Source organism: Mycobacterium sp. 1165196.3, assembly GCF_001673415.1.
Lineage (GTDB): Bacteria > Actinomycetota > Actinomycetes > Mycobacteriales > Mycobacteriaceae > Mycobacterium > Mycobacterium europaeum_A.
Genome location: NZ_LZLU01000114.1, coordinates 1 through 57,671 on the forward strand (window position 1 = coordinate 1; position 57,671 = coordinate 57,671).

The window sequence follows — 57,671 nt, forward strand, 5'->3', positions numbered from 1 at the left end:
CCTTGTCATCTACTCGGCCCCGCTGACCGTCCTGGCGCTCTTGATCGCTGTCAAACTGATCTCGGTTGCGTGGTGGCGGGGGTGGCGGCGCTTCCGGCGGCGCGTTGAGCGCACTTCTCTTAACCGCCAACCTGTTTGCCGCGTCGTCACGGATGGCGCGCCGTTGCGGGTCCCAGTCGGCGTTGCCGGAAAAGCAGCCGCCCGGCGCGGCGTCGACGACGGCCAGCGCACTCGCGTAGCGTTCGTCGGCGCGTACGCGGTCCCCCGCCACCGCCGCCGCCCGTCGCCGTCGCACCCGACGGCCGGGAGATCCCGCCACGACGGCTCGACCCGGCTAACGGCGATCCCCTCGACAAGTTGCAGCAGGTGCTGCAGGATGCGGCCGGCGCCGCGCCGCCGGGGGAGTCGCCGTAAGGGTGTGTCAGTGTCGTGGCATGAACGAACCGTGTCCCTGCGGCAGCGGCGAAACCTATCCCGCGTGTTGCGGGCCCTTGCATGACGGTGAGTCGCAGGCCCGAACGGCCGAGGCGTTGATGCGCTCGAGGTATTCGGCATTTGCGCGCGGCCACGCCGACTACCTATTTCGCACCTGGCATCCGCGTACCCGGCCACCCGAGGTGACCGTCGACCCCAGCATCACCTGGACCGGTCTAGAGGTAAGCGACACCGTCGCGGGCGGGGCCGACGACAATGCCGGGGAGGTGGAATTCACCGCCCGCTACGAATCCGCCGGCCGCGCCGGCAGTCTGCATGAGCGCAGCCGCTTCGAGCGCCGCGCCGGCCGATGGTTCTATCTCGACGCCGTCGCGAAACGGTCTCTCTGATTTGGAGCGAGTGACGGGATTTGAACCCGTGTGTACGGCTTTGCAGGCCGCTGCCTAACCACTCAGCCACACCCGCACAGGTCGCAACGATGCCACCGCACGCGGCTGTTGCCCAGAGTTTGCCTCGGCGCGATCATTTCGTTGAGCCGGCCGCGGGCCAAGGACGCCAGCGAGCGTAAGTCCACTGCGAAAAACCAAGCCAATTTCCACGGTGCGCTTACGCTCGCGCTAGCGCCCGCCCTGCCTGCGCGGCCCGTCCGCGCTCGCACCCGCCGCAGCGGTTCGTCAGGCGTTTTGCTCCAAGTGTTCGGCGGTCGTTGAGCTACGACGGGCTTCCTGCGGATAAACTTGCGGTGTCGGAGTTTTAGGTGGTGGCGTGAAAGTCATTGGTGCGCAATGATCGAGTCTGGTGGCGACGCCGATCTGGCCGCGCTGGAAGTCATGCGGTCCGACGAGGATGCAGCCGCGGGTTTTCGGGAGTGGCTGGCCGCCGCACAGCGGGCCGGTCAAAGAGTGCTGAGGGAGCCAGACGGCACATACGTGCTATGGCGCCGCGACGACGTCCTCGCCGCCATACGCGATGGCGAGACTTTCGCCAGCCGCCAGGGCGAACTGATGCCCGGCAACCCGCCCTTCGGGCCTTACCGGAAAATAATGGTCGAGCTGTTGTTCACGCCGGGGAATTCGCGGGACATGCTGAGGCCCGTGCGGGGGATCATCGAAAGAATCGTCGGCGCCGTAGCGGCGAGACGGGACAGCTGCGATGGTGCGGGTGTCGCTGACGTTGTCTGGCGCGCAGCATTCGTCACGATCTGCGGGCTGCCTACAGACCTCGCTCCCGACGCGGTCAACGTCGAACTGGTGGGGGCGATCCGCCGAGCGCCACAGGGCGGCCCCGATGTGATCAGCCTTCTCGCCACCGAACCGCTCACCGACCTAGAAGTACTGGGAGTGATGGGCTCGGTGGGCCGCGGGGTGAGTTTTGCGTCACTAGCCATCAAGGCCGGATTGGCGGTGCTGGCGCGGCAGCCGATACTTCAGCGGGAGCTACGCGAAAACCCAGATCGGCAAGGCAGGTTCATCGAGGAGCTGCTGCGGTTGGATGGTGGGGCGAAGACCGTCTCACGAATCACCAGTCGCAGCATTACAATCGGCGACACGACGATCCCAGCCGCGTCCCCCGTCGAGTTGTGTGTCGGGCTGGTTCACCGTGACGAGACCGACGACATGTCGGGTCACAGCATCAAACTGAATGGTCCGCAACGTCATTGGAGTTTTGGGGGAGGCCCGCACCGTTGTCCTGCGTCGCATCTGGCCCGGGATCTGCTGAGCGCGTTCTTTGAGGTGTGGCTTGCCGAGGTCCCGTTTTTCTGGTTCGACTGGAACGGTGGCGATGTCCCCAGAGCGTGGCATCCCAAAGCCTACAGCGCTCGGCCAGCAGTGATTTTCGACGATTGGTTTCCGGTGCACGTGCCGCTCAGGTGGCGACCAGACCGGTGAGTACGGAGGGATCGGGCTTAGCGCGCAAGACGCCGCGAGCGTAAGTCCACTGCGAAAAACCAAGCCAGTTTCCGTCGTGTGCTTACGCTCGCGACTCGATGAAGGCCGGTCAGAGGCCGATGTAGACGGCCTTGGTGTTGAAGTAGGCCTCGATACCCTTGCGGCCACGCTCGCCGCCCCAGCCCGACTGCTTGTGGCCGCTGATCGGCATCGACGGGTCCGCCGCGAGGGAGGAATTCACCCAGATCTGGCCCGCGCGAAGCTCATTCACGACGCGGTGGGCGCGGGAGAGGTTCTCGGTCCAAATCGAACCGGCCAACCCGTAGTGCGTGTCGTTCGCGGCGGCGATCACCTCGTCCTCGTCGTCGAACGGGATCACACAGCCCACCGGCCCAAAGATCTCTTCCTTGATCAGGCGCATTTCGGGTGTGGTGTTGGTGATGATCGTCGCCTCGTAGAAGTAACCCTTGCGGTCCATCGGCTTGCCGCCGGTAATCACCTGCGCGCCACCGGCCACGCCGTCGTTGACGATGCCTTCGACCCGCTTGCGTTGTTTGTCGCTGATCAACGGGCCCAGCACGGAGTCCGGATCATCGCTGCCGCCCATCGGCAGCATCTGGGCGAATCCCGCGAGGCCCTCGACCACCTTGTCGTAGATGCCGCGCTGGACGTAAATGCGCGAGGTGCACGAGCAGTTCTGCCCGGAGCCGGCGAGCAGGCCCATGCCAGCGCCCATGATGGCCTTGTCGAGGTTGGCGTCGTCGAACATGATCAGCGGCGACTTGCCGCCGAGCTCGAGGGTGAGCCGCTTGAGGTTCCCCGCCGCCGCCTTCACGATCAGCCGACCGACCTCCGTCGACCCGGTGAACGAGATCTTGTCGACGTCCGGGTGCGCGGTGAGCGCGGCGCCGGTGGTCTCGCCGTAACCGGTGATGACGTTGAGAACGCCGTCGGGCAGACCCGCCTCGCGGAAGATCTCCTCCAGTTTCAGCGCGGTCAGCGGCGTCTCCTCGGCGGGCTTGAGGACCGCGCTGCATCCCGCCGCCAGCGCCGGCGCGACCTTGAGCATCGCGACGAAAAACGGTCCGTTCCAAGGGATGATGAGGCCGACGACGCCGACGGGCTCGAGCTGGGTGAAGGTGTGGTAGGTCTCCCAGGTGCCGAGCAGGCCGTCAGAGACGAGATTGGCCGACTCGCCGTGGATCTTGCCGACCCAGCCGGCGTAGTACTTCAGCATGTCTACCGAGACCGGGATGATGTGGCCCGCGGCCGTCAGGTTCATCCCGTTGTCCTGCGACTCGAGCGCGGCCAGCTCGTCTTTGCGTTCCTCGATGATGCGCGCCGCGCGGAAGAGCACGTTGGCGCGGTGCGATGCGGGCGCCTTGCGCCACACCCCCGACTCGAAGGTCTCGCGTGCCCGGGCCACGGCCGCGTCGACGGCCGCCTGGTCGGAATCGGGGACCTCCGCGATCTGCTCCTCGGTGGACGGGTTGAAGACCGCAATGGTGTTACTCAATGTTCCTCATAGCCCTTCACTCGCGGGGAATGCTGTCGTCGCCCGACAGAGGTTACGCGCTTAACCAAGGGGTGTCCAGTACGCATCGAAGACCGCGGCGAGCCTGCAACCTAGGTGGATTCCGCTGGTCACCGCCATGGCGAACAGGAACCGAGGCCCGCGGGGCGCGACTTTGACCCCTGCCCGAACCCCCGCCTGGACGGCTAGATTGACCCCTATGCGGGTTGTTCGTCTGTTCGGCGCGGTCCTGACGATCCTCGTAGCGGGGCTGCTCTGGGCAACCCCGGCCGGGGCGCAGCCCCCGTTCAAGCTCACCGACCACATCACCGACAGCACCGGCGTGCTGACGGCTTCCGACCGGGCAGCGGTCAGCGAAGCGCTCGACCGGCTCTACCGCGATCGGCACATTCAACTGTGGGTCGTCTACGTCGACAACTTCAACAGGTTCAAACCCGACAACTGGGCCGATAAGACACGCAGCGCCAGCGGGATCGGCGACCACGACGCGTTGCTGGCCGTCGCCACCAACACCAAGCTGTACGCGTTCAGCGTGCCCCCACAGGTGCCGGGCCTGACACCGGCAGAGTTGAACAGCTTGCGCAGCAACCAGATTGAACCCGTGCTCGGCGCCAAGAACTGGGGTGGTGTGGCGGTCGCGGCGGCCGACGGGCTGGACAAATCGGCCAGCTCGCCCAAGGCGGCTGGCTCGTCAAAGTCGAGCTGGCTGCCGGTCGCGATCGGCGTCATCGCCGTCGTGGTCGTCCTGCTGCTGTTGCTTCTGCTGTTTCGCGCACGCCGCCGCCGGCGCGCGAGCACTACCGGTGGACAGGTGGCCGTGGACGGCGGCGATCCTCCGTTGCAGCAGGCGTTGTCGACCGCCGACGCCAGGGTGCGCCAGATCTCTGACTATGCCGCCAGGCATCGCGCCACCATCGGATCCGAGGCCCAGGCCAGGCTCGACGACGCGAAACGGCACCTGGCAGCGGCGCGCGACAAGGAAGCGGGCAACCAGGACGAAGCGATTGCTTACGCCAACCGGGCATCGACGCTGGCCGCGCAGGCGCAAACGCTGGCCAATGCCGATGTGCTCGCCGCGCACCGCACGCCGCGACGACGCGGCAACGCGTCGACCCGGTGATCGCCGAAAGAGAGCCGCGTAGCTATCGATAGCTTGCACGCAGCAGCGCCACCGCCTGTTCGACGGTGTCCTCGATATTTCGCGTCGCGTCGACCCGCAGCACGGAGCGTTGCTCGTCGGGAGGCGTGAAAGCGGCTCGCAGCTCAGGCCACAACTCGATGCGCGCATCCGAGACGACGCCTCGCTCGGTGGCGCGACGCTCGAGACGCGCCATCAGCGTGGCGTCGTCCGCGTCGCACAGGACCACGTGAAGATCGGCGCCGAGTCGATGTGCAAGCTTTTGCATCCGGGCCCGCTCGGCCGGATTGCCGAACGTGGCGTCGACGACCACGCCGCGGCCGCGGCGTAACCAGCGGCCCGCGTCGCGGCGCAGCGCAGCGTATGTAGTCCGCGTCGTTGCGGGGTCGTAGAGACCGGAGCCGAACGCATCGGTGCCACGCTGGGTGGGTTCGATTCCCGCCATCCTCTTGCGCGCCACGTCCGACGAGAGGTGCACCAGCCCGAATCGGCCGGCGAGAGAGCGCGCCAATGTCGTTTTGCCGCTTGCCGGAAGGCCCATGGTGACCACCATCGGTGGTCGTGGCAGGCCACCCGCATGCGCCCAGGCCAGGTCGAAGTAGGCCCGCGACTCCGCGATGAGTTGATGCCCTTCACCATCGGGAGTCTGTTCGGTTTGGGCCAGCCGTAGGCTGCGGACCTTGCCGCGAACGTAGGCGCGATAGCACGTGTAGAAGTCGAGCAGGCTGGGCAAGCCATCGTCGCCGCTGGCCCGGACATAGGAGTCGACGAAGGCCCAGGCCAGGTCCGCGCGTCCGTGATACTCGAAATCCATGGCCAGAAACGCCACCTCCGAGGCCAGGTCGGCGCACCGATAGCGCGGCGCGAACTGCAAGCTGTCGAACAGCAGGATCTGGCCGTTGTCGATGCAGATGCTGGCGGCGTGCAGGTCACCATGCCCATCCCGGACGTGACCTTCCGTGACCCGTTGTCGAAGCAACGGCGCGTTGCTGCGCACGAACTGGTCCACGTACGTGCGGATGTCCTCGTTGACGTCGCGCGAGATGGTTCGGCCGATGAAAGGTGCCATCTGGTCGAAGTTTTCCCGCCAATTCGCTATCACGCTGGGCGCGCTGCCGTACTCATCGATGTCCGGGCCGGTCTCGGCCCTGTCGTGAAGCTTGGCCAGGGTGCGACCAATTCGACGCGCGAGACGGATGTCAACGTCACCGCGCGCGAGCTTGGCGGGCAGCATGCCCTCCTCCGGTAGGCGCCGCATCCACACGGCCGGCTCGCCCGACCCCGGTTCACCGCCGATGCGGTAGTGGCCTTTTCGCTCGGCGACCTCGACGACTCCCAGATACATCTGCGGGCTGAACCGCCGATTGAGGCGCAGCTCCTCTGCGCAGTCGGCGCGGCGGCGCTCGACGGTGGTGAAGTCCAGGAAGCCGAGGTTCACCGGCTTCTTGAGCTTGTAGGCGTAACTGCCGGCGAGCAGGACCCACGAGCTGTGCGTTTCGTGGAGACGCACATCGTCGGCCGGCGGGTCGTAGGCATCGGGTCGCAGCAGATCGGCGACGATCCGCGGGCGGCCGTCGGGTCCGGTCGGGTCGAAGGCGTGCGTCATGGTCTCGCCGAACGATTGCAGGCGCTCTGGCCGCCCGTCAAGGGCTTTCGTATCCTGGCCGAACGTCGGCGGGCACCAGCGAGTGCGTGACGTCCACGCCGTCGAAGGTGACTGTGTGGGCGGCATGCCGCAGGGGCTCGATGGTGCCGCCCTGGTGCACGACAGCGCCGCCGCCGGTGGGGATTCCGAGGCCGGTCACCGATCCGTCGAGCAGCTGAATTGTTCGCGAGAGTCGCGTCCATTTGGCCCGCTCGTCGTGCGCGTCGATGATCATCGGCACCAGATTGAACAGGGTGAGCAGCTCGGTCGCGGAAGTTTCTGGTGCGTCGGCTAGTTCGTGGCGTCCGAGCTGGACGGCACCGGCCGAGACACCAACGAGGACAGCTCCTTTGGCGTACCGGTCCAGAATCACGTCCTTCATGCGCGTTTTCTCGAACGTAGTCCAGCCACGACGCACATCGCCGCCGGCGAGGACGATCAACTGTGCTCGCTCCAGGAAAGCGCGGTCGTGAGGTCCGAAGGACGAACGGACCATCCGGCGGTCGGTGAGGCCCATGGCATCCATTGCGGCTTCGAAGATTTCGTAGAACTCCAGACGATCGCCGTTGGAGGCGCCGACGTAGGCGGCGCTCGGCGGCTCGTCGCGTGCCAATCCATCGAGCGCTTCTTCGAGAAGGAGCCGGTCGTGACGCTTCCAGAACAGCAGCTGGCTGTCCGCCAGCAAGTAGAGCGGTTGACGTTGCGGCGCCGTCACTTCGGCTGGTCTTTGCCGGTGAGCTCGTCGAAGCGCGCCAGCGCGGCGTCGAGGTCCGCCTCGTCGAATACCTCGCAGCGGTTGATCCGGTCGCCGTCGAGAGTAAAAAGACTTATCTCGAGCCACTCGGCATCGAAGCCGTCCGGTGACGTCCCATGCGTCGACTGGGTGACGACAGCTCCGAGATCACTCAGCCGATGCACCGCATAGACGTAGATCTTCGCCTGCGGCGCCACCTGCCACGTGGCATGGATGTATGGAACGAGGTCACCCGGCGAAAACGCTCGACCCCGCCGGTGGTCTAGGTTCACCCAGTCTGGCGCCGTCAATGGAAGCTTGTGTTCGTTGAACGCGGCGAAATCTCGCAACAGTGTCGACCACGTACGCCCATGGGCGGCTGTTTCGATTGCTAGATAACGCGTTTCGAGTTCTTCGAAAGCGCGGTCGATGTCGTCGACATCGAAGAATACGTGTGCCGCAATCCGCCCGGCGGAGTCGACCTCGGTGACTCCCAAAATCTCGACCACAAATTCCCCCGGTTGTAAGCCGTGGTCATAGGAACGCACACGAATGAGGGCGAGGCGCTCGCCGCGTGTCGCAATGACCGTCAGAGCTACCCGCGCGAGGCCCTCTTCTAAAGCTTGCATGTTTTTCAGCATGGCATCGCGACCGTCCCAGAACCCGACATTCACCACTCTCCGGTGATCCTCGACGAAGCTGTTGTCGGCCAAAATCTCGGCTGCAGCGGCCCAATCGCGGGCCGCCGAGTGCGCAAAGAGAAGGTGTTCCGCCCGGCTCGCCGCATTCTCCAGTCGCTGCGTGGGGCGGTGCAGCTCATCGAACTTCGCGAGCGCTTTGTCGAGGTCTGCCTCGTCGAAGACCTCGATGCGGCTAAGCAGGTCGCCCTCGACCGTAATCACGTAGGTCAACCGCAATTCCGCGTCGAAGCCCTCTTGCGAGAGCATCTTCAGCACTTGGGTGGTGACGGCTCCGAGGCCGCTGAGCTGATGCACGGCTTCGATGTAGGCGCTGCTATCCGACATGAGGTCCCACATGGCACCAACGGAGGTGGCCAGATCAACATCGTCGATCGATACGAGCGGTCGATGATCGATGTAAACCGGGTCCGGCGTCGTCGCGGGAAGCTCGTGGCGATTGAATTGGGCGTTGGCGCCGATCACCACCGACCACGTATCGGCGTGATTGGCTGCTTCCCCGGCAAGGTAACGGCTTTCGAGCTCCGCGAAGGCGGCGTCGACGTCTTCGAGATCGAAAATGACGTCCGCCGCGACGCGCCTGTCGAAATCGAGCTCGACAATGTTCAGTGCGTCGTTTGCAATCGCTTCCGGGTCGCTGCCCGAAACGCGAACACGGAGCAGCGCGAGGCGTGCGCCACGAGTCGCTATGACGCTCGGCATCGTCAAGGTGAACCCGACCTCAGCGAGCGCCCTCGTGCTTTCGATATTGGCTTTCCGGCCGCTGATAACCCCGGCATTCACTACTCGCCGACGGTCGTCGACGGAGATGTTTTCGGCGGTTAGCTCGGCGAGGGCGTCCCAGTCACGGCCGCTCAAGTACTCACAAATACGCTCGTACGCTTGGCTTGCCGCGTTTTTCAGGGCCGGCCGACTGAGCTCGTCGAACCGGGCGAGCGCGGCGTCGAGGTCTGCCTCGTCAAAAATCTCGGCCCGTCTGATCAAATCACCTTCGATCGTCAGGATGTTGATCGCCCGCCACTCGCCCTCGAAACCGTTCTGCGATGTCCCCTTGGCCGCATAGGTGATGGCCGCTCCGAGATGGTTGAGCCGGTGCACGGCCTCGATGTAGATGTTCAGATTCGGCGCAAGCTCCCACGAAGCGCGAAGGTTTGCGATCGCGTCCCCGGACGCAATTGTGGTCACGTGCCGACGGTCGATGTCGACGAAGTCTGGCGTTGTCGCGAAAAGCTCGTGCCGGTTCATGGCGGCATAGGCACTAGAGATTACGGACCAGGTGTGCGCCTGCGCGGCTGCTTCTCCTGCCAGGTAACGGGTTTCAAGCTCTTCGAAGGCTCCGTCAACGTCTTCGGGGTCAAATACGACAGTAGCCGCACATCGGCTGTCGTCGTTGACCTGTACGACGGACAGCGCGGCAGCCTGCGATGCCGTGGGTAGCGAATCTTGGCTTGCAAAGGTGAAACGCAGGATTGCGAGGCACTCTCCACGAGTCGCAACGGTGGTCGCCCGGACATCGGACTTCCAAACTTCGGCGGTGGCGCGCCAATTCGCCATCTCAACGTCTCGACCGCGGCGGATTCCGGCGTTTATGCCTCGACGACGGTCGTCCGACAAGAAAGCTTCATCGACCAGGCCCGCCATCGCCTCCCAATCGCGAGCGGCGAAGTACGCCAGGAATTGCCCGACCGCCAAGGTCGCTCGGTTCTCCAATCGCGGTGCCGGCCGGCTGAGTTCCTTCAACCGCGCGATGGCGGCTTCCGTGTCTGTCTCGTCGAAGACTTCGCAACGGGTGAGTCGACCATCATCGACGAGGTGAAGCATCACCATGCGCCATTCGACTCCCACGCCGTCCGGCGAGGACCCGTGTGCATAGTTGGTGATCACCGCTCCACGACTGTTGATTTCGTGCACGGCTTCGATATGGACCTTGAAGTCAGGCGTGAGATCAAAGAGCGTGTGGACGGCCGAAGTCATATCGCTGGCGGTGAACGGCGTGCCCCGGCGGTGGTCGACCGTCACCCAATCCTCTGGGGGATATTCATGCCGGTTGAACATCGCGTGCACGCCGGCGACCGCTGCCCACGTGTCTGCGTGAGCGGCCGCTTCGCCTGCGACGTAACGGGCATCGAGTTCGGCGATGGCGGCATCGAAGTCGTCCGCATCGAAGGATACGAGCGCGGTCATTCGTCGGTCGGTGTTGATTTCGACGATGGCGAGCACGTTTGTGAGGAATGGACCTTGACCGGTGCCTGAAAAGTCCATGCGGGCGCGCAAAAGCACGAGGCGTTCACCGCGCGTTGCCATGACGGTCGACGTCATGTTCGTCAACCCCAGGTCGGCGATCGCTCGCATGTCCGCGATCTGGGCGTCTCGACTCTCCCGGACTCCGGCGCCCACTACCCGACGCGGATCGTTACTGACGAAGCCGTCGGCCAGGATTTCGGCCATCGCGACCCAGTCACGAGCGGCGTACAGCGCTGTAAAGCGCTCGGCTACTTGGCTTGCCGCATTCTCCGGTCGCCGGGCCGCCGCCTGAATCGCGTCGAAGCGGGCAAGGGCCTCCTCGAGGTCTGCCTCGTCGAAAAGCTCGGTGCGGCTGATTCGGTCGCCGTCGAACAACACAACGTCGACTACCTGCCACTCGGCGTCGAAACCCGCCGGGGAGGTCCCGATTGCCACGTGGGTGACCACGGCGCCACGACCGCTCAGCCGGTGCACAGCCGCGATGTAGATGCGGGCCCGCGGCGAAAGTTCCCACGTCGCATGGAGAAACGCCTCCAGGTCGCCCGCACCGATCGGTGCGAGTCGCCGGTGGTCGATGTTTACCCAATCAGGTGTCGTCGCCGGTATCTCCCGGCGGCTGAGTGCCGCGAAAGCCTCTGTCATGAGCGACCAGGTGCGGGAGTTGGAGGAGGCCTCGCCGGCCAGGTAACGCGAATCGAGTTCGGCGACAGCGGCGTCGAAGTCGTCGCCATCGAACACGACGCGTGCCAAGACCCGGTTTTCGGCATCGATCTCGATGAGACCGAGCACCTCGCTGTGAAATGCGGCGGGTCCTTGCTCGGGGCCAAAGAACCGAGTACGACCGAGGAAGAGGCGCTCGCCCCGCGTGGCGATAACGTCTGAAACTATCTTCTGGATGCCGACGTCAGCCCACGCCCGCATATTGTCGATATCGACCTCTCGACCCAGTTGGACTCCCGCGCCCACCACGCGACGACGATCGTCACTAGTAAACCCGTCGGCCGTCATCTCCGCCATCGAATCCCAGTCGCGGGCCGCGAAGTACGCCAGGAATCGGTCGTCGATTTGGCTCGCTTTGTTTTGCAGTTGCCGCGGGCGTGGATGCAGCTGATCGAACCTCGCGATCGCGGCGCCCAGGTCTGCCTCATCGAAGATTTCCAAGCGGTTGACCAAATCACCTTCGATAGTAAGGACGCTGATCCCTCGCCACTCGGCTTCAAAACCTTCTCGCGAGGTTTCGTGCGTCACATTGGTAACCACCGCCCCTAGGTCGTCCAGTCGATGCACCGCCTCTATGGAGTTGCTCAGGTACGGCGTGGCGAGCCAATTGTTTAGTGATGCAGAGACATGGCCAGGGGCGAACGATATCCCTCGCCGATGATCGATGTTCACCCAATCTGCTGTCGTCGCTGGATGCTCACGCCGATTCAGCGCGGCGTAGGCCCCCTTGATTACAGACCACGCGCGCGCGTGGGCCATCGCTTCGCCAGCCATGTATCGGGCGTCGAGTTCGGCGACGGCGGCGTCGAAGTCTTCCATGTCGTATGAGACGACCCTGGCGATTCGGTCATCGGCGTCAACCTCGAAGACATTAAGGGCATCATTTTGGACCCCGCCGGGATCGGAGCCGGTGGCGCGACTCCGCGCGAGGACGAGACGTTCTCCACGGATCGCGATGGCGCTCACCATCGAGATCGTGAACCCGACTCCGGCGGCGGCCTGCAAGTCTCGGATCACATCGTCCCGACCGTGCTGGGTATCAGCACTGACGACCCGCCGATGGTCAATGCCGACATAGTCGTCAGCCACCGTTTGAGCCATGGCATCCCAGTCGCCAGCCGCGAAGTGCGACCAGACATGTTTGAATACGCGCGAGGCCGCGTTCTCCAGCTCCGGCGTCGGCCGGCCGAGCTCCTCAAACCTCGTGATGGCGGCATCGATGTCCGCCTCGTCGAAGACCTCCGTCCGGTGAATCACGCCGCCCGCGACCGCAAGAACCGCGATCCCGCGCCACTCCGCCCTCAATCCCTCTTCCGAAAACTCTTGTGCCGCATAGGTGATCACCGTCCCGGCATCGCTCAGCCGATGCACTTGCTCGACATAGATATTGGTGTCCTGTCGAAAGTCCCACCCGGCGTTGATGTATGCGGATACATCGCCGGGCCCGAACGCCGTCTCGCGTCGATGGTCGACATTGACACAATCGGGCGAAGTAAGTGGCGGCTCATGCCGGTTGAGCGCGGCGTAACTACGCGCTACGGCCGACCACGTACGTGCACACGACGCCGCTTCGCCGGCCAGGTAGCGGGTGTCGAGTTCAGCCATGGCGGCGTCGAAGTTTTCCAGGTCGAACACCATGACCGCCTTGATCCGCTCGTCGGCGTCGATCTCGAGGAGGTTGAGCACATCAGTTTGGAACGCCGCAGAGTGCACGCGAGTGAGGGTGAGGCGCTCGCCGCGGGTCGCAACCGTGGTCGACGTTAGGTTGTCCGGAGCGAAGTCGACCAGCACTCGCCAGTTGGCGACGTTGGCGTCTCGGCCTTGGATGACCTCGGCGGCCACAACGCGACGTCGGTCATAGGTTGAAACGTCTTCGGCGTAAAACTCTGCAATAGCGGGCCAGTCGCCAGCCGCCAAGTGGTTAAGGAAATGCTCGACCACGCGGGTCGCAGCGTTCTCCAGCCGTCGCGCGCGCCGGTCGAGCTCCTCAAACCTTGCGATCGCGGCACCGAGGTCTGTCTCGTCGAAGAGCTCCGAGCGGTCTATCAGGTCGCCTTTCACCGTCGAAACGCCGACCTCCCGCCATTCGGCGTCGAAGCCCTCGCGCGAGATCCCTTGGTACACGCGCGTGACGACCGCTCCCAAGGCGGTCAGTCGATGCACAGCCTCGATGTAGATGTTGACGCCCGGCGTCAGTAGGTCCCACGTGACTTTGAGGTACGCCGCAAGGTCGCCCGGCGCAAATGCTCTCGCTTTCCGGTGGTCGAGGTTGACCCAGTCAGGCGTCGTGGGCGGTGGTTCGCGTCGGTTAACCGCGGCGTACGCCCGCGTGATGACTGACCAAGTTCGCGCGTGCGGCGCGCCTTCGCCCGCAAGGTACCGGCGGTCGAGCTCAGCGATAGCGGCGTCGAAGTCGTTGAGGTCGAATGCGGCCATTGCCGCAATCTGCTCTGTGGTGTCGATTTCGACTATTTGTAGGAAATCGACGCGGAACGCGCCCGGTTCCAGGCCGCTTCGCGAGTAGCGGGCACGAACGAGGGCGAGGCGTCCTCCACGGGTTGCGACGGTGTCTGACGTTGCGTCCGTCACCTCAATGTCGGCGGCCGACCGGTAGTCTTCTAGCGCGGCACCCGGGCCGCGTCGAATCCCCGCGCCTACCACAGAACGACGATCGTCGCCGTAGTAGTCGTCTGCGAGAAGCTCGGTTATCGCATCCCAGTCGCGGGCCGCGAAATGCGCGTGCAGTCGCTCGTATGCCCGCGTCGCGGCATTCGCCAGCGGCGCTCGAGAAGGTATCTCCTCAGGTCGGGCGTATGCATTAGTAAGTTCCGCCATCGCGGCGTCCATGTCGTCGACGTCGAACCACACCTGCAGGCAGATCTGGCCATCTTCATCGATGCCATACAGCAGGACGAATTCGTCCTGCGGTGCCCCAGGGGTCGCGTCGTCCGCGCCTATCACCAGTCGAGCGAGCGCTAGACGCTCACCTCGGACGGCGACAATCCTTTGGCTGAGCCGCATGGGGACTGTCTCTAAAACCCGCCTGTTCACGCGTGGAAATTCGCCCGGTGGGACGTCTATTTGTCCAAAGCCGACTATCTTGCGGCGGCTCTCGATCAATCCGTCTGGCGCGAACAACTGCTCGAATTCGTCCCAAGCCTCACGATTAATGGCGGCCACCACGCGTTCGCCGACTCGGACGCACGCATTGTCGAGTTCGACAACTGGCGCCTCGGGCGGAGCCGGTGCGGGCGGAACGGCACTTTCGCCGAGAACGGCCCGCGCCATGTCCGCAAGCGCCGCAGCGCCTTTGCGTTCGTACAAATCGACCGCTTGCCCTGCGGCGGTTCGTGCCGCCGCCATGTCGCCGCCACGCCCCAAAACCGTTGCCAGCGTCAGGCACGCGTCGCCGTGATCGACCAGGGCGTCGGTGCGCTCGGCCAAAGTCACCGCGGCCTCGGCGACCTGGCGGGCCGCATCGTAGTCGTCGCCGCGGGCCAGCAAGTGTGCCCGCAGCGTGCGCCACGCGATCGACGCCTTCAGCGCGTGCCCGGCCAAACGCTCACTTTCCGTGCACAATTCGGCGGCCTCAGACTCGCGGTCGAGGGCAAGGCATGCGCGGCCCAGCAGTGCCGCGGTCTCGGCGGTGTCGGCGTCCAGCCCCATACGACGAAAACCGTTGTAGGCCTTGCGTAGATGAGTCTCCGCCGCGGCTGGGTCATTGCCGATGAGTTCGACGATGCCGGCAAACTGCTCGACTTCCAGCAGCGCGTGGCGCAGGCCGAGCTCGGTGACCGTGCGCCGGGCCGAATCGATCATCCGCCGGGCCGCGGCCGTACGGCCGCGGAACGCCTCGAGCACGGCCTGGCATCGCGTGGAGGTCGCCTCGACGGCGGGGGAGTCGGTCGTGATCCGAAGCAGCCGAACCACATCCAGGCACCGGCCGCCCGCGCGCGGAACCGGATTAGGGCCCCACAGCGCCGCCAGGGGTGCGCCCGCCAAGACCGCGTTCACCCGGCGATGTTCGCGGGCCCGCCGCGCCGCGGTCAGGGCGTCATCGAGGGCAACTTCGCAGTCACCGATGCGGCCAAGACGGGCGAGGCACCCGGCGCGCACGGTGTGCGCCTTGGCTTCTCCAGCGGGGTCGTCCAGTTCGGCGAGTTTGGCGGCGGCCGCGCCCAACGCGGTTTCGACCTCGTCGAGCCGTTCGGGGTGAATTAACATGGTCAGCTGACCATCGAAACATGTCGCCCACGCCGCTAGCCGGGCCGAATCCACTGTCGCGGCTTGCAATTGAGAGACCGCACCGGCCGCGGAGGCCACGTCACCGGCGGCCAGCAGAGCCTCGCAACGCGCGACCAATAGCTCAACGGTCTGGTCGTCGCGGTCGGGGAGCTCGTCGTCGATCTCCTCCAGCGCGTGCAGGGCGCGGTGGTAAAGGTCAGCGGCGCCCTCGTAGGCGAGTCGTGCCATCGCCTGATCTGCGGCACGCCGACAGTAGAACACCGCCTTGGCCGCGTTCCCCGCCCACGCACACTCGAAATAGTGATGAGCCAGTTCGGCCAGCAGCTCGTCCTCGGCGCCCGGCGACGTCTCCAAGGTGGTGGCGATGCGCTGGTGCAATCGCATGCGCCGCACCGACGCCAGCTCGGCAAGCAGAGACTGCCGGACGATGGCGTGGTTGAACCGGTAGAACCCGCCGGGCTCTTCGATGACGATGCCCGCTTGACGCGCCTCGTCGAACGCGTCGACGAGGTCGGTGCCGACCACCTGTTCGACCAGCTCCACAGCAAAGCGGCTGCCGATCACCGCGGCGGCGGCAAGGGCTTTGTTGGTCTCGACCGGCAGCCGAGAAAGCCTGCGGCTCACTGCTTCCCGTACACCCTGGGGCAGGGTGCTCTGGTCCCACACGCCGCCACTCTCATCGACGTGACGCAGGGCCTCGATGAGGAAGAAGGGGTTGCCGCCGGTAACCGAGGCCAGCGCGTGGGCGAGTTCCTCATCGTCGTAGCCCGCCTCGGCGACGTAGGTGGTCACGTCGTCCTCGTCGAGGCCGCCGAGGTTGAGCCGATTGGCAGTGCCATCTCGGTGTAGGTCGGCGAGCGTCGCCGCCAGAGGATGGGCCCGGTCGAGGTCGGTGCTGCGGTAGGTACCGACGATTTGGACGCGGGCGTGGTCGCCGAAGCGCAGCAAATGCCGCAGGAGCAGCAGCGTCGGTTTGGCCGCCCAGTGCAGGTCGTCGAGAACCAGAAGGACCGGCGCGCTCGTCGACGCGGTTTCCAGCAGAGCGACGACGGCATCGAAAAGCGCGTAGCGCTCCGTGTCGGGATCCGAGTGGGCGGGGCGGACGAGATCGGGCACGACATCGGCCAGCCCGGGCACCAGTGACAGCAACGCCTCGACGCCGCGCAGCCCCCTCAGCCGGTCGGGTCCCATGCAGGGCACCAGCGAACGCAACGCTTCCGCGAACGGCTGATAGGGCGCGCCGAGGTCCTCGTCGCACCGGCCGTACAACACGACCGCTCCGAGCTCGTACGCCCGCTGCGACCATTCGCCGGCCAGCCGCGTCTTGCCGACACCGGGCTCGCCGGCGATCAGCACCGTGCGGACGCCGCCGGCCAGCGTGCTCTGCCATGCGGACAGCAGCCCCTCGAGTTCGCGGCCGCGTCCGACGAATGGCCCCGGACCGACGAGTACCGCCGGAAGGCCGGGACGCTCGAGGGGCGCCGCTTCGTCCGTATGCGATTCCGGTTGTTCCACACCGGTTTCCAGGCGCAGTTCGAAGACATGCTCCGGGCGCGCGAGGTTTTTCAGCTGACGCATCCCCAGATCGGTGAGCAACACGTCGTCGGCCAACGTGTCGATGACGAGCTCGGCCGTCGCGCCGGAGCACAGGATCTGGCCACCCTCGGCCAATGACCGCAGCCGCGCGACCCGGTTGACGGCCCGGCCGAAGTAGTCGCCGTCGCGAAGCTCGACCTCGCCGGTGTGCAATGCCATCCGCACACGGATGGGATCGCGCGAGGCCCACGGCTCATGCGCGATCGCGTCCTGCAGCTCCACAGCGGCGGAGGCGGCCGCGGAGGGCCGGTCGAACACCGAGAACGTCGCGTCCCCTTCGCCGCGCGTTTTGATCAGCCGTCCTCCCCGCGACGTGACGACTTGTTCCACGAGCTCGTCGTGGCGCGCGAGCGCCACCGCCATGGCGTCGGCGTCGGCCTCCCAGGCAGCCGTCGACCCCTCGATGTCGGTGAGCAGGAAGGTGACCGCGCGCGTCACCGACGGAGCATGTTGTGCCACAGCCACATCCAGCGACGCGTCCTGCGCGACGATCGCGGCCTCGAGTCGGCGGAGATTCGGGCCGGGATCCACCCCGAGTTCGTCGGCGAGCAGCGATCGCGCTCGCTGATAAGCGCCGAGGGCCTCGCCCTGCCGGCCGGCCCGGTAGAGGGCGAGCATCAGCTGACCCCATCGCCTTTCCCGCAGCGGGGCCTCAGCCACCGCCGCCTCGAGATCGCCGATGACTTCGGCGGCGCGGCCCGTGGCCAGCAGTGCGTCCGCGCGATCTTCGACCAGCGCGGCATGGCTCTCGATCCACCGCGTCTTTTCCGAAGTTCCGGGCCGGCCATCGGGAAGTTCGGGGATCCCGCGCCAAAGGGCAAGGGCCTCCTCGAACCGTGCCACCGCTTGGCTGGTGTCGCCAGCGGCGGCGGCGTCGCGCCCCAGCCGGGCCGCCGACTTGTAGCGCGAGGCGTCGATCTCGCTGTCGGCCAGAACCCAACCGGCCCCCTGGGTCAGGACAAAGCCGTCACCCAGGGCGCGGCGTAACGAGGAGATGTGGGTCTGCAGGGCCTTGGCCGCGGTGCGCGGCGGCTCCTCGCCCCAGAGCAGTTCGACGAGGGTGTCGGCCGGCACGACGGAGCCGCCGTGCAGTCCCAGCATCGTGAGGATGGCGCGCGGTTTCGCGCCCGGTATAGCGACGGGCGTCCCGTCTTGCCGGACCTGGAGAGGTCCCAACACCCCCAGTTCCACCGATGAAAGCGTACTCACGTCAGCTATCTTCGGCGGGACAATTCAATACCTGGTCAAGATCGGGTAAAGGCACGCTGCCTGCAGTTCTTGAATGCAAGCAATCTGACGTGAGCGCGAAGTATGTTGGCCAGCTACTGAGCGGGTACACGCCCACTCGTGCACGAGGAAACTCAGGGCAGGGATGGAGTGTCGCCTTCCAGACATCGCCGTCGACCCGACCCGTTACCGTTGATGCCCATGGATGGCGACCGAGGTGACTCTGCCTTCACCTGGCAGGGCCGGCGCGAATTGGTGAGTCGCATGCATGACCAGCTCGATGAGCTGGTGGCGGCGCGCGACCAAATGGAACAACTGGTGCGGGTCATCGTCGAGATCGGCTCGGATCTGGACCTGGACGTGACGCTGCAGCGGGTCCTCAACGCGGCGATGGAGCTGACCGGCGCCCGCTACGCCGCCCTGGGCATCCGCGCCGCCGATGGTGCGTTCGTTTCCTTCGTGCATGCGGGAGTCGACGTCGATACGGCACGGCGGCTCGGCGAGCTCCCGATCGGCGATGGCCTGCGCGTCGACGATCTGAATACCCATCCCGACACAGCGGAGCTGGCCGGACACGAACCGCCGATGCATGCGCTGCTCGGCATCCCGATCACGGTGCGGGGGGCCAATTTCGGCAGCCTGTATCTGGCCGACGACCGCCCGGGACGCGTCTTCTCCGACTCCCAGGAAGGCGCCGTACGAGCGATGGCCACGGCGGCGGCCGCCGCCATCGACAACGCCCGACTATTCGAACGAGAGCGCGAATCGGCGAGATGGACGAAGGCAAGCCGCGAGATCACGACGGCGCTGTTGTCCGGCGACCCGCAGACGGGGCCGTTGCAGCTCATCGTGAACCGGGCGTTGGAGCTGGCGGGCGCCGAGCAGGCGATCCTGCTGGTGCCCCGGGAGCCCGAACGGCCCGTCGGCGAGGTCGACACCCTGGTCGTGGCCGCAACGGCGGGCCGCTACTCCTCGGAGGTGATTGGTCGGCAGGTTCCGATGGACGGCTCGACCACGGGCGGTGTGGCCCGCCGCGGGCTGCCGCTGATCACTGACTCCTTCGAATACCCGATCGAGGGATTCACCGACGTGGGCGAACGCTCGGCGATCGTCATGCCGCTGATCGCCGACGGTGCCGTACTCGGCGTCATCGCCGTCGCGCGCGACCCGCACCAGCCCGCCTTCGGCAACGACTACCTGGATCTCGTCAGCGACTTCGCCCGGCACGCGGCCATCGCACTGGCGCTGGCGGCGGGTCGCGAACACGCGCTCAACCAGGAACTGGCCCAGGCCGACACGGTCGATGACGCCGTGCATGCCGCCGCCGAGGAATTGCGCCGGCTATGGCGGGCACGCCGGGTTCTGGCCGTCACCTTCCCCGCACAAAGCTCGTCCGCCGAAATGGCGTTCGGTGAACCCCAAGTCGTGTCGGTTGGCGAGCCGGCAGAGTGGGCCGATTTGTCACCGCACACCCAGCAGGCGCTCAGTTCATTGCGCGACGGCGACCTGCTCACCTCTAACTCAAGAGAGCCCGGGACGGCTGGCATCGCACTGCAGCACCCCGACGGTGTGCTCGTCGTCTGGATCGATCTGACCGACCAGCGCCTGTTCACCCTTGAGGACCAGACCTTGCTCACGGTCTTGGCGGGCCGCCTCGGCCAGGGGCTGCAGCGGGTGCATCAGGTCGACCAGCAACGCGAAACCGCGCTGGCCCTGCAACACGCGATCCTCGGCCCGGCCGATCTGCCGGCCGGCTTCGCGGTGCGGTATCAGGCCGCGACGAGGCCTCTGCAGGTCGGCGGCGACTGGTACGACATCGTCGACCTGGAAGACGGACGGATCGCCTTGATCGTCGGCGATTGTGTGGGCCACGGCCTGGCCGCGGCCACCGTGATGGGCCAGGTGCGCAGCGCCTGTCGCGCGCTGTTGTTCGAAAACCCAAGTCCCGGTGCGGCTCTCGCCGGGATGGATCGCTTCGCCGCGCGGCTGCCCGGCGCGCAATGCACCACCGCGGTCTGCGCGGTGCTCACTCCCGAGACCGGTGAACTGGTTTACTCCAGCGCCGGTCACCCGCCGCCCATCCTGGTGCACAGCGACGGCACCACCCAGTTGCTCGACGACGGCCACACCATCGCCCTTGGGATACGGGGTGACTGGCCCCGCCCGGAAGCCCGTGTGACCATCCCGGCACGTTCGACGCTGATGCTCTACACCGACGGCCTGGTCGAGCGCCGCCGTGTCCCGCTCGACCACGGCATCTCCCGGGTGGCCGGCGCCGCACAGGACGCCCGCGCGTTGACGCTGGACGAACTGGCCAACCAGGTCATGTCCGGTGTCGCGCCGACCGGCGGATACCAGGACGACGTCGTCCTGTTGCTCTATCGCCACCCGGCCCCGCTGGAGCTGAATTTTCCCGCCGACGTCAGTCAACTCGCGCCCACCCGCACCGCCTTGCGTCACTGGCTGGCCAAGGCGCGATTGGACCCGGATCAGACGATGAACGTGCTCGTGGCCGCCGGGGAAGCCGTGGCCAACGCCATCGAGCATGGTCACCGACATAGACCGCAAGGCGTAATTCGCCTCGGTGCGATCGCAACCGGCGACGCGGTCCGATTGACAATCACCGACACTGGCTCGTGGAAGGCTCCACAGCCCGCGTCCCACTCTCATCGCGGTCGGGGTATTCCCCTCATGCGAAGCCTCATGCACGATGTCGATATCCGTCCCGACGACGACGGCACCACAGTCCACCTATCCGCAAGGATCACCTGATGACCACCCCGCTCACGCTCGACACCGCGCGCGGCAGCGACGGGAAATTCGTGCTGGTCGTCGAGGGTGAAATCGACCTGAGCAATATCGATGCGTTCAACCAGGCGTTGGCCGGCGCCGCCAACCAGGCCACTGGCAGCGAGGAAGCTTTACTCGTCGACATCAGCGCTGTCGAGTACCTCGACAGCGCCGCGATCAGCGCACTCGCCTCCCAAGCCGACCGCATCGAGCTGCTGGCCAACCCGATCCTGATGTCCGTGCTGCGAATCAGCGGCCTGAGCGAACTGACCAAGGTCGAACCCGCGCCGCCGAGGCAGTGACGCCGCGGCGGTCCCGCGTTCACACCGCGCGCACTCGCGGCGGCCGCGCTAGCGTAAACGCCTCTCAGTATTTAGTTCGAAGGATTGAATCCGTATGCCCGCGATCATGATCCGGTTGCCCCTCACCATGACGGCGGTGATCTTCGTGGTGGCGGCCGGCGCGGCGGTGGGCGACCATCCGCCCGCAGGGGCGGGTGCACCGAACGTGGTGCTGACGGGAGGTGCCGCGGCCTCGTCGCAGGGTGTGATCGCCTCGCCGGCCGGACGCTGGCCTGCGCCCCTCGACGTTGCGCCGGCGAAAATCGACAAGAGCGTCGCGACCGTCACCTATGACTGCGGGAATCAATCTCCCATCAACGTCGTGAGCATCGACTCCAACGTCACCTTGAACGGGTCGTGCGGTGAGGTCGACGTCAGCGGCTCGGCGAACACGGTGAATCTGCAATCGGTGGCGGTCATCAAAGCCACCGGCTCGGGCAACCACATCACTTGGCAGCAGGGGCCCAGCGGCGCGGTGCCGCAAATCAGCAACCCTGGCGCCAGCAACAGCATCGTCGGTCCCGCCGGCATACAGCCGCCATTCCCCGGAAGTTGATCGGCAAAGTCAATCCCGTTGTCGCACAGCGTAACTGTCACGAATGCTGGCCGGCGGACGCGCGGCATGCCACGATGGCCTAATGGGTGACGACGCGCTGAGCGCGGAACGCGAATTCAACGAGCAGAATATCGACGAGTTCCGCCGCAATGGCGGCAAAGTGGGCGGGCAATTCGAGGGTTTCCCGCTGCTGCTGCTGACGTCGACCGGAGCGCGAAGCGGCGCCCAGCGCGTCAACCCGGTCGCCTACTTCGATATCGACGGCAAAATTTATGTCGTTGGTTCCGCGGCGGGCCGGGACAACAATCCCGCATGGGTGCACAACATTCGCGCCAACCCCCGCGTGACTGTCGAGATCGGTTCGGAGGCCGCGAAACCCGCGACCGCGCGTGAATTACCGCGCGACGAAAGGGATTCGGTCTATTCGGTGGTGGTCGAACGTGCGCCCGGGTTCGGGGAATACCAGCAACGCACCGATCGACTGATCCCGGTGTTCGAATTGATAACCGACTGAAGGCGCGCGGGGCAACGGTATTCGGGCTCGTCAAATCCGGCCCGTTAATTCCGGTGCTTGCCGCACAATGATGGGCGCGGGTCAGGCCGGAAGCGACCGGTCATCACGCCCGCCTTGCCCGAACGACGAAGTGAGGTCGGCGATGAGACATTACCTGCGACGCTGCGTGATCGGTGCGGCCGCGCTGGTGTTGGTCGGGTTGCCGGTGACGGCGATCGCAACGCCGGCGACGAGCCGCGCCGACGGTGAATGCGCCCCGGGTTGGGGCTGGAGCGCGGAGTTGAACGAATGTGTGTTCCTCCTCCCGGCCGCAAACGGACCGGGCGGGCCTGGAGGGCCGGGCGGCCCTGGAGGGCCCGGCGGGCCCGGAGGACCGGGCGGACCCGGTGGACCGGGACGCCCCGGGCCACACTAGAAAGCCGGCTAGCTGCGGCGACGCGACGCTCGATCTGGCGAAACAGCCGGGCGGTGGGGCCGCGGGAACTTTACGCACCCACCGTTCGTTATACCGGCTAAGTAACCTGTGATTCTGAGGGGGACAGTAGCCGCATGCCACGCACAGACAACGACACCTGGGATTTGGCGACCAGTGTGGGCGCCACCGCCACGATGGTCGCAGCCGCGCGAGCGATCGCGACCAAAGCCGACAACCCGTTGATCGAGGACCGCTTCGCCGAACCGCTGGTTCGTGCCGTCGGGGTGGACTTCTTCACGCGCTGGGTCTCCGGCGACCTGGTAGCCGCAGACGTCGACGACCACGAATCCGGCTGGAAGCTCGAACACATGCCCGCCGCGATGGCCGCCCGAACCCGATTCTTCGACTCCTTCTTCCGCGCCGCGACGCAGGCCGGGATCCGGCAGGCCGTGATCTTGGCGTCGGGCCTCGACGCACGCGCTTACCGGTTGGCCTGGCCGGCCGATATGACCGTGTTCGAGATCGACCAGCCGCAGGTGATCGAATTCAAGACCGCGACGCTGGCCAAGCTGGATGCCGCCCCGACGGCGCAGTTGCGTACCGTCGCCGTCGACCTGCGCAACGACTGGCCGAAGGCATTGGTAGACGCCGGATTTGACCAGAGCCGGCCCACCGCGTGGATCGCGGAGGGGCTCCTCGGGTACCTGCCGCCCGAGGCCCAAGACCGCCTGCTGGACAACATCACCGCACTCAGCGCCGCCGGCAGCCGGCTGGCGTGCGAAGCTATTCCGGACATGTCGCAAGTGGACACCGAGAAGGCCCAGCAGATGATGCAGAAGGCCGCCGCGAAATGGCGCGAGCACGGCTTCGAGCTGGATTTCGGCGAGCTCGGTTATCAGGGCGAGCGCAACGACGTCGCCGTCTATCTGGACAACCTGGGATGGCGGTCGGAGGGCGCGCGGATGACTCAGCTGCTGGCCGACTCCGGCCTGGATGCGATTCCGCAAACCAATGATTCCGTCTCGGTGGCCGACACCATCTATTACAGCTCGGAGCTATGTCAATGACCGCACCGCAGCGACGAGGGCTCAACGACGCCGTCACGCGGATATGGAGCTTCCTTGCTCCGGTCTACGATCTGCCGTTCCTACAGCAGTGGGTCTACCGGCCTCCGCACAACGAGGTGATCGCCCAGCTGCGCACTCATGGCGCTCGCAAGATCGCTGACATCGCTTGCGGCACAGGGATTTTGAGTGATCGGATCGAGCGCGAACTGCAGCCCGACGAGATCTACGGCGTCGACATGTCCGACGGGATGCTCAGCCAGGCTCGCGCCAGGTCGGACCGGGTGCAATGGCTGCGCGCGCCGGCCGAGCAGCTCCCGTTTGACGACGGCGCTCTGGATGCCGTGGTGACAACCTCGGCCTTCCATTTCTTCGATCAGCCGGCGGCATTGCGGGAATTTCACCGCGTGCTGGCGCCGGGCGGCCTGGTTGCCGTCTCGGCGCTCAGTACGCGGCAACCGCGGCTGCAGTCCTCCGCGAACTCCCGGTGGAAACCGCAACACAACGCTTCGGCACCCGAGATGCGGACATTATTCGAAAACGCCGGGTTCTCGATCAGCGATCAGCACCGGATCCCGCGACCGGTGTGGACGGCGCTGGTGCCTGACCTGCTGACTGTCGGGATCAAAAGCTGAAGCCAGCGCCGAGCGTGAAAACCGCTCGGCGCCAACGTAAACAAGCGAAGACGCCCGCTTCGCCGATCGGCGAAGCGGGCGTCTTGTCAGCTATCGATCACAGCGGGATCCACACTCCGAAGAGCCAGAAGCCCCACTGGTTGAAACCGGGATCCCAAATGGGAGTTTCCTGGTAGCCCCAGTAATTGATCGGGCCGTAGTCCCAGTGCCCACCGGGCGGAGGGAGCGGTCGATCCCAGGCCGGCCGCGGCGGCGCGCCCGCTCCCCAGGGGCCAGGTCCGTCGCCCCACGGTGCACCGTGGAAGTAACCGCGCTGGGCGTCTCCGTGCCAAGGGCCGCCGGGGTGGGGATCCGGTCCACCGAATCCGCCGGGAGCACCGGGGTGATCGCCTGGACCACCGGGGCCGCCAGGCCCGCCTGGGTGGTCACCGGGGCCGCCAGGCCCGCCCGGACCGCCGGGATGATCGGGGCCAGGGCCACCCGGACCACCCGGACCACCGGGGTGATCACCAGGCGGCGGACCGCCAGGACCACCGGGGCCGCCGGGGTGGCCACCGGGACCACCGGGCCCTCCCGGTCCGCCCGGGCCGCCGGGATCGTTGGGACCGGTGGGAGCGTGGCCGCCACCGGGCGCCGCCCCGCCGTGATTACCCGGAGGCTGTGGCGCTCCGGGCGCAGCGTTGGCAAACCCGGCGCCCATGCCCAGGGCCGCAGCGCTGAGCGCTCCGGCGATGGTCACCCCTCCGACAAGTTGCTTCAACTTCATGATGCTTCACCTATCCACTAGGGATTTCTTGCAAGGAAGTTCGTTAGAACACCCCCCGTTACGTCCCCGACGCTAGATAGGTTTCCTATGGACTGGCTGTGTCCCGGCCATGCAGAACGTTTGGTCGCGGCCGCCACCATGCCGCGCTCAACCCGTCATCCGCCCGAGCGCGGCCAGCCGCGCAGCGCATTCACCAGGTCTTTTCCGCGAATCGGCGTGGACCAACACGGTGCGTAGGTCGGTTTGGGAAGGCTATGTTGGCTAGTCGGCAAGGGTTTTCATCTATATGGTTGCGGCCGTGCCGAGTGCGTCACATCCGCACGAACCCCACGTCGGTTCGGTGTCGTCGAAATTGAATTGGCTGCGCGCGGGCGTCCTGGGTGCCAATGACGGAATCGTCTCCACCGCGGGCATCGTCGTGGGGGTCGCGGCCGCCACCGCCGAACGCGCCCCGATATTGACCGCGGGCAGCGCCGGCCTGGTCGCCGGGGCGGTGTCGATGGCGCTGGGCGAATATGTTTCCGTCAGCACCCAGCGCGACACGGAGAAGGCGTTGCTCAGCCAGGAGCGTCGCGAACTGCGCGAAGACCCGGCCGCCGAGCTGGACGAGCTCGCCGCACTGTATGAAGCGAAGGGCCTGACGCCGGCAACGGCTCGCACCGTGGCCGAGGAACTCACCGACCACAATCCGCTGCTCGCCCACGCCGAAGTCGAACTGGGTATCAACCCCGACGAGCTGACGAACCCGTGGCAGGCGGCATCGTCGTCGGCGCTTTCGTTTGCGATCGGTGCGCTCTTGCCGTTGGTCGCGATCCTGGTCCCGCCGACCACGTGGCGAGTCCCCGTCACGGTCGTCGCCGTACTCGTGGCGCTGGTCATCACCGGTGCGGTCTCGGCCGGCTTGGGCGGAGCCCGCAAGGGCCGAGCCGTGCTGCGCAATGCCATCGGCGGCAGCCTCGCGCTGGGGGTCACCTACGTGATCGGTCATCTGGTGGGCGCCGCAATCGGCTGACCGATGAGCGTCACGGCGCGGTGCGCAGCCGACGACTGGAAGCGCAACTGTAACATCCACAGTTGCGGTCCTCAGTAGAGCCCGCAATCCCATCACCCGAAGGGTCATGCAGTGGCCGAGCCCGATATCGCGCCGGAGGAAGCTTCCTGGGCGGAACCCGTGCCGTACTTTGTCCGCGACGAAAACCACTTCGTCCCAACCAAGATCGCGCGTGGCGGATGGGGCCCATCACTGAGCGGACATGTCGTCGGCGGACTCTTGGCGTGGGCGGTCGAGGATGCGGCCCGGGACGCGGAACTGCAACCGGCGCGCTTGACCGTCGACCTACCCCGGCCCACGGCCTTGGCGCCGCTCGAGGTGCACACGAAGGTGCAACACGACCGACGCCGATTGCGGCTGGTCGAGGCCGTGATCACCCAGGACGGCGCCCCGGTGGCCCAGGCGAGCGCGCTGTTTTTGCGGCGTGGCGCCCAGCCCGAGGGGCAGGTCTGGTCGCCACCGGTGCAAATGCCACCGATCCCGCTGGACGACGCCTACTCGACGCTGTTCATGCGCACCTACGGCTGGGGCGCGGACGTACAGAACCCCGATCCGGACTGGCCGCAAGGCGACGGTCCGAAATACACGTGGATCCATGAGACACGGCCGCTGATCGACGACGAACCGCTCACCGCCTTCACCCGCGTGGCCATGGCCGGTGACATCACGGCGTCGATCGCCAACTGGGGCACCAACTCCCTGCAGTTCATCAACGTCGACTACACGCTCACGCTCAGCCGGCTGCCCGAGGGCGCCCATGTCGGGCTCGCCTCCCTGACGCACCACAGCCACGACGGGGTGGCCAGCGGCTCGGCGGTCCTGGTGGACGCCAACGGCCCGATCGGCACCGGGGTGTCCGTCGCGATTGCACACTCGGGATTCCGCCCGCCCTCCACCGATCCGTCCGCCAGGTGAGCCGAAAGGAATTGGCACGGTGACATTCTGGGCGTTGGTCGCCGACGCGGCACAGCGCGGATCACCCCGACCGCTTCTCGCCGATGAATACGGGCGGAGCCTGACAGCGGGCCAACTGCACGACGCCGCGTGCGCAACCGCTGCCGCCCTGGCCGAACGGGGGGTACGCCCGGGAACGGTCGTGTCCTGGCAGCTGCCCACCACGCTGGAAACCATGGTGGTGATGGCCGCACTCGCCCGGCTCGGTGCGGTCCAGAACCCGATCATCCCCATCCTGCGGGAAAGCGAGGTCGGCTTCATCACCGGCCAACTGCACTCCGAATTTCTTGTGGTTCCCCGGCTTTGGCGCGGCTTCGAATACGGTGAGCTGGCCCGGGCATTGTCGAGGGACAGGGGCTTCGAGGTCCTCACCCTCGACCTGGCAACACCGCCATCCACCGGCCGGCTGCGGCTGCCCGGTGCCGACACCGCAGCGCTCCCGCCGCCGCCCAGATCCGCCGATGACCCACGCTGGATCTACTATTCTTCGGGAACCACCGCGGCCCCCAAGGGGATCCGTCACACCGACACGTCGGTGATCGCCGGCTCGGCGGGAGTGGTGGGCATGGTGGGCGCCAACAGTAGCGACGTGGATCCGATCGCCTTCCCAATCGCACACATCGGCGGGGCGGCGATGCTGGCCACCGGGTTGCTGACCGGCATGCGGTTGGTCCTGTTCGAGACGTTCGACCCGGCCACCACGCCGTGGGCCATCGCGGCGCACAATCCGACGTTCCTGGGGACCGCGACCCCGTTCTTCGTTGCATTCCTCGAAGCCCAACGGGCCCAAGGCGATCGGCCGCTGTTTCCGTCGGTCCGAGGCTGCCTGGCCGGGGGAGCGCCCGTCACCGCCGAACTCAGTCGCCAGGTCCGCGACACCTTCGGCCTGGCCGGCATCGCCAATGCGTGGGGCATGACCGAGTTTCCGTGCGCGACGTCACCCTCGTTGACCGCCGCGCCCGAGGTGCTCGATCACACCGTCGGGCCGCCGGTCCCTGGGGTCGCAGTCCGCGCGGTCGACAGCCGCGGCGTCGAACTGGCCGCCGGTCAGGACGGCGAGCTGCTGCTGAAGGGACCCCAGTGCTTCCTCGGCTACGCCGACCCGGCGCTCGACGCCGACGCGTTCGACGACGAAGGCTGGTTGCGCACAGGTGATCTCGGCCTGATCGATGCCGACGGCAATGTCCGCGTCACGGGCCGCACCAAGGACGCGATCATCCGCAACGCGGAGAACATCTCGGCGCTCGAAATCGAGAATGCGCTCGCCACCCATCCCGACGTCGCCGATGTCGCCGTGATCGGCATTCCGGACCCCCGAACCGGCGAACGCGTCTGTGCCGTCGTGGTGCCCGCGACGGCCGACGGTGTGACGTTGGAATCCCTTGTGCGACATTGCCAATCACGCGGCCTCAGCCGATACAAACACCCCGAACACCTGGTGGTCGTCGAGACGCTGCCGCGCAATCAGTTCGGCAAGGTCATCAAGAAGGAGCTGCGCGCGGCCTTCGGATGACCAACGTCCACTCAAACTTGATAGCGCGTGCGCTATCAAGTTTCGAATCGCGGATATCCTCCCGGACGGCCCGCAAGCGGCCGCCGCGATCGCCGGTCCTACAACCCCTTAGGCGCATCGCGGACGGCCTGCACCGCCGCGGCGTCGCCGTCGAAGTCGACCTTGGCCTGCCGCCCCACGCTGAACAGCAAGAGCTCCTCGGGCGCCCCGGTCACCGTCACCGCGGGGCCCTGACCGGCGGTGAGCACCGTCTTGCCCTCCGGGGTACGCAGCGCCACCCGGCCGGGCACCTTGGCGAGGGTGACCCGGGCCATCAACGGCAGGGTGCGCCGCAGCATCTTGCTCAGGGCGGGCTCCAGCGAGCGCGGCTGCCAGCCCGGCTGCGCGCGGCGCACGTCCTCGTGGTGGATGAACATCTCGGCCACGTTGGCCACCGGGTCGAGCAGTTTGAGCGGCGAGTAGACCGGCGGGCCGGCGGCGAGCTTGCCGACCAGCTCATCCCACTCATTCCGCTCGGCCACCTGGTTCTGCACCTTCTCGGTGTGGGAGGCGAAGAAAGGAATCAGGATGCCGGGCGCGGCGTCGGGACGGTACTCACGGATCACCAGGTGCGCGGCCAGGTCCCGCGTCTTCCATCCCTCGCACAGCGTGGGCGCGTCCGGCCCGACGCCGCGCATGGTTTCCACCAGGGCGGCACGTTCGCGTTGAGCAACAGACATGCGTTCAGCCTAGAGGCGGTTGCCCCGAAGTGGATGGGTCCACCGAACACCAATGGTGGGCGGCTCGGTAAATTTGAGACGTCACTGTCCTTTGGAAAGGAGCTGTAGGAGCAGTCATGAACGCGCGCGTCGAGCAGTTGGAGTTTCAGGCAGAGGCTCGGCAACTGCTGGATCTGATGGTCCATTCCGTCTACTCCAACAAGGACTCGTTCCTGCGGGAGTTGATCTCCAACGCCTCCGACGCGCTGGACAAGCTGCGGCTTGAAGCGTTCCGGAACAAGGACCTCGACGTCGACACCTCCGACCTGCACATCGAGATCGACGTGGATAAGGATGCGCGCATCCTGACCATCCGTGACAACGGCATCGGGATGACCCGCGCCGAAGTGGTGGATCTGATCGGCACGCTGGCCAAGTCGGGCACCGCCGAGCTGCGCAAGCAACTAAGGGAGGCGCAGAACCTGAAAAACCGAGCGGCCTCGGAGGAACTCATCGGCCAGTTCGGTATCGGTTTCTATTCGAGTTTCATGGTCGCCGACAAGGTCGAGCTGCTCACCCGCAAAGCCGGCGAGAGCGAGGCCACCAAATGGGAATCCAGCGGCGAGGGCACCTACACCATCGAATCGGTCGACGACGCCCCGCAGGGAACGTCGGTCATCCTGCACCTCAAGCCCGAGGACGCCGAGGACGAGCTGCACGACTACACCGCGGAGTTCAAGATCAGGAGCCTGGTCAAGAAATACTCCGACTTCATCGCCTGGCCCATCCGCATGCAGGTCGAGCGGCGAGAACCGGCCGGCGAGGAGGGCAGCGAGGAGACCGTCACCATCGAGACCGAAACCCTCAACTCGATGAAGGCCCTGTGGGCCAGGCCCAAAGAAGAGGTCTCCGAAGAGGAGTACAAGGAGTTCTACAAGCACATCGCGCACGCCTGGGACGACCCGCTCGAGGTCATCGCGATGCGCGCCGAAGGCACCTTCGAGTACCAGGCGTTGCTGTTCATCCCGTCGCACGCCCCGTTCGACCTGTTCAGCCGCGACGCCCAGACCGGGATACAGCTCTACGTCAAGCGGGTGTTCATCATGGGCGACTGCGACGAGCTCATGCCCGAGTACCTGCGCTTCGTCAAGGGTGTCGTTGACGCCCAGGACATGTCGCTGAACGTGTCCCGCGAAATCCTGCAACAGGATCGGCAGATCAAGGCCATCCGGCGCCGACTGACCAAGAAGGTCCTCGCCACGATCAAGGATCTGCAGTCCGAGCGCCCCGATGACTACCGCACCTTCTGGACCCAATTCGGCAGGGTCGTCAAGGAGGGCCTGCTGTCGGACTTCGACAACCAGGAGACGCTGCTGCAGGTCTCCTCATTCGCCTCGACGCACAGCGAGGAGGAAGCCACCACGCTCGCCCAGTACGTGGAGCGCATGAAGGACGGCCAGACGCAGATCTTCTACGCCACGGGGGAGTCGCGCCAGCAGATCCTGAAGTCGCCGCACCTCGAGGCGTTCAAGGCCAAGGGCTACGAGGTGCTCCTGCTCACCGACCCGGTCGACGAGGTCTGGGTGGGAACCGTGACCGAATTCGACGGCAAGCCGCTGCAGTCGATCGCCAAGGGCGAGGTGGACCTCAGCTCCGACGGCGAGCAGAGCGAGGCCGAGCGCGAAGAGCAGCAAAAGGAGTTCGCCGACCTGCTGACCTGGCTCAAGGACATGCTGTCCGACCACGTCAAGGAAGTTCGGCTGTCGAACCGACTGACGGACTCGCCGGCCTGCCTGATCACCGACGCCTTCGGGATCACACCGGCGCTCGCGCGCATCTACCGCGCGTCCGGACAGGACATTCCGGTGGGCAAGCGGATCCTCGAACTCAATGCCAACCACCCCCTCGTCACCGGCCTGCGCCAAGCGCACCAGGACCGCAGCGACGACCCCTCGGTGGCGGAGACCGCGGAATTGCTCTATGGCACAGCACTTCTCGCCGAGGGTGGTGCGCTCGACGATCCGGCGAGGTTTGCCGAGATCCTCGCCAACCGGCTGGCCCGCACGCTGTAGCCCCGCGCCGGCCGGCCCCAGCGTGCCGGGCCGAATAGGCGATTTCCGGGATTGAAAACCGCCTGGCAGGGATACTTAGATCCCATGCCCGAGTTTCGCGTCATCGACCCGCGTGGCCGGGTCGTCGCGACGAAGAACTTTGCCGACGCGGAGGCCGCGCACGCCTGGTTCGTCGGCTCCGTGGGCGGCGACACCGAGCTGGGTTGGCGCATGGAGGTCAACGACGACGGGCAATGGGCATTCTTCGACGACACCGAAGGGTTCACCGCCCCGGTGAGCCGGCGGCCGACGAAACGCTGACCCCGCGCGGCCGAGGCTGCCGAGCCCGCGCGGGGCGGCCCGCGGCGCGACGTACGCTCCCACCATGCACGTCGACGCGATGACGATTCCCCAGCCGCTCGGCCAAATCGGTGAGCTCGCCCGGCGGACCCAAGCCGTCGGGTTCTCCGGTTTGTTGTTCACCGAGACGGGCCGCACCGCGTACCTGAACGCCGCCGTGGCGTCGCAGGCCGCGCCGGACCTGGAGTTGTCGACGGGCGTCGCGGTGGCCTTCCCGCGCAGTCCCTTCGTGACCGCCGCCGCGGCCTGGGAACTGCAGGAAGCCACCAAGGGACGGTTCCGGCTGGGCCTCGGAACGCAGGTGCGCACCCACGTGGTGCGGCGCTATGGCACCGCCTTCGAACGGCCCGGGCCCCGGCTGCGCGACTACCTGCTGGCCGTCAAGGCGTGTTTCAAGGCGTTTCGTTCCGGGAGGCTCGACCACCACGGCGACTTCTACGATCTCGACTTCATCACCCCGCAGTGGAGCCCGGGGCCCATCGACGCTCCCGACCCCAAAGTCGATATCGCAGCGGTCAATCCGTGGATGCTGCGGATGGCGGGAGAAGTGGCCGACGGGGTGCACGTCCACCCGATCGGCGAACCGGGTTACCTGGCCCGCCACGTTCTGCCGACGGTCGGCGAAGGCGCGCAGAAAGCGGGCCGTTCACCGTCGGACATCGCGATCATCGTGCCCGTCATGACGATCGTCGGGGATACCGACGAGGAGCGGGACCGGCAGCGCGAAGTCGTGCGCGCCAGCATGGCCTTCTACGGAAGCACGCCCAACTACGCATTCATCTGGGACGAGGCGGGTTTCGAGGGCACGACCGCCCGAATCCGGGAAAAGCAGAAGGCCGGCGACTTCGCCGGCATGGCGGCCCAGGTCAGCGATGATCACATCGCTGTCTTCGCCACCGAGTCGACCTGGGACGGGTTGGCCGACGCGTTGACGGCGAAGTACGCAGGAACCGCAACGCGATTGGTGATGTACAACTCCGTCGCTGACCAGGAGCGCTTCGAGCGCTACGGCGAGGTGGCCCGCCGGATCCAAGCGGTCAGCGACCGAGCTGGATCGCTTTGACCACCAGAAGCAACGCCCCGACGACCAGATAGGCCCGCAGGGCGATCATCGCAAGCCGGGTTCCGGGGGACCAGGTGACAGGTTCGAGCAGGGCCAGCGGCGGCATGCGCCAGGTGTTGCGATCGACGCCGCGGCCCGGAAGTTGTGGCCGGGGCCGTGCGGGCTGACGGCGGGCCAGCCAGCGCAGCACCGGTGCCGCGGCCGCCGCGAGGATGACCAGCCCAAGGGTCAGATAGCCCGCGACGGCGACGACATCGAGGCCGGGAAACAGCGTGGTGGCCATCAGGATTCCGGACAACAGCAGCAGAACGCCGACGATCAGCCCGGCGACCCAGTTCAGCCAAGCGCGATTGACCCACGGCCCCAACACTTCTCGGTCATTGCACAACAACAGCAGAAACACGCTGGCGCTGGGCAGCAGCAAGCCCGCGAGGGCCTGGACGGCGGTGGTGATCAACCCGAGCGGGGCACCCGGAATCAGCACGATGGCCGCGGCCAGGACCACCATCGCGGTATAGGACAGGTAGAACTGCTTGGCATCGGCGAAGCCGCGGTGCAGCGAGTGCTTCAGCCCGAACACGTCGCCGAAGGCATAGCTGGTGGCCAGGGTCACCGCGGCGGCCCCGATGATCGAGGCGTCCATCAGCACGATGGCAAAGATCGACCCGAGGACCGGGCGGTGCTCGCCCAGCAGATGCGCCGTCGCACCGGCGTCGGTGAAACCGCCAAAGGTGTTGGTAGAGCGGGCCGCCCACTCGCCGGTCATCATCAGAGCGGCGGCGCCGACCACCACCACGAAGGCGCCCAGCACGGTGTCCGCGCGTTCGTAGCCCATGAACCGGGGCGTGATGCGCTTGTCGACGACGTTGGACTGCTGAAAGAACAGCTGCCACGGCGCCACGGTGGTGCCGACGATGGCGATGATCAGCAGCACGGCATCCGAGCTGATTCCGCCCGCAATGCCGGGCACGACAAACGACTTCGCCGCCTGTCCCCACTGCGGATGTGACATCAGCAGCATCGGGATCTGCAGCAGCGTGACCGCGATGAAAATGAACATGGCCCGCTCCCATCGACGGAAGCTGCCGCTGGCCATGATCGCCACCAACGCCACCGCCGAGATCGGGACCACAACGTATTTGGAGACGCCGATGTACTCGGCGGCCAGGCTGATGCCGATGAACTCGGTGACGATCGTCAGGAAGTTGAGCAAGAACAGGTCGCCGACGGAAAACCAGCCCCAGCCGCGGCCGAAGCGTTCGTTGATCAGCCGGGCGTGCCCGACCCCGGTGACCGCGCCGAGCCGGACCACCATTTCCTGGTTGACGATGAGCACGGGGATCAGCAGCAGCAATACCCACAGCAGTGAGTAGCCGTAGTCCTGGCCGGCCTGGGCGTAGGTGGCCACCCCGCCCGCGTCGTTGTCGCCGACCATCACGATGATTCCGGGCCCGACGATCGCGAGCAGGGTCAGCAGCCGCGTTTTCCAGGTGCGGGCGTGCTCGGTTTCCCCCACGCTGATGCGCCCGAACGCCCCCTCGATGTCACCCAGATGCGCGCTGTCCAGCACCGCGGTGCGCCGGGCATGCGCGGGCTCGGGGCGTTGCGCTGCCTGCGCGTCGGCCCGGGTGGCGTCCTGTTCGCCGGAGCTCACTGCGCGCTTCCTCCCCTCGGCGGCGTGTCACGGTCGTCGGCGGTGGTCTCGCGGATCGGGCGCGGCGCGGGCTCGCGGCGGCGCCAGTCTTCGGGGATGGTCGCCTCCAGCACGTCGTCAACGGTCACCACCCCGAGCAGCCGATCCTGCTCGTCGACTACGGGGATGGAGTAGAGATTGAAATCCGCCATCAGCAGCGCGATGTCGGTCAGGTCGGCGTCGGCGTCGACCCGCACCGGATCGGAATCCATCAGGGCCGCAAGGGATTCGGCGGGATCGACCTGCAACAGGTTGATGACCGAGACGACACCGTCGAGTCGTTTGTCCTCATCGAGCACATGCACCTTGATGAGCGCTTCCGGTTGGATGCTGCGTGACGCGGCGATCAACGCCAACGCCTCGCCCGCGGTGGCGGTGGCCGAACAGGTCACCGAGTCGACATTCATCAGCCCGCCCGCGCTTTCGGGGTTGAACCCCATCAGCGTGATGACCTTGGTGCGCTGCGGGCCGGGCATCAACTCGAGCACACGCCGGCGCCGCGACTGGCGCAGGTCGGCGATCGCGTCGGCGGCATCGTCGGCGCGCATCCGGCCCAGCAGCGCGGCGACCTCGTTGTCCGGCATGCCGTCGAGCAGCCGACTGGCCTTTTCCGGATCCAGCTCCTCGAAGACGTCTGCCTCCAGCTCCGGGTCGCTGTGCACCCGATCGAGGATCTCGCCGCCCTCGGCCTTGTCCGCTTCCTCGAGAAGATCGGCGATCTCGGCGGCCTTGAGGTCGCCGAACCGGTCCGACAGTCGCCGCACGGCATCCGAGCGTGCGTGGCCGATCAGCGGCTCGAACGCCTTCCAATCGCGAGACGCGTGCCCGCCCGAGTGCTTGATCAGCCCGAACAACCGCGGCGGACGGCGGGTGTCCAGGCGGGTGACCATCCAGCCCTGGCCGGCCTGCTCCAGCTCGATGTCGTAGGCACGCACCAACTCGACGGTGGCCACGTCGATCAGCCGGTGGCCCAACACATCGGTGCGCAACAGCACCTCACCCTCGCGGCGTTCGAACCCGCGAAGGTCAACCTTGTTCTTGGTCAACAGAACTCGATCCGTGGAGTATGCGTCGATGGATTTGTCACCGATGAAGACGCGGCGCCCGCCGACCCCGGCCACGATCCCCGCCACCAGCGGATACTCCTCGGCTCCCCGCAGCCGCACGATCACGTCCTCGACCCGGCCCACCGTTTCCCCGGAGCGGGCCAGCACGGGGGCGCGCAACAGCTGAGAGAGGTGGATGACTGGCTGCCCGGCGCGTGGCTTGGATGCCTTTTCCGATGTGCCCACGTATCCCTCCTCAAGGCGGTACGACCTAACCCGCGGACAACCTACCTCGGAAACTACGTAGTGCGGTGCCATGTACGGCTTCAGATCGGATCACTGGCGCGCAAGCATCATCGGGTGACCGACTCGGCCGCCAGAGCGTACGCCCTCGTCATCGCGGGCTACTACCGCCAATAGGTAAACAGCAGAAGGCCATTCGGATTCGGCGACCCTTACTGGCGGCTATTGCTTGTCGACTTTTGCCGCGATCTGATTGGCGATGCTGACGCCCGCGTCCCCGACGTCCTTGCGGCACGCGTCGACGTCGATGACGACGTTGTTGCGAACGGTCAGCGCCCGCTGGCAGGGCATGGTCACGCTGTTGCCGTTCGAGGTGATGGTGATGGTCACCGGAGCGCTCAACACTCCGTTGGCGTTGGACACCTGGCCCACCTTCCACTGAAGTTCCGGCTTACCGTCCGCGGCCGGAACGGTGTCCTGGCGGTTGGCGCAGGCGGGCCAGCGCTGAGTCGACGTCGTGAAGAACGCGCTCGCCTGCTCGGGCGACGCAAACAGCACCACAAATTGGTATACGTCAGGGCTTTCCAGCTGGTCGGCCCCCGCGGGAGCCGGCGCCTGGTCGTGGTAGCCGTACACCGCGGTGCTTCCGCTGTCGGCGTAGACCGACGCCAACGCCGCGTGAGTGCTGTATCGGCATTCGGCGGGAAACGTGTAGTCCGAGCGCTGCGCCGGGTCTTCCACCAACTTGGTGACCGGTGGGTCGCTCGTCGTCCCGGTGACGCCCAGCACGGTACCGATATCGTTCGGCGAGAGCATCAGGTCGGGCAGTCCGGCCCGCGCCAGGGGAGTCTTCGGCGCGGCCGTCGTGGTGGCGGTCGACGACGAAGCGGCGCCTCCGGCGTTGTCGCCACCGCACCCGGCGATCAGTATTGCGGCGGCGGCAATGGCAACTGTAGCGGTCAGCTGGCTCCTCATGCGCATGGAGCCTACGACAGCGGGGCGGCGTCGCATGGGGATTTGCCGCATATGCGCTCGCGTGCAGGCTATTACGGCACCGACGGTCGTTGCGCGCGAAGTCGGCGTCAGAGGCTATGTTCGCTGAATGTCCGCAGTTGACTTCACCTCGGTATCGCCAATCGTCCCCGTCCGAGACCTGGACGTCGCGCTCGACCGGTACCGCCGGCTCGGTTTCGACGTCCGCGCGTACAAGGGCCCGGACCGGTACGGATTCGCCGATCGCGGGTCGGTGTCGATCCACCTGACCGAGTGGGCCGAGCACGACCCCTTGCGCACCGCCGCCAGCGTGTACTTCTACGTCAGCGACGCCGATGCCCTTTACGCGCAGTGGGCGGCACTGGAGAACCTGGGCGGTCGCCTGATCGCCCCGCAGGACACACCGTACGGCCTGCGCGAATTCGCCTACGTCGATCCCGACGGCACCGCGCACCGGGTCGGTTCACCCCTGAGCTGACCTCAGGTTGATTCTGTTGCGCGAGAGGGCGTTTCGCCAGGGGACGGGGTGTAGCTGGCCTGGCTGCGGGCCAGCGCCACGGTCGCTGCCCCCATCAGCGCAACCGATAAACCCAAGGCCACCCAGCCGATGTCGTTGGTGCGCAGCGTCTCACCCAGCACGGTGACACCCAGCGCCGATCCGACGATCGGCTCGGCGACGGTGACCGCCGGCAGCGACGCGGTGAGCGGGCCGGCCCGAAACGCCGACTGCTCCCAGGCGGTGGCGGCGATCGCCAGCACCACCCACGCGTACAACTCGGGCGTCCGCAACAGCGCCGGGATACCGCGGTCGAGCTGGTCGACCACGCCCTTGGTCAACACCGAAAACAGCCCCCACAGTGAGCCGGACATCAGGCCCAGCAACAGTGCCCCGACCGAACCCGGGAACACGCGCGCGCCGATTACGCACAGGGCCAGCGCCGGACCCATGACCAACGCCACGACGCTCCACGTGTGAACCGACCCGCGCGGGGTGCCCTGCTGAGGGTCGCCGACCGTCACCACCACCGCGACGGCGACGGCGAGCAGAACCGCCCAAATCCCTTGCCGCCGTGTGATTCGGCGATGTGCCACCCGTGCGCTGATGAGCAACGCGAACAACAGCGAGGTCACCAACAGCGCCTGCACCAGCACCACCGAACCCAGGCCCAGGGCGGCGGCCTGGAAGCCGAACCCGGCCGCGGCCACCAGGCTGCCCGTCCACCACTGCCTGTCGCGCAGCAGCCGGCGAAACAGGGCGACGGTGCCGACCGGTTTGTCGGTGACTTGCTGTGCGGAGCGCTGCTGGACGACATCCCCGGCGCCGACCATCAGGGCGGCCGCGACCGCGAGCAATGCCGCGATGCCCGTCTTGCTCACGCCGGCCTCCTAACCACTATGGCGGGCCATCCCACTTGTCGCCCAATAAAATTCGCATGCAGGGCTGGCCTACGCGGTGCGTCAGCTGTCGCGCCGGATCTTGAGCGCGGTGGTGATCATCGGAATCTGCATCGGCAGCCGGGCCAGGGCGACCAGGCGCATCGGCCACGGCTTGCCCCACCACAGCCGGCACATGTTGACGTTGCCCGGAAAGACCCCGACGAACAACGCCACGGCGGCCAGCGCTGCGGACCGCCGGGTGCTCCGCGGCACCAGCAGCGCCCCGATCGCCAGCTCGGCCACACCCGACGCGTAGGTATAGAGCCGCGGGCTACCCGGCAGCTCGACCGGAATGATGGAGTCGAAGGGTTTGGGCGCGACGAAGTGCAGGGTGCCGATGCCGAGCAGCATCGCCGCGACACGGTAGGCGAGTTGCTGGGTGGCGTCGCGGCCGGCGTGGGGGAGGGTTGTCATGGAGCCATTGTGCCCATAGCGGCGGTGGCTTACGCGCGGTCGGCGTCGGTGAAGCGGATGACGCCACGGATGTTGCGGCCCTCGAGCATGTCGCGATAGCCGTCGTTGATCTGCTCGAGGGTGTATTCCCGCGTCACCATGTCGTCGAGATTGAGCTGCCCCAGTTTATAGAGCTCGAGAATCGCGGGGATGTCGTACTGCGGGTTTCCGCCACCAAAGATGCTGCCCTGCAAGCTTTTCTGCAGCAGCGAGAGTCCGGCGAGGTTGAGCGTGACATCGTTGGCCAGCACGCTGGCCATGCCGGTGAGGCAGCACACCCCACCCTTGGCCGTCAGCCCCATCCACGACTCGACGTCTTTGCCCTCCACGTGGCCCACGGTGACGATCACCTTGTGGCACATCAGGCCTCGCGTGGCCTCGGCGATGCTGGCCGCGGCGCTACCCACGTCCGCGAACGCCGCGGTGGCCCCGAACTTGAGCGCCTGTTCGCGCTTCCACTCGTAAGGGTCGACGGCGAATATGCGCCGGGCCCCGGCGATGCGGGCGCCCTGCAGCGCGGCGACGCCGACGCCGCCGATGCCGATGACCGCGACGTCCTCGCCCGGCGAGACCGCCGCGCTGCGCACCGCCGAGCCGTAGCCGGTGGTCACCCCGCAGCCCACCAGGCAGGCCACGTCGAACGGGATCGTCGGATCGATCTTGACCACCGACGTCTGATGCACCACCACGTACGGCGCGAAGGTGCCCAGCAACGACATCGGGATGACTGGGACGACTTGGTGGCCTCTGGCCACTGTGACACGAAACGATCCGTCGGAGACCGACTGTCCCGACAGCAGGCCCATGCCGAGGTCACAGAGGTTGCGCAGTCCGGTCTGGCACGGCGTGCACTTCCCACACGACGGGATGAACGACATGACGACGTGGTCGCCCACGGCCAGGTGTTCGACGCCCTCGCCGATCCCGGTGATGATGCCGGCGCCCTCGTGGCCCCCGAGCACCGGATAGCTCGGGATCGGGAAGTCGCCCGTCATCAGATGGTGGTCGGAGTGGCACAGACCGGCCGTTTCCAACTGGACGGTCACCTCGCCGCGGCGGGGATCGCCGATTTCGATCTCCTCTACCGACCATGGCTCGTTCAGTTCCCAGACCAGCGCACCTTTGGTCTTCAACGGTTGGCCTCCGTTTTTACCCGAACCGCTTAATTGTTAGCGCCGTCACACGAGCCCGGCCCACTGAACTTAGACCATTACTATTGTCTATACAGTATTTGATACGATTCGCGGCGTCTGACCGCCCACAACAACGAGGTTGAGAACATGGGAACACCCGTCATTGTCGGAGCCGTCCGGACCGCTATCGGCCGATCGTTCAAGGGGACGCTGGTCAACACCCCGCCCGAGACCCTGATCACCGCCGTGCTGCCCGAGGTGGTCCGCAGATCGGGCGTCGATCCCGCCGACATCGACGACATCATCTTCGCCGAATCCCATTACGGCGGTGGCGATCTCGCCCGTTACGCGGCGACCGCGACGGGCCTAGACCACGTTCCCGGGCAATCGGTCAACCGGCACTGCGCGGGCAGCCTCACCGCCATCGGCAACGCCGCGGCGCAGATCGGCTCGGGCATGGAACGGGCGCTCATCGCCGGCGGGGTGCAGTCGCTGTCGATGACGCCGCTGACCAACTGGCGGATCCCCGGCCCCGAGCTGAAGTTCGAGGAGCGCTGGATGCCTCCTACGCACGTGGAGACGCCCGACGCGCCCGCCAAGGACATGTCCATCACGGTCGGCTGGAACACCGCGCAGGCGGTCGGCATCACGCGCGAGGAGATGGACGCCTGGGCGGCCCGCTCGCATCAGCGCGCCGTTGCCGCCCAGGACGCCGGCAAGTTCGCCGACGAGATCCTGCCGCTGAAGATCACCCAGTTCGATGGCTCGGTCACCGAGTTCGCCGTCGACGAGCACCCGCGCCGCGACACCACCATCGAGAAGCTCGCCGGCCTGAAGGTGCTGCACCCCGAGATCGAGGGCTTCTCGATCACGGCGGGCAACAGCAGCGGCACCAATGATGCCGCCGCGGCCGTCGCGCTGGTCGACAGCGACTACGCCAAAGCCAACAAGCTCAACGTGATGGGCACCGTCAAGGCCTGGGCCGCCGCGGGCGTGGCACCCCGGGACTGCGGCCTGGGTGCGGTGAAGGTCATCGGGAAGGCGCTGCAGCGGGCCGGCCTGTCGCCGGGCGACGTCGCCCTGTGGGAGATCAACGAGGCGTTCGCTTCCGTCCCGATCGCGGCCTGCCGCGAATACGGCCTCGACGAGGAGAAGGTGAACTTCTCCGGTAGCGGCTGCAGCCTCGGCCACCCGATCGCGGCCTCGGGTGCGCGCATGGTGACCACGTTGGCCTACGAGCTGGCCCGCCGCGGCGGCGGCATCGGCGTCGCGGCGATGTGCGCCGGCGGCGGCCAGGGCGGCGCGGTCGTCATCGAGGTCTAGCGGCGATCGCGAGGTCAGCGAAGCTGGTCGCCACCCATCGATCTGAGCCGTCAGCGGCTAATTGCAGAACGTGTAGCCGATGAATTGGGTGCCGCGCGTGTCGCCGCTCGAGTAATTGGCGAAGTGCACGGCCGGCTCGCCGTTGTACTGGGTGTTCATCTTCTGCACGGTCGGTGGTGGAACGCCCTTGGGGAAAGCCAGGATCATGTCGGCGTAAATCTCCAAGCCGGACTGGCAGATCGCCTCGCGGCGCGGCGGCTGCGGATTCCAGGCGTGCACGACGACCGGTTCGGTCAGCTGAGACCCCGTTGCGCAATTCGGGTCGCAGAGCTTGAACACCGCCGTGCCGGTCCCGTCGGCGCCCTGCGGTCCCCAGGACGTCCACGACATGTCCTGCAGCGCAACGGCCACACTGGCGCAGCCCAGAACGTTGAGTTTCTTCGGGCGCGCGACCGGGGGAACGGAAGGGTTATAGCAGCCCGGGATGGCGAAGCTCTCCGGCGCTGGCGGCGGCTGGGTGCTGGGCGCCGTCGCGCTCTGATGGCCCTGGCTCAGCTGCACGCCCACCACGGCGAGGACCCCGACCAGCACCGCGGCCGCGACAATCCCGGCCCCGATCAGTCGCCCCCGCGAGGTGTGCCGCAACCGCCTCGATAATGGGACGTTGGCGTTGCCGCTCACGCTCATTAGATTACGGGTGAAACTTTGCCGGTGGACTGCTGCCCGTTTTCGCGTCTGACAGGGTAAAGTTGGTCATCGCTACCAAGATATTGAGGATTCCGCGGGGTTGCCGATGAATGACCATGATCTGGCCGCACGGTTGGCCACCGAGGCCGGTCGGTTGTTGCTCGGCGTTCGAGACGAATTCGCGCACGCGGAAGCCGCTGAACGGAAAGCCGCGGGGGACAAGCGATCCCACGATTTTCTGATGGAAGCGCTCACCGCGGAGCGGCCCGGTGACGCCGTGCTCTCCGAAGAGGGCGCCGATGACCCGGTGCGATTGCGCTCGGACCGGGTCTGGATCGTCGATCCGCTGGACGGCACCCGGGAATTCTCCGAGCTGGGACGCGACGACTGGGCCGTGCACGTCGCGCTCTGGGAGGCCGGTGAGTTGGTCGCCGGCGCCGTGGCGCTGCCGGCGCAAGGCATCACGCTGGCGACTCCCGACTTCGCCTCGCCTCCCGCCGTACCGGGCAAGCCGCGCATCGTGGTGTCGCGCACCCGCCCTCCCGCCATCGCCCTGAACGTGAAGGATGCGCTGGACGGGGTGCTGGTGGAAATGGGCTCCGCGGGAGCCAAAGTCGCTTCGATAGTGCAAGGGCTCTCCGATGTGTACGTGCACGCCGGCGGCCAGTTCGAATGGGACTCCGCCGCGCCGGTGGCGGTGGCACGGGCCGCCGGATTGCACACCTCTCGCATCGACGGCTCCGCCCTGGCCTACAACCAACCCGATCCGAAGTTGCCGGATCTGGTGGTCTGCCGGACCGAACTCGCGGAAGCGGTGCTCGCGGTTACCCGTTGAGCGTCGACGTTGGGAAATGCGCTTTAGTCGGTCACTTTGGCGACGTGACGTTACCTGTTTGCTTGGGGGAGTGGGTGAAAGCAGCACGATAGGCGCTTGGGGTCAGACCGGTCTTGCGAATGAAATGGTCGCGTAGCGAATCAATGGAACCGAGCCCGCTGCGGTGGGCGATGACCCCGACCGGCAGATCGGTAGTCTCCAAGAGTTCACGTGCGCGGTCGATCCGCAGCTGCAGCAGCCATTGCAGTGGGCTGAGTCCAGTTTCATCCCGGAAGCGTCGATTAAGCGTGCGAATACTGACCTTTGCGTGATCAGCCAAATCGGCGAGTGTGAGCTTGTCCTGAATCTTTGTCAGGGCCCAAGCCCGGGTCTGACTCAAGCTGGCAGGGGCCGCCGTAGGGACCGCCGCGGCGACGAACTGCGCTTGCCCGCCGGGGCGCACAGGTGCAACAACGGCCAGGCGCGCGATCGTATTTGCAACTGCCGCACCGTGATCGGTGCGAATGAGGTGCAGGCATAGGTCGATTCCGGCGGCCAATCCGGCCGACGTTACGACGGGCCCGTCTTCGACGAACAGCACTTCGGGTCGGACTTGCACGTGTGGATAGCGTTGCGCCAACTCCGCGGCGTAACGCCAGTGCGTCGTCGCGCATCGCCCGTCCAGCAAGCCCGCAGCAGCCAGGACGAACGCGCCGGTGCAGATCGACGCGATCCGCGCACCGCGACTTGCGGCCTCCTGCAACACCGAAACCAGTTCGGGTGCGACCTCGTCGCGGGCGCCGGTACCGGTAACGAGAACGGTATCGGCGCCGCCGATCACCTCCAGTGAGCCGGTGACGATTACGTCGAACCCACCTCGCGTGGCCAACGGTCCGGGCACCGGTGTGCAGGCGCGGACTGCGTAAGCTTCGCGGCCATTGATCTGCACGCCGCCGAACAGCAGGTCGGGGATCGATAGCTCGAACGCACCGACCGGCGGGACGGCGACCACCGCAATGTGATGAATGGCCAGAACCTCCCTAAGCGTGGCATTTATGCCACTAGCGCAGTGTAGCCGGCCGCACGAATAGTGGGACTTCAATGCCCTGAAGGAGAAACATGTCCGTGAAAGTTGTTGTCGGAGCCGGTGGTGCGGGTGTAGCGACCGCTGAGCTGCTCGCCGACTCTGGCCATGAGGTACGGCTGATCACGCGGCGCGGCAGCGGTCCGAGCCATCCGCAGATCCGGCGGATCGCGGTTGATGCGTCGAAAACCGACGAGTTGGTGGGTGCGCTCAAGGGGGTCACTACCCTCTACAACTGCGCCGCCCCGCCGTATCACCTGTGGCGCACGCGCCTTCCCGCCCTCGCTTCCGGCATGCTCAACGCCGCGATCGCGGCTGGGGCGGATTACGTGATGTTGGGCAATCTGTACGGCTACGGCCCCGTGACCGGCTCGATCACCGAACACTCGCCGCTGAAACCGAACTCGATAAAAGGCGAACTGCGCGCAGAAGTCTGGATGCAGGCAAAGGCCGCGCATGACGCCGGCCGGGTCCGCGCAACCGAGGTCCGCGCCAGCGATTTCATCGGCCGTGGCGCCATCTCGGTGTTCACGATCATGGTCGCGCCCAAGGTGCTTGCCGGCAAAACAGCACTATTCCCGGCCGATCTCGATGCGCCACACAGCTGGACCGGAACCGTCGATGCCGCGCGCGCTCTGGTCGCTGCGGGCGCCGACGAGCGTAGTTGGGGACGACCGTGGCACGTTCCGACCAACCCCGCGGTGTCGCCGCGCCAGTTGGCGACGGTATTGGCCGACTGCGCTCGAGTCGGCGCACCCAAGCTCCGCCGCATGCCGGGCTGGTTGCTGGCTGCGGCGGCGTTGGGCTCCAAAGTGGTCCGCGAGTTGCCCGAGATGCAGTATCAGCTCCAAAAGCCGTTCGTGATGGATTCCTCGGAGACTGCGCACACGTTCGGCCTGACCCCGACTGCGCTTGACGAGATCCTGCATGACGGCCTTTCCCAGGGGCGCGGCCCTATCGCGACAGTTCGCGGAACGCGATCATGACGCAAGTCCACGAATGCTGCGAACTGGGTGCGTCGGTGCACCAGGTGTGGAGGCTGGTCGCCGATTTCGGCGGATTCGTCGAGATGCTGGTCGCCTCGCGTGACGGCACGGTCAGGACCCGCGGGGCCGGTATCGGGATGCTTCGCACCGTCACGGTCGATGGCGAGTGCATGGTCGAACGGCTCGACGAGATTGACGAGGAGCAATGGCGAACCCGTTACTCCATGATTATGACCGGACCGTTTCCCGTGGCCGATTACCGGGCAACCATCACCTTGCATCCGCTCGGCGAGAACAGGTGCGCGCTGAGTTGGGTGGGCTCCTTCATCCCCGTCGGTGCCAACGAATCCGATGCCGCAGCGGCGGTGCGCTCGGTCTACAGCGAGGGAATGGCATTGATGCGCGGCCGGTTTGGGAGCTGACACGGTCTGCCCGCACGGGACCCACTCAGACCGTGACGAAGTCGGCCATCATCGCCATGTCCTCGTGCTCGAGGTGTGGCAATGGACCAGATACGTTCCGCGATAGTCGGTGAACCGCACGATCACTTCCACCGCTTCAGCCGGTGCAACGTCGATGGTGTCCTTCCAACCATGATCGAAGCGCCGGGGGGTCTGTTGTTGCGCGAAGACTTGAAAGTGGTTGAGATGGACATGATCGGATCACGTCGAGCGCCATCCGACCCGTGGGTTGTCGAAGGTCATGGTTCGGCGGCTTCAGCGCCAGGCCTGCTGCCAAGACTGGATGCGTTCGGCCAGTTCGGGCCCGCGGTCCTCCTGGATGAAGTGGCTGGCGTTGATGCGGGCGTGTGGCTGGCCCGCGGCCCCGGGAATGTGCTTGATCAGTGCGCTGTCCGCCCGCCCGAGGATCGGATCGCGGGCCCCGAAGATGGCGAGGAACGGCTTTTCCCAGCGGCCGAGGGCATCCCAGGCCTTCCTGTTGGCCGGGATCGCCGGATCGGTGGGCGAGGTGGGGACCAGCCGAGGGAACGCCCGCGCCCCGGCCTGATACGACTTGTCGGGGAAGGGCGCGTCGTACCCGGCGCGGACCTTCGACGGCACCCGGCGAACGGTCCCGGCGCTGACGATGCGGCCCGCGGGCAGCACGGGGGAGTAGCGGGCGAAGGCGCGCCAGGCATAGAAGGCGGGCGGGGTGCGCCGTTGCGCCGTGGGCAGGAAACCGTTGGCCACCACCAGCCGCCCGATGCGGTCGGACTGCTCGGCGGCGATGCGCAGCCCGATCAACGATCCCCAGTCCTGCACGAACAACGTGACGTCCCTGAGGTTGAGGTGCTCGAACCAGGAGGTCACCCATTCGACGTGCCGCTGGTAGGTGTAGTCCTCGACCCGGCTGGGCTTGTCCGAACGGCCGAAACCGATCAGATCGGGTGCCAGCACACGGTTCCCGGCGTCGGTCAGGGGAGGGATCATCGTGCGGTAGAGGTAGCTCCACGTGGGCTCGCCGTGCAAAAGCACGATCGGCGGCCCTTCGATCGTCCCCTCGTCGAGGTAGTGCATGCGCAGCGGGCGAGTGTCACTTGCGGTTACGTCCAGGTAGTGCCCAACGAACGGGTAGTCCTCCAGGTTTTCGAATCGGGAGTCCGGGGTTCGCAGCACATGCATATTCAGCTCCTCCGGTGAACCGGCACCTCTGCTAGCCTCTCTCGCCGGCGCGAGTTCGTCTAGTAGCAGATTCATTGAGGTGAGCCCAAAGGGCTACAACGCCATTGCCTAGCGCGCGTCGGCCAAGGCCCGGCCCATGCGCGACAGGGCCTCGCGCAGAATGACTTGCGAGGTGGCGAAGTTCAATCGCACGTGTCCGTTTCCGCCGGTTCCGAACACGTGGCCGGAACTGAGCGCTACCCGCGCGTGATCGAGGAACCAGCGGGCGGGCCCGGACAGGTCGGCGACCACCGCAAGGCCGTCGGCGGCCTCCTCGACGAAACCGAGTTCCCGGCAATCCAGCCACGCAAGGTAGGTGCCTTGCGGCCATTGGTATTTCACTCCGGGAAGGTGTTCGGCGACCAGCTCGCCCAGCAATGTCCGGTTCTCGTCGAGGCCCCGCAGCGTCGCGTCGAGCCAGTCGGCGCCGCTGCGAAATGCCTCGGCGTGGGCGATGACGCCGAGATGGCTGGGCCCGTGGCTGACCTCCTCGGGCATCCTGTCCAGGTCGGCGGCCGCCTCCGGTCCGGCGATGGCCAGGGCCGCTTTCAAACCGGACAGATTCCAAGCCTTCGACGCCGAGGTCAAAGCGAAGGCGTTCTCGGCGCCGGGGACGGTGAGAAAGGGCGTGAAGCGCGATCCGGGCAGGATGACGGGCGCGTGGATCTCGTCGGACACCACCCGCACGCCGAACCGCCGGGCGAGCTCGGCGACCCCGCGCAGTTCGTCGGCGGTGTGTACCGATCCGGTCGGGTTGTGGGGATTGCACAACAGATAGGCGACCTTCGCGTCGCTGGGAGCCCCCGCACGGGCCCGAACACAGGCATTCTCCAAGGCGCCCAAGTCAATTCGCCCATCGCGCAGCGGCGCCTCGATCACGTGACGGCCGTCGTGGGTGACGAAAGCGTAGAACGGCGCGTAGACCGGCGGGTTGACGACGACCGCGTCGCCGCGATCGGTCAGCAGGCGCAACACCTCGACGACACCGAGCATGACGTCGGGAACCAGCGCTGTGCGGCTCACGTCGAGATCGTTCCACTGCCAATGCCGCGCCGCGAATTCGCTGACCGCTTCGGCCAGCGCGGTGCCGCAGGGATATCCGGTGTCGCCGCCGTCGATGGCCTCGCGAAGCGCCTGCGCCACCGTCGGCGCCAATTTCACGTCCATCTCGGCGACCCACAGCGGCAGGACGTCGGCGGGATGTGCGCGCCATTTCATGCTGGTGCGCAGCCGCAGCTGGGCCAGGGTGAGTTCCTCGAGCGGATTAACCGTCACGCCCGCAGAGTAACCGGCGTGACCTACCCGCCGACAAACGCTTTTTGCGGGATCGTCAACGGCAGGTCCACCGAACTGAGCAATCCCGGTTGGGCGGCAACGACATACGGCACGGCGTTGACGACGCGCATCGCGGTGGCGACCATGGCGCCCGCCCCGGACGTCATCCCACCGATGCCCGCCTTCGCGGGATCTTTCAGCGTCGCCGCCAGCGTGCAGTCGATGTCCGGATCGCCGGAAATCATCACGCGATAGGACAGATCGCCAATCCCTTTGGGCCACTCGGGGGCGACGTCGTGCGCCAGCCGGGTCACGTGCTCGATGACGATGGCCTCCCGGCCGTCGACCACGCCGATCGCCTGCATCCGCAGCGCGCCGCAGGTCCCGGCCTCGACCGTGCCCATCGCCACCTCCAGCGTCCGGTCGGTGACCGCGCGATCGAAACCCTCGCGGACTTCCTGCACCTCGACCCCCAACGCGTCGGCGATCAGGCGGATCTGCCCCTGCCATTCGCCCGCGATGGCGCCGGGGTAGCCGATCCAGGGCTGGTAGTCGAGCGGGCGGCCGAAACCCAGCGCGTCGCTCATGATGTCGGGCACCCCGTAGTCGTCGTACAGGCCGATCTCGAAGGAGTGGATCTTGTCGATCGTCGACGACTGCGTGGACAGCACCAGCGGCAGATAGTCAGCGGCGAAACCCGGCTCGATTCCCGACGCGTACAGCGACACCTGCCCCTGCTTGGCCGCGGCGACCAGCTGGTCGCGCCATTCGGTGGGCTCGTAGGCATGCGGGTTGACCAACCGCGTGGTACTCGTGGTCACGACGTTGATCCCGGCTTCGAGCAGCTTGACGTAATCGGGGATGGCCAACGCGTCGCGCTCCGGCCCGCTGGCCGCATAGATGACGCAGTCGGGTTTGGCCGCGATCAGCGCGTCGGCGTCGTTGGTGGCCTTCAGCCCGATCGGCTCACCGCCGGCCAGTTCACCGGCATCCTTGCCGACCTTGTCCTGCGAGTGCACCCACACGCCGACTAAGTTCAGATTGGGGCGCCGCGAAATGGCGCGGATGGCGATCGAGCCGATGCCTCCTGTTGCCCACACCACCACGCGATGAGCCGTCATCTTGTTCCTCCTCAGGTGCGTGCGCGCCGCGCGAACGCGAAAGCCGGGGCGGCCGTTGCCCTTACGCCAACGGCGGGTGGCCGGTGTCACCCAGCATTCGACTTGGAAACTACAACCGCGAATCGACGCGGTCAAGGGTTTAAGAAAGCGGGCACTATCTTAATGAACAAATCTTAGGTTAGTCTGCATCGGTGAGGCCCGACGAGCGTTTGGCATGTCGTCACATGGGCGACGCCTGCTGATGTTCACGCTTCGGTTCGACATGCGCGCCCCGCATTGGGGTGCACCGGCCGCCGATCTGTACGCCGCGGCCATCGACATGTGCGCATGGTCGGAAACGCGCGGCGCAGTGTTGGCGGTGCTCTCCGAGCACCACGGCACCGACGACGGTCATCTTCCCGTGCCGTTGCTGCTGGCGTCGGCGGTCGCGGCCCGAACACAAACCTTGGCCATCCTGCTGGCCGCGGTGCCGATACCGCTGTGGGATCCCGTCCGGCTGGCCGAGGAAATCGCCGTGTTGGACCTGATCAGCAAGGGGCGGGTGTCCTATGCGTTCGGGGTCGGGCACCGAATCCAGGAGTACGACCACTTCGGCATCGACATGGCCGGCCGCGGCCGGGCAGCGGATGAAATCCTTGCCGTGCTCGGCCCGCTGGTGCGCGGTGAACCCGTCGAATATTGCGGCCGCACGGTCCGCGTCACCCCGGCATGTGGATCGGCCAACGGACCGATGGTGCTCATCGCCGGCGGCAGCAAGGCCGCCGCACGACGCGCCGGTGCCCTCGGACTCGGCTTCATTTCCCAGACCGAGTCGCCCGGCTTGAAAGAGTTCTACGAAGAGCAATGCCGCGCCCACGGCCACCAACCTGGAATCATCCAGTTTCCCGTGCCGGGGCTTCCCGCAACGGTTTTCGTTGCCGACGACGTCGATCAGGCCTGGGATGACTTGGGCCCGCACCTGTTGCACGACGCGCTCATGGCGGCGTCCTATCGCCCCGACGACGATTCGGTCGCCAGCATCACCCGCGCCGACAGTGTCGACGCACTGCGCGAAGACGGCGGCCCGTACCGCATTTTCACCCCCGACGAGGCGATCGACTACATGCGCCCCGGGCGACTGTTGCCGTTGCATCCGCTGTGTGGCGGCGTCGCACCGGAGGTGGCCTGGCCCTATCTCGAGCGCGCCGTGGCCGCCGCCGCGCGGGCGCACGACCAGTGAGGAGAGCTGCTGATGCGGGTTGTCGTGTGGTCGACGGGGGGAGTCGGGTCGAACGCGATCGATGCCATCCGGCGCCGCCCCGACCTGAAACTGGTTGGCGTGTGGGTACATTCGCCCGACAAGGTCGGCAAGGACGCCGGCGAGCTGGCCGGCGGGGCGCCGCTGGGAGTGTTGGCCACCGACGACGCCGACGCGCTGATCGCGTGCCGGCCCCACTGTGTGGTGTATGCGGCCAGCGGTCCCGAACGCGACGGCGCGGCGGTGCCCGACTATGTGCGTCTGCTGTCGGCCGGCATCAACGTGGTGTCGACATCGTCGACCAGCCTCGTATACCCGCCGTCCTACTTCGCGCCCAACTGGCGCGGTGAATTGGACGGCGCGGCCAAAGCGGGTCGGGCGTCGTTCTACGCGTCGGGCATCTTTCCCGGCTTCGCCTCCGATCAGCTCGCGTTGCTGTTGACCACGCAGTCCAAGAGCATCCGCCGGATCACGGCCAGCGAGGTCGCGCTGAACGACCACTACCCGGTCGCCGACGTGATGATGGACGGGATGGGCTTTGGCCGGCCGCTCGAGTTCGAGCCGATGCTCAAGACCCCCGGCTTCATCGAATTAGCTTGGCAAGCACCGATTTACCTCATGGCGGCGGGACTCGGTGTCGAGGTGGAGGAGATACGCGGTTCGCTCGACCGTGAGCTGACGGACCGGGACATCGAGGTCGCCTTCGGCACGATAAGAGCGGGCACCTGCGGCGCGGTGCGCACGCGCGCCGCGGGGGTGGTCAACGGCCGCGAGGCCATCGTGATCGAGCACGTCATCCGGATGGCCCGCGACGTCGCCCCCGCCTGGCCGGCGTCGGCCTGCGACGCCACCTATCGGGTCGACATCGAGGGAGATCCCGACATCCACTGCGAGCTGACGCTGGGCGATACCGAAGGACACGGGGCCGGGCGGGCCGCCATGGCGGCCACGGCCATGCGCGTGGTCAACGCGATCCCGTATGTCGTCGAGGCGCCGCCTGGGCTGCTGAGCTCGCTGGACATTCCCATGGCGCTGCCGCTTTACGCCTTCGACTGAAGGTGTAACGTGCATCACCAAGATTAGGCCACCTAGGAGTTTGCCGTGTACACACTGCGCTTCGACATGCGCGATCCCGAATGGGCTGCGCCCCCAACCGATCTGTACGCCGCGGCTCCCGAGATGTCCGCGTGGGCCGAGGAGCACGGTGGTCTGGCGGCCGTCCTGTGTGAGCATCACGGGTCCGACGACGGCTACCTGCCGTCACCGTTCCTGCTGGCCTCGGCGGTGGCGGCGCGAACCCAGCGCCTGGCGCTGAGCCTCATCCTGATCCTTCCGTTCTACGAAACGGTCCGCCTCGCCGAGGACATGGCGGTGCTCGACATCATCAGCAACGGGCGGGCGTCGTACATCCTGGCCCTGGGCTACCGGCCCGAGGAGTTCGAGCACTTCGGCGTGCCGATCAAGAAGCGCGGCCGCCTCTGCGACGAGAAACTCGCGCTGCTGCGGCGACTGCTCGCCGGTGAAACCATCGTCGAGGACGGGCGGTCGATCACCGTGACGCCTCGGCCGCTGACGCCCGGCGGGCCGGGACTGATGTGGGGTGGCGGAACGGTCGCGGCGGCCCGCCGGGCCGGCAGATACGGACTGGGCATGCTGGGCAACGCCAACGCGCCGGGCATGCGCGAGGCCTACGAGGAGGCCTGCCGCGAGCACGGTCATCAGCCCGGACCGACGATGTTTCCCGACCGCAACACGCCTTCGGTGGTGTTCGTCGCAGACGACGTCGATCAGGCATGGAAAGAGATCGGCGAGCATCTGCTGCACGACGTGCGAACGTATGCCGCGTGGAATCCCGGAGACGAGACGACGGCCGGCTTTTCGCACGTCAACACCATCGACGAGTTGCGTGAGACACCGACGTCGCACGTGATCATCTCTGTGCCCGAAGCGATTTCGCGCGTCAAGGCCGGTCAGGTGCTCAACCTGTCGCCATTGTGCGGCGGGCTGCCGCCGGACATCGCGTGGCCGTATCTGAAGCGGGTGGGCGAGGTCGTGCTGCCCGAGGCCCTCGGCTGACCCCTACTCCTCGCCGAACCGGTCGACGAGGTGTGAGTTGACTCCGTCTGGGTCGAGCCGCCGCGCCACCAGGTAACCCGCGCCCACCCAGGCGCGGCGCGACCAGTTACCGAACGACACCCGCGTTCCCGGGGCGCCGGATGCGGCCGGTATCATCTTGACCCGTTCGAGCGCCTCCTTCACGCCGCGCGGGCTCAACGGGTGGGCGTCGGCCAGCGCCCGCAGCAGCGTGTGCGCGACGTCCCGATTGACCACCGGCACACACCATTCCGGTCGCCGGCCGTAAGCCTCGTGGTACTCGTCCAGGAAGTTCTGCCCGACTGTGTTGCCTTCGTCGTACTGGTCGACCCCGGTCCAACCCATGAACGCATTCCACATGATGGGGTTGAGCCAGGCGTTCTGGAAGGCGGTACCGCAAAACCGGGGCGGATCCCAGCCCAGCGCCTGCAGCGCCGGGTTGACGAACACGATCCCGAAGCCGAATCCGCAGTGCACGATCGCCTGCGCCTTCGCGTCGTGCAGCGCCTGGACCGCGGCCGTCACGTCCCCGGCGGTCTGGGCGATCGACGCCTCGGCCACGATGCGAAGGTTCTTGCGCCTGCACGCATCCCGGAAGTTCTTCAGATACGCCTCGCCGACCAGGGACTGCTCCACGAGCACACCGACCTCGGTGTGACCGCCCTTGGCGAGCAGGTCGGACCAGAAGATCGGCTCGTCGGTGTGCGAGCCCATCGGGTAGGCGAAGAACCACTCGCCGAGCGCGGCGTCGGACCCGGTCACGCTGATGCAGGGGACCTTGAAGCGCTCCTCGATGGCCTCTCGGGTCGGGATCGCGTTGTCCCCGATATTGGGCCCGAAGATCGCCAGGCAACCCGCGTCGCACAACTCGCCGTAGGCGTCGATGACCGCTTTGACCGATCCCTTGGGTAGACCCTCCACCTCGCGGTAGATGATCTCGATCGCTCGATCGATCAGCCCTTGCTCGACGCCCTTCTTGAAGACCAGATCGAACGGTTGCGTCAGGTCCTCGAAATAGGTCTTCGGAAAGCCCTCGGGCAAGCGGAAGTCCATCAAATAGCCGATTTTGATCGGCTCCGCAGTGCTCTCGTAACCCATGTGATCGCTGCCTTATTTGGGTTGGTTGGGGACGCCGGGATACAGCTGCTCGGTCGGCCCAGCGGTGACGTAGCCGCCCAGCTTCGTAATGAGGTGCGGCGCGAACACCGCGCCGTAGACCAGGTGTCCGACGACGATGACGGCCAGGATCGAGAGCACCGCGGACTGGCCGCGGCTCTTCGCCCTCTTATCCGCCCACATGTCGATGACGTTGCGTCCTTGCGCATCGGTGCGCCCGAGCAGATACGTGAACAGCATCATCTGGATGCCCATTGCCAGCGAGTCGTAAAGCGGGTACTGGTGCTTGGTCCCCTCGAAGATCGCGAGGCCGGGAATCACGTACCCGTAGTAGAAGTTGCCGAGGTGCGCGCCGGTGAAGGCGTTGAAAAACAATGCCCAGCAGATACCGACGACCAGGCCGACCACGAGCAAGGTAATCGGCCTGCGCCAGTTGAACTTTGCGCTCAGCCACCGTCCGAGGGCGGCCCCGGTCACCGCAGGGATGATGAAGTAGGAGACGTAACCGATCGGCACCGCTAACGGCAACCCGCCCCACGTCACGTTCAACGGCCACCAGGACGGCATGCGCGGCAGCGCGGGCGGAAACTGTGCATACATCGCCCAGTCGTAGGGTGACTCGATCCAGGAGAACGAGATCGCCGAAATGCCGAGAAGCAACAGCGGGTGGATGCGCCGGCGCCGGTAGCTCAGGTAGATCCCCGTGATCAGGAACGCGATGCTCGCGACGTAGGAAAAGTACTGGGTCCCGGCCATCGCGGGCGTCATCTGGGTGTTCACCGGCGACCCTCGTCGCTCGGCGCGCGCCGCGCCTCGGGGTCGAAGCGCAGCACCAGGCCGAATATCAGAACGATCAGTCCGAACAGCGTGCCGAGCATGATGACAGCGCCCATGGTGTCACCCTTCCGATGGTTTCGCTTTAAGGTAGTGGATACTATCCTATCGAGATAGTGGATACTATCCCGAAGGCCCTTCGAGGAGTGGACATCGGTGCCCCAGCGAGCAATTAAGCACCCGTCGCCGGCCACGGTGGCGCGTCGCCCCCGTGGCGAGCCGCGCCGGCTACTGCTCGACGCCGCTCGGGAGCTCTTCGCCGGCCAGGACTATCGCAGCACCACGACACGTGAGATCGCCCAGGCCGCCGGCGTCACCGAACACCTGCTGTTCCGCAACTTCGGTTCGAAGGCCGCGTTGTTCCGCGAGGCGCTCGTCGTCCCCTTCGTGAGCTTCGTCGACGAATTCGGCCAGACCTGGCAATCGGTGGTTCCCGAGGAGACCGACGAGCAGGAGCTGACCCGGCTGTTCGTCTCGAAGCTCTACGACGTGTTCGTCGAACATCAGGGTTTGCTGTTGACGCTGATGGCCGCCGACAGTCTCAGCGACGACGAGAAGGTCGACGCCGGCATCGCCGAGATCCGCCGGGCGGTCACGGTGCTGGGCCAAATCAGCGTAGAGGGCATGCAATTACGGGGATTGCGGTCCGATCACCCCGACCTGCCGGCGCACTCGACCGTGTCGATGATCGCCGGCATGGCTGCTTTGCGTTCGACCTACTTCGGAAACAATCCACCGCCGCGGGAGGTGATCGTTGAGGAACTCGTCCAAGCACTCCTACATGGCTTCTTGCACCGCAACGACTGAGATAGGGATCCGACAATGACAAGCCCCAGCGCCGTCGAGTTGTACTACGACCCGTTCGATGTCGAGATCGACGACAACCCGTACCCGGTGTGGAAGCGGATGCGCGAAGAAGCCCCGCTGTACTACAACGAGAAGTACAACTTCTATGCGCTGAGCCGGTACGACGACGTGGTGCGTGAACTGCCGAACTGGGAGACCTACCGGTCCGGCCGCGGCACCACCGCCGACATCCTGTTCGCGAATATCGAAGTGCCGCCGGGCATTCTGCTGTTCGAAGATCCTCCGCTGCACGATCTGCACCGCAAACTGCTGTCTCGCGTCTTCACGCCCCGGCGCATGCTGGCCGTAGAGGATCTGGTGCGCGGCTTCTGTGTCCGCGAACTGGACCCGCTGGTCGGACAGGGCGGTTTCGATTTCATCGCCGATCTCGGTGCGATGATGCCGATGCGGACCATCGGATATCTCTTGGGCATTCCCGAGGCCGATCAGGAAAAGATCCGCGACCGCAGCGTCGCCAACATCGAACTGTCCAGGGATAGCGACCCGGCCGCGGTCGATGCCAATGTGTTCGCGAATTCCATTGCCTTGTTTGCCGAATACATCGAATGGCGGGCCGATCATCCCTCCGACGACCTGATGACGGAGTTGCTGCGGGCCGAGATCGACGAGCCGGACGGGACGCGGCGCCCGCTGTCGCGGACGGAGGTGCTGTCCTACACCGCGATGATCGCCGGTGCCGGCAACGAAACCACCGCCCGCCTCATCGGTTTCATGGGCCAACTGTTGTCGGATCACCCGGATCAACGCCGCGAACTCGTTGCGGACCCGTCGCTGATCCCCGGGGCGATCGAGGAGACGCTGCGGTACGAGCCGCCGTCACCGGTGCAGGCCCGTTACGTCGCGCGCGATGCCGAGCACTATGGGCGCGTGGTTCCCAAGGGGTCGTTCATGCTGCTGCTGAACGCGTCGGCCAACCGCGACGAAAGCCACTTCCCGGATGCCGATCGCTACGACATCCACCGCCGCGGAAGCCATCTCAGCTTCGGGCAGGGCCTGCATTTCTGCCTGGGTTCCGCGCTGGCGCGGCTGGAAGCGCGGGTGGCCTTCGAGGAAGTGCTGAAGCGTTGGCCGGACTGGGAAGTCGACTACGCGAACGCCCAGCGGGCGCACACCGCGAGCGTGCGCGGGTGGGCGCGCCTGCCCGTCGTCACGCCATAGTCCGGGCCTTTTCGTCGCCGAGTGTGAAGTTAGTTTCACCCTCGGCGACGAGCGTGAAGTTAGTTTCACGTTCGGCGAGCTAGGAGCCGCTGTGGTCCACCAAGACCGCGCCGTCGGGCTGGTTTCCCAAGGTCTGCAACGAAATATCGTCGCCTTGGGCGGTGAGGCGCACGATCTCGGCCAGTTGCCCCGGTGCGTCGCACTGCAGATAGTGGTCGGCGCCCGGAATCACCCAGTAGCGGTTGCGGCCCGGCCTGTTCCTTAGATACGTCTGCCAGACGTGGTTGGGGACCCGCAACGGTGCCACGTTGTCGTGGACGCCCCAAATCACCGTCGTGTTGACGTCGCTCGTGGAAAGCGCTTCCAGCCAACCCGTTTCGTCGGCGGCGCGCTCGTGCAGATACTGGATGGTGTCGGGCAGCACCCGGATTCCGTCATTGTGCGCAAAGCTTTTCGCCAGGGCGGCGATCTCCGGGTCTTCCAGCGTGCGTCGCGGCATGAACGTGCTCGCGCCCATGCCGGCCGCCAGCATCTCGGGCGTCGTCGCCGCCGCGGTGGCGCGCGCGGTCGCGGGGTCGAGCAGCGCGGTCTGGAATGCGGTGAGGTTGGCCAGCGGAAGGTAGATGTTGGCGTTGGTCAAGATCAGGTCGACGGGTGCGGCCGACGGGTCCAGGGCGGCCAGCATGCTCACCGCGATCATGCCGACGCTGGTACCGCGGTCATGGGTCAGCATGCGGTATTCGGTGAGTCTCCACACTTGCGTGATCGCATGGACGAGCAGGCGCGCGTCGTCGTAGAGCGAGTACGTGTAGGGCTCGGGTGGTTTGTCGGAAAGTCCGTAGCCGGGAAAGTCCAGCAGGTAGATGTCGAACTCCGCGCTCAGTTCACCCGCCAGTGCGAAATAGTCGATGCTGCTGGTCGGAAAGCCGTGCACCAACACCAATGCGGGCGCGCCGACGGTGCCGCACCGGCGCGTGAACACCGCGACCTCTGCGCCGTCGTTGGCCGCGGTCGTCGAGCGCCATCGCAGCTCGGTGCCGCCGTCTTGCCACTGCGCAAAGATGTCCAAGCTGTCAGCATCGCAGAGGCCGTCGTGGCAGACAACTATCTGCCTACGGGCACGTCACGTGAATGCCGAAGGTGACGTCCCGCAAACCACTTTGGCCGGGTGTGGTCGCCTGGCCGGTCCCGGTCACCGTATAACTCTTGCCGTCCTTGGTCGCTTGCACCTGAGTCGGCGATTTCGTTCCCTGGTAAGGCAATTGGTACTGGCCGTTGTCCAACTTGAGCGAAATGGCGAAGCCGTCGACGGTGGGTGGTTGCTCGTCGGACACGGCCAGCGACACCGATGCGGCATCGTCGTGCACGCTGATCCGGGTGGTCAGGTCGCCCGATTCCGGGGGAGACGCACTCGGTTGGGCCGCCGACCGGGTGCAGTCCACGGCGGCGATCATCGTGTGCTTGTTCCCGTCGATCATGACGGTGGTGCTCGCCAACGCCGGGCCCGAACTCGGGGCGGCGGCCGGGTGATCCCCCTTGGA

The 57,671-nt window shown here is 66.4% G+C and carries 46 protein-coding genes, 1 tRNA gene and 2 pseudogenes (1 of these 49 running past the window's edge); 25 read left to right on the forward strand and 24 right to left on the reverse strand.

Annotated features, from left to right (window positions below; all coding sequences use genetic code 11):
- Positions 1–271: pseudogene (locus A5659_RS28510) on the reverse strand (hypothetical protein); the annotation flags it as partial.
- Between the two features lie 163 nt (positions 272–434).
- Here A5659_RS28510 and A5659_RS12295 point away from each other — a divergent pair.
- Positions 435–824 (forward strand): YchJ family protein, encoded by a 390-nt coding sequence (locus A5659_RS12295; protein WP_067181363.1) that lies wholly within the window; start codon positions 435–437, stop codon positions 822–824.
- A gap of 2 nt (positions 825–826) precedes the next feature.
- On the opposite strand, the gene A5659_RS12300 is transcribed toward A5659_RS12295, so the two are convergent.
- Positions 827–900 (reverse strand) — tRNA-Cys (locus A5659_RS12300).
- A gap of 320 nt (positions 901–1,220) precedes the next feature.
- Here A5659_RS12300 and A5659_RS12305 point away from each other — a divergent pair.
- Positions 1,221–2,324: a cytochrome P450 gene (locus A5659_RS12305; protein WP_067181366.1), complete on the forward strand. Its 1,104-nt coding sequence runs from the start codon at positions 1,221–1,223 to the stop codon at positions 2,322–2,324.
- 109 nt (positions 2,325–2,433) lie between these two features.
- Here A5659_RS12305 and A5659_RS12310 read toward each other — a convergent pair whose 3' ends face one another.
- On the reverse strand, positions 2,434–3,840 hold the full coding sequence (locus A5659_RS12310) for an aldehyde dehydrogenase family protein (protein ID WP_067181368.1): 1,407 nt from the start codon (positions 3,838–3,840) through the stop codon (positions 2,434–2,436).
- Positions 3,841–4,057: 217 nt separating this feature from the next.
- Between A5659_RS12310 and A5659_RS12315 the strand changes: the two genes are divergently transcribed.
- Positions 4,058–4,978 carry a YgcG family protein gene (locus tag A5659_RS12315; RefSeq protein ID WP_067181372.1) on the forward strand — a complete coding sequence of 307 codons (921 nt, stop codon included), beginning with the start codon at positions 4,058–4,060 and terminating at the stop codon, positions 4,976–4,978.
- Between the two features lie 22 nt (positions 4,979–5,000).
- On the opposite strand, the gene A5659_RS12320 is transcribed toward A5659_RS12315, so the two are convergent.
- The 3 genes from A5659_RS12320 to A5659_RS12330 are packed head-to-tail and all read right to left on the reverse strand — an operon-like array spanning position 5,001 to position 18,068.
- Positions 5,001–6,602, reverse strand: a complete 1,602-nt coding sequence (locus tag A5659_RS12320) for a bifunctional aminoglycoside phosphotransferase/ATP-binding protein (RefSeq protein ID WP_067181376.1) — start codon at positions 6,600–6,602, stop codon at positions 5,001–5,003.
- A 37-nt stretch (positions 6,603–6,639) separates the two neighbouring features.
- A complete protein-coding gene (locus A5659_RS12325; protein ID WP_066869517.1) occupies positions 6,640–7,356 on the reverse strand; it encodes a Type 1 glutamine amidotransferase-like domain-containing protein in 717 nt (238 codons plus the stop codon).
- Positions 7,353–18,068: a BTAD domain-containing putative transcriptional regulator gene (locus tag A5659_RS12330; protein ID WP_082976041.1), complete on the reverse strand. Its 10,716-nt coding sequence runs from the start codon at positions 18,066–18,068 to the stop codon at positions 7,353–7,355. The genes A5659_RS12325 and A5659_RS12330 overlap by 4 nt, the downstream gene beginning before the upstream one ends.
- A gap of 237 nt (positions 18,069–18,305) precedes the next feature.
- Between A5659_RS12330 and A5659_RS12335 the strand changes: the two genes are divergently transcribed.
- The 6 genes from A5659_RS12335 to A5659_RS12360 all read left to right on the forward strand — a co-directional run bounded on the left by A5659_RS12335 (position 18,306) and on the right by A5659_RS12360 (position 24,419).
- A complete protein-coding gene (locus A5659_RS12335; RefSeq protein WP_066876197.1) occupies positions 18,306–20,876 on the forward strand; it encodes a SpoIIE family protein phosphatase in 2,571 nt (856 codons plus the stop codon).
- Positions 20,876–21,196, forward strand: a complete 321-nt coding sequence (locus A5659_RS12340) for an STAS domain-containing protein (protein WP_066869526.1) — start codon at positions 20,876–20,878, stop codon at positions 21,194–21,196. The genes A5659_RS12335 and A5659_RS12340 overlap by 1 nt, the downstream gene beginning before the upstream one ends.
- A gap of 94 nt (positions 21,197–21,290) precedes the next feature.
- Entirely contained in the window at positions 21,291–21,791 is a 501-nt protein-coding gene (locus A5659_RS12345; RefSeq protein ID WP_067019288.1) for a DUF3060 domain-containing protein, read from the forward strand.
- A gap of 82 nt (positions 21,792–21,873) precedes the next feature.
- Entirely contained in the window at positions 21,874–22,305 is a 432-nt protein-coding gene (locus A5659_RS12350) for a nitroreductase family deazaflavin-dependent oxidoreductase (RefSeq protein ID WP_066869532.1), read from the forward strand.
- Between the two features lie 549 nt (positions 22,306–22,854).
- Entirely contained in the window at positions 22,855–23,787 is a 933-nt protein-coding gene (locus tag A5659_RS12355; protein WP_067181382.1) for a class I SAM-dependent methyltransferase, read from the forward strand.
- Entirely contained in the window at positions 23,784–24,419 is a 636-nt protein-coding gene (locus tag A5659_RS12360; protein ID WP_066869538.1) for a class I SAM-dependent methyltransferase, read from the forward strand. Before A5659_RS12355 ends, A5659_RS12360 begins: the two co-directional genes overlap by 4 nt.
- A gap of 97 nt (positions 24,420–24,516) precedes the next feature.
- Here the strand turns inward: A5659_RS12360 and A5659_RS28515 are convergent, their stop codons facing one another.
- The gene (locus A5659_RS28515; protein WP_082976042.1) at positions 24,517–25,185 is read right to left on the reverse strand and encodes a chitin-binding protein; all 669 of its coding nucleotides are present in this window, start codon (positions 25,183–25,185) and stop codon (positions 24,517–24,519) included.
- A gap of 298 nt (positions 25,186–25,483) precedes the next feature.
- Between A5659_RS28515 and A5659_RS12370 the strand changes: the two genes are divergently transcribed.
- From A5659_RS12370 to A5659_RS12380, 3 genes are all read left to right on the forward strand, one after another.
- Positions 25,484–26,197 (forward strand): VIT family protein, encoded by a 714-nt coding sequence (locus A5659_RS12370; RefSeq protein ID WP_066869552.1) that lies wholly within the window; start codon positions 25,484–25,486, stop codon positions 26,195–26,197.
- 111 nt (positions 26,198–26,308) lie between these two features.
- On the forward strand, positions 26,309–27,151 hold the full coding sequence (locus A5659_RS12375; protein WP_066869543.1) for a thioesterase family protein: 843 nt from the start codon (positions 26,309–26,311) through the stop codon (positions 27,149–27,151).
- Between the two features lie 19 nt (positions 27,152–27,170).
- Positions 27,171–28,703 (forward strand): class I adenylate-forming enzyme family protein, encoded by a 1,533-nt coding sequence (locus A5659_RS12380; RefSeq protein ID WP_067181386.1) that lies wholly within the window; start codon positions 27,171–27,173, stop codon positions 28,701–28,703.
- Positions 28,704–28,801: 98 nt separating this feature from the next.
- Here A5659_RS12380 and A5659_RS12385 read toward each other — a convergent pair whose 3' ends face one another.
- Positions 28,802–29,422: a TIGR03085 family metal-binding protein gene (locus tag A5659_RS12385; protein WP_067181389.1), complete on the reverse strand. Its 621-nt coding sequence runs from the start codon at positions 29,420–29,422 to the stop codon at positions 28,802–28,804.
- Between the two features lie 116 nt (positions 29,423–29,538).
- Between A5659_RS12385 and htpG the strand changes: the two genes are divergently transcribed.
- From htpG to A5659_RS12400, 3 genes are all read left to right on the forward strand, one after another.
- Entirely contained in the window at positions 29,539–31,473 is a 1,935-nt protein-coding gene (gene htpG, locus A5659_RS12390) for a molecular chaperone HtpG (RefSeq protein ID WP_067181393.1), read from the forward strand.
- An 84-nt stretch (positions 31,474–31,557) separates the two neighbouring features.
- Complete coding sequence (locus tag A5659_RS12395) at positions 31,558–31,773, forward strand: hypothetical protein (protein WP_066871339.1); 216 nt, start codon at positions 31,558–31,560, stop codon at positions 31,771–31,773.
- Between the two features lie 64 nt (positions 31,774–31,837).
- Complete coding sequence (locus A5659_RS12400) at positions 31,838–32,875, forward strand: TIGR03617 family F420-dependent LLM class oxidoreductase (RefSeq protein WP_067181396.1); 1,038 nt, start codon at positions 31,838–31,840, stop codon at positions 32,873–32,875.
- Here A5659_RS12400 and A5659_RS12405 read toward each other — a convergent pair.
- The 3 genes from A5659_RS12405 to A5659_RS12415 form a co-directional block, all read right to left on the reverse strand.
- Positions 32,850–34,445 (reverse strand): NRAMP family divalent metal transporter, encoded by a 1,596-nt coding sequence (locus A5659_RS12405; protein WP_156749169.1) that lies wholly within the window; start codon positions 34,443–34,445, stop codon positions 32,850–32,852. The two genes, A5659_RS12400 and A5659_RS12405, sit on opposite strands and share 26 nt — an antisense overlap.
- Positions 34,446–34,525: 80 nt before the next feature.
- On the reverse strand, positions 34,526–35,860 hold the full coding sequence (locus A5659_RS12410; RefSeq protein WP_066876020.1) for a magnesium transporter MgtE N-terminal domain-containing protein: 1,335 nt from the start codon (positions 35,858–35,860) through the stop codon (positions 34,526–34,528).
- Between the two features lie 219 nt (positions 35,861–36,079).
- Entirely contained in the window at positions 36,080–36,832 is a 753-nt protein-coding gene (locus tag A5659_RS12415) for a sensor domain-containing protein (RefSeq protein WP_067181404.1), read from the reverse strand.
- A gap of 127 nt (positions 36,833–36,959) precedes the next feature.
- On the opposite strand from A5659_RS12415, the gene A5659_RS12420 reads away from it, so the two are divergent.
- Positions 36,960–37,328, forward strand: coding sequence for a VOC family protein (locus tag A5659_RS12420; protein ID WP_067181407.1), 369 nt, complete (start codon positions 36,960–36,962; stop codon positions 37,326–37,328).
- 2 nt (positions 37,329–37,330) lie between these two features.
- On the opposite strand, the gene A5659_RS12425 is transcribed toward A5659_RS12420, so the two are convergent.
- The 3 genes from A5659_RS12425 to A5659_RS12435 all read right to left on the reverse strand — a co-directional run bounded on the left by A5659_RS12425 (position 37,331) and on the right by A5659_RS12435 (position 39,873).
- Positions 37,331–38,227 carry a DMT family transporter gene (locus A5659_RS12425; RefSeq protein ID WP_067181410.1) on the reverse strand — a complete coding sequence of 299 codons (897 nt, stop codon included), beginning with the start codon at positions 38,225–38,227 and terminating at the stop codon, positions 37,331–37,333.
- Between the two features lie 81 nt (positions 38,228–38,308).
- Positions 38,309–38,701: a hypothetical protein gene (locus tag A5659_RS12430; protein ID WP_066871357.1), complete on the reverse strand. Its 393-nt coding sequence runs from the start codon at positions 38,699–38,701 to the stop codon at positions 38,309–38,311.
- A 29-nt stretch (positions 38,702–38,730) separates the two neighbouring features.
- The gene (locus tag A5659_RS12435; RefSeq protein WP_067181413.1) at positions 38,731–39,873 is read right to left on the reverse strand and encodes an NDMA-dependent alcohol dehydrogenase; all 1,143 of its coding nucleotides are present in this window, start codon (positions 39,871–39,873) and stop codon (positions 38,731–38,733) included.
- Between the two features lie 147 nt (positions 39,874–40,020).
- Here A5659_RS12435 and A5659_RS12440 point away from each other — a divergent pair, with 147 nt between their 5' ends.
- Positions 40,021–41,196: a thiolase family protein gene (locus tag A5659_RS12440; RefSeq protein WP_066871363.1), complete on the forward strand. Its 1,176-nt coding sequence runs from the start codon at positions 40,021–40,023 to the stop codon at positions 41,194–41,196.
- A 57-nt stretch (positions 41,197–41,253) separates the two neighbouring features.
- Here A5659_RS12440 and A5659_RS12445 read toward each other — a convergent pair whose 3' ends face one another.
- Positions 41,254–41,883: a hypothetical protein gene (locus A5659_RS12445; RefSeq protein ID WP_369827512.1), complete on the reverse strand. Its 630-nt coding sequence runs from the start codon at positions 41,881–41,883 to the stop codon at positions 41,254–41,256.
- Positions 41,884–41,989: 106 nt separating this feature from the next.
- Between A5659_RS12445 and A5659_RS12450 the strand changes: the two genes are divergently transcribed.
- Positions 41,990–42,718 carry a 3'(2'),5'-bisphosphate nucleotidase CysQ gene (locus tag A5659_RS12450; RefSeq protein WP_067181416.1) on the forward strand — a complete coding sequence of 243 codons (729 nt, stop codon included), beginning with the start codon at positions 41,990–41,992 and terminating at the stop codon, positions 42,716–42,718.
- Positions 42,719–42,749: 31 nt separating this feature from the next.
- On the opposite strand, the gene A5659_RS12455 is transcribed toward A5659_RS12450, so the two are convergent.
- Positions 42,750–43,709: a GlxA family transcriptional regulator gene (locus A5659_RS12455; protein ID WP_369829377.1), complete on the reverse strand. Its 960-nt coding sequence runs from the start codon at positions 43,707–43,709 to the stop codon at positions 42,750–42,752.
- A gap of 107 nt (positions 43,710–43,816) precedes the next feature.
- On the opposite strand from A5659_RS12455, the gene A5659_RS12460 reads away from it, so the two are divergent.
- Positions 43,817–44,767 carry an NAD-dependent epimerase/dehydratase family protein gene (locus tag A5659_RS12460; protein ID WP_067181419.1) on the forward strand — a complete coding sequence of 317 codons (951 nt, stop codon included), beginning with the start codon at positions 43,817–43,819 and terminating at the stop codon, positions 44,765–44,767.
- Entirely contained in the window at positions 44,764–45,189 is a 426-nt protein-coding gene (locus A5659_RS12465) for an SRPBCC family protein (protein WP_066871372.1), read from the forward strand. The genes A5659_RS12460 and A5659_RS12465 overlap by 4 nt, the downstream gene beginning before the upstream one ends.
- Before the next feature lie 48 nt (positions 45,190–45,237).
- Here A5659_RS12465 and A5659_RS28520 read toward each other — a convergent pair.
- The 4 genes and pseudogenes from A5659_RS28520 to A5659_RS12480 all read right to left on the reverse strand — a co-directional run.
- A pseudogene (locus A5659_RS28520) lies at positions 45,238–45,363 on the reverse strand (multicopper oxidase domain-containing protein); the annotation flags it as partial.
- A gap of 120 nt (positions 45,364–45,483) precedes the next feature.
- Positions 45,484–46,389, reverse strand: a complete 906-nt coding sequence (locus A5659_RS12470) for a haloalkane dehalogenase (RefSeq protein ID WP_066871375.1) — start codon at positions 46,387–46,389, stop codon at positions 45,484–45,486.
- A gap of 108 nt (positions 46,390–46,497) precedes the next feature.
- The gene (locus A5659_RS12475) at positions 46,498–47,703 is read right to left on the reverse strand and encodes a MalY/PatB family protein (RefSeq protein ID WP_067181421.1); all 1,206 of its coding nucleotides are present in this window, start codon (positions 47,701–47,703) and stop codon (positions 46,498–46,500) included.
- A gap of 23 nt (positions 47,704–47,726) precedes the next feature.
- Entirely contained in the window at positions 47,727–48,824 is a 1,098-nt protein-coding gene (locus tag A5659_RS12480; protein WP_067181424.1) for a dihydrodipicolinate reductase, read from the reverse strand.
- A gap of 241 nt (positions 48,825–49,065) precedes the next feature.
- On the opposite strand from A5659_RS12480, the gene A5659_RS12485 reads away from it, so the two are divergent.
- From A5659_RS12485 to A5659_RS12495, 3 genes are read left to right on the forward strand one after another with little or no spacing between them, the layout of a single operon-like run.
- A complete protein-coding gene (locus A5659_RS12485) occupies positions 49,066–50,043 on the forward strand; it encodes an LLM class flavin-dependent oxidoreductase (protein WP_067181480.1) in 978 nt (325 codons plus the stop codon).
- A gap of 12 nt (positions 50,044–50,055) precedes the next feature.
- On the forward strand, positions 50,056–51,117 hold the full coding sequence (locus tag A5659_RS12490) for a dihydrodipicolinate reductase (RefSeq protein ID WP_067181427.1): 1,062 nt from the start codon (positions 50,056–50,058) through the stop codon (positions 51,115–51,117).
- Between the two features lie 45 nt (positions 51,118–51,162).
- Positions 51,163–52,137: an LLM class flavin-dependent oxidoreductase gene (locus A5659_RS12495; RefSeq protein ID WP_067181431.1), complete on the forward strand. Its 975-nt coding sequence runs from the start codon at positions 51,163–51,165 to the stop codon at positions 52,135–52,137.
- 3 nt (positions 52,138–52,140) lie between these two features.
- Here the strand turns inward: A5659_RS12495 and A5659_RS12500 are convergent, their stop codons facing one another.
- Both A5659_RS12500 and A5659_RS12505 read right to left on the reverse strand, forming a co-directional pair.
- The gene (locus A5659_RS12500) at positions 52,141–53,253 is read right to left on the reverse strand and encodes an ABC transporter substrate-binding protein (RefSeq protein ID WP_067181434.1); all 1,113 of its coding nucleotides are present in this window, start codon (positions 53,251–53,253) and stop codon (positions 52,141–52,143) included.
- Between the two features lie 12 nt (positions 53,254–53,265).
- Positions 53,266–54,051 carry a spirocyclase AveC family protein gene (locus A5659_RS12505; RefSeq protein WP_067181437.1) on the reverse strand — a complete coding sequence of 262 codons (786 nt, stop codon included), beginning with the start codon at positions 54,049–54,051 and terminating at the stop codon, positions 53,266–53,268.
- Positions 54,052–54,261: 210 nt separating this feature from the next.
- Here A5659_RS12505 and A5659_RS12510 point away from each other — a divergent pair, with 210 nt between their 5' ends.
- Both A5659_RS12510 and A5659_RS12515 read left to right on the forward strand, forming a co-directional pair.
- On the forward strand, positions 54,262–54,912 hold the full coding sequence (locus A5659_RS12510) for a TetR/AcrR family transcriptional regulator (protein WP_066871397.1): 651 nt from the start codon (positions 54,262–54,264) through the stop codon (positions 54,910–54,912).
- Between the two features lie 15 nt (positions 54,913–54,927).
- Positions 54,928–56,130, forward strand: coding sequence for a cytochrome P450 (locus A5659_RS12515; protein WP_066877254.1), 1,203 nt, complete (start codon positions 54,928–54,930; stop codon positions 56,128–56,130).
- A 79-nt stretch (positions 56,131–56,209) separates the two neighbouring features.
- Here the strand turns inward: A5659_RS12515 and A5659_RS12520 are convergent, their stop codons facing one another.
- On the reverse strand, positions 56,210–57,199 hold the full coding sequence (locus A5659_RS12520) for an alpha/beta fold hydrolase (protein ID WP_067181439.1): 990 nt from the start codon (positions 57,197–57,199) through the stop codon (positions 56,210–56,212).
- Between the two features lie 43 nt (positions 57,200–57,242).
- A protein-coding gene (locus A5659_RS12525) for a lipoprotein LpqH (protein WP_067181441.1) crosses the window boundary here: on the reverse strand, positions 57,243–57,671 show its 3' portion. Its footprint extends 90 nt past the window's final position; 429 of the gene's 519 nt are visible here — the last part of the coding sequence; the start codon falls outside the window, past its right edge; the stop codon is at positions 57,243–57,245.

Excerpts from the sequence above, each read along its gene's own strand:
- A5659_RS12465 (WP_066871372.1), top strand. The coding sequence starts at position 44,764 with ATGACGCAAGTCCACGAATGCTGCGAACTGGGTGCGTCGGTGCACCAG.
- A5659_RS12355 (WP_067181382.1), top strand. The coding sequence starts at position 22,855 with ATGCCACGCACAGACAACGACACCTGGGATTTGGCGACCAGTGTGGGC.
- A5659_RS12430 (WP_066871357.1), bottom strand. The coding sequence starts at position 38,701 with ATGACAACCCTCCCCCACGCCGGCCGCGACGCCACCCAGCAACTCGCC.
- A5659_RS12490 (WP_067181427.1), top strand. The coding sequence starts at position 50,056 with ATGCGGGTTGTCGTGTGGTCGACGGGGGGAGTCGGGTCGAACGCGATC.
- A5659_RS12315 (WP_067181372.1), top strand. The coding sequence starts at position 4,058 with ATGCGGGTTGTTCGTCTGTTCGGCGCGGTCCTGACGATCCTCGTAGCG.
- A5659_RS12345 (WP_067019288.1), top strand. The coding sequence starts at position 21,291 with ATGCCCGCGATCATGATCCGGTTGCCCCTCACCATGACGGCGGTGATC.
- A5659_RS12515 (WP_066877254.1), top strand. The coding sequence starts at position 54,928 with ATGACAAGCCCCAGCGCCGTCGAGTTGTACTACGACCCGTTCGATGTC.
- A5659_RS12460 (WP_067181419.1), top strand. The coding sequence starts at position 43,817 with ATGTCCGTGAAAGTTGTTGTCGGAGCCGGTGGTGCGGGTGTAGCGACC.
- htpG (WP_067181393.1), top strand. The coding sequence starts at position 29,539 with ATGAACGCGCGCGTCGAGCAGTTGGAGTTTCAGGCAGAGGCTCGGCAA.
- A5659_RS12415 (WP_067181404.1), bottom strand. The coding sequence starts at position 36,832 with ATGAGGAGCCAGCTGACCGCTACAGTTGCCATTGCCGCCGCCGCAATA.
- A5659_RS12420 (WP_067181407.1), top strand. The coding sequence starts at position 36,960 with ATGTCCGCAGTTGACTTCACCTCGGTATCGCCAATCGTCCCCGTCCGA.
- A5659_RS12445 (WP_369827512.1), bottom strand. The coding sequence starts at position 41,883 with ATGAGCGTGAGCGGCAACGCCAACGTCCCATTATCGAGGCGGTTGCGG.
- A5659_RS12385 (WP_067181389.1), bottom strand. The coding sequence starts at position 29,422 with ATGTCTGTTGCTCAACGCGAACGTGCCGCCCTGGTGGAAACCATGCGC.
- A5659_RS28515 (WP_082976042.1), bottom strand. The coding sequence starts at position 25,185 with ATGAAGTTGAAGCAACTTGTCGGAGGGGTGACCATCGCCGGAGCGCTC.
- A5659_RS12480 (WP_067181424.1), bottom strand. The coding sequence starts at position 48,824 with ATGACGGCTCATCGCGTGGTGGTGTGGGCAACAGGAGGCATCGGCTCG.
- A5659_RS12470 (WP_066871375.1), bottom strand. The coding sequence starts at position 46,389 with ATGCATGTGCTGCGAACCCCGGACTCCCGATTCGAAAACCTGGAGGAC.
- A5659_RS12305 (WP_067181366.1), top strand. The coding sequence starts at position 1,221 with ATGATCGAGTCTGGTGGCGACGCCGATCTGGCCGCGCTGGAAGTCATG.
- A5659_RS12320 (WP_067181376.1), bottom strand. The coding sequence starts at position 6,602 with ATGACGCACGCCTTCGACCCGACCGGACCCGACGGCCGCCCGCGGATC.
- A5659_RS12395 (WP_066871339.1), top strand. The coding sequence starts at position 31,558 with ATGCCCGAGTTTCGCGTCATCGACCCGCGTGGCCGGGTCGTCGCGACG.
- A5659_RS12360 (WP_066869538.1), top strand. The coding sequence starts at position 23,784 with ATGACCGCACCGCAGCGACGAGGGCTCAACGACGCCGTCACGCGGATA.
- A5659_RS12440 (WP_066871363.1), top strand. The coding sequence starts at position 40,021 with ATGGGAACACCCGTCATTGTCGGAGCCGTCCGGACCGCTATCGGCCGA.
- A5659_RS12335 (WP_066876197.1), top strand. The coding sequence starts at position 18,306 with ATGGATGGCGACCGAGGTGACTCTGCCTTCACCTGGCAGGGCCGGCGC.
- A5659_RS12485 (WP_067181480.1), top strand. The coding sequence starts at position 49,066 with ATGTTCACGCTTCGGTTCGACATGCGCGCCCCGCATTGGGGTGCACCG.
- A5659_RS12400 (WP_067181396.1), top strand. The coding sequence starts at position 31,838 with ATGCACGTCGACGCGATGACGATTCCCCAGCCGCTCGGCCAAATCGGT.
- A5659_RS12295 (WP_067181363.1), top strand. The coding sequence starts at position 435 with ATGAACGAACCGTGTCCCTGCGGCAGCGGCGAAACCTATCCCGCGTGT.
- A5659_RS12350 (WP_066869532.1), top strand. The coding sequence starts at position 21,874 with ATGGGTGACGACGCGCTGAGCGCGGAACGCGAATTCAACGAGCAGAAT.
- A5659_RS12450 (WP_067181416.1), top strand. The coding sequence starts at position 41,990 with ATGAATGACCATGATCTGGCCGCACGGTTGGCCACCGAGGCCGGTCGG.
- A5659_RS12340 (WP_066869526.1), top strand. The coding sequence starts at position 20,876 with ATGACCACCCCGCTCACGCTCGACACCGCGCGCGGCAGCGACGGGAAA.
- A5659_RS12500 (WP_067181434.1), bottom strand. The coding sequence starts at position 53,253 with ATGGGTTACGAGAGCACTGCGGAGCCGATCAAAATCGGCTATTTGATG.